54 protein-coding genes are annotated in these 56,243 nt (G+C 63.4%); 13 read left to right on the forward strand and 41 right to left on the reverse strand.

The features are described from left to right. Nucleotides 1-193: 193 nt before the first annotated feature. The 12 genes from NKJ76_RS16330 to NKJ76_RS16385 all read right to left on the reverse strand — a co-directional run bounded on the left by NKJ76_RS16330 (nucleotide 194) and on the right by NKJ76_RS16385 (nucleotide 9,506). On the reverse strand, nucleotides 194-469 hold the full coding sequence (locus NKJ76_RS16330; RefSeq protein WP_023684437.1) for a sarcosine oxidase subunit delta: 276 nt from the start codon (nucleotides 467-469) through the stop codon (nucleotides 194-196). 15 nt (nucleotides 470-484) lie between these two features. Further along, on the reverse strand, nucleotides 485-1,738 hold the full coding sequence (locus NKJ76_RS16335) for a sarcosine oxidase subunit beta family protein (protein ID WP_023740642.1): 1,254 nt from the start codon (nucleotides 1,736-1,738) through the stop codon (nucleotides 485-487). A gap of 36 nt (nucleotides 1,739-1,774) precedes the next feature. Next, on the reverse strand, nucleotides 1,775-3,082 hold the full coding sequence (glnT, locus tag NKJ76_RS16340) for a type III glutamate--ammonia ligase (RefSeq protein ID WP_352537888.1): 1,308 nt from the start codon (nucleotides 3,080-3,082) through the stop codon (nucleotides 1,775-1,777). 32 nt (nucleotides 3,083-3,114) lie between these two features. Beyond that, on the reverse strand, nucleotides 3,115-4,443 hold the full coding sequence (locus tag NKJ76_RS16345) for an FMN-binding glutamate synthase family protein (protein WP_023696630.1): 1,329 nt from the start codon (nucleotides 4,441-4,443) through the stop codon (nucleotides 3,115-3,117). Between the two features lie 6 nt (nucleotides 4,444-4,449). Further along, nucleotides 4,450-5,178, reverse strand: a complete 729-nt coding sequence (locus NKJ76_RS16350; RefSeq protein WP_023668551.1) for a GltB/FmdC/FwdC-like GXGXG domain-containing protein — start codon at nucleotides 5,176-5,178, stop codon at nucleotides 4,450-4,452. Between the two features lie 4 nt (nucleotides 5,179-5,182). Then, nucleotides 5,183-6,079 (reverse strand): class II glutamine amidotransferase, encoded by an 897-nt coding sequence (locus NKJ76_RS16355; protein ID WP_352537889.1) that lies wholly within the window; start codon nucleotides 6,077-6,079, stop codon nucleotides 5,183-5,185. Nucleotides 6,080-6,163: 84 nt separating this feature from the next. Beyond that, nucleotides 6,164-6,487: a hypothetical protein gene (locus tag NKJ76_RS16360; protein ID WP_027050093.1), complete on the reverse strand. Its 324-nt coding sequence runs from the start codon at nucleotides 6,485-6,487 to the stop codon at nucleotides 6,164-6,166. Continuing rightward, nucleotides 6,484-7,173 carry a hypothetical protein gene (locus NKJ76_RS16365; RefSeq protein ID WP_352537890.1) on the reverse strand — a complete coding sequence of 230 codons (690 nt, stop codon included), beginning with the start codon at nucleotides 7,171-7,173 and terminating at the stop codon, nucleotides 6,484-6,486. Before NKJ76_RS16365 ends, NKJ76_RS16360 begins: the two co-directional genes overlap by 4 nt. A gap of 41 nt (nucleotides 7,174-7,214) precedes the next feature. After that, nucleotides 7,215-8,609, reverse strand: coding sequence for an APC family permease (locus NKJ76_RS16370; protein ID WP_023668547.1), 1,395 nt, complete (start codon nucleotides 8,607-8,609; stop codon nucleotides 7,215-7,217). Nucleotides 8,610-8,623: 14 nt separating this feature from the next. Then, nucleotides 8,624-8,785 (reverse strand): hypothetical protein, encoded by a 162-nt coding sequence (locus tag NKJ76_RS16375; protein WP_023668546.1) that lies wholly within the window; start codon nucleotides 8,783-8,785, stop codon nucleotides 8,624-8,626. 27 nt (nucleotides 8,786-8,812) lie between these two features. Continuing rightward, nucleotides 8,813-9,190: a hypothetical protein gene (locus NKJ76_RS16380; protein ID WP_023668545.1), complete on the reverse strand. Its 378-nt coding sequence runs from the start codon at nucleotides 9,188-9,190 to the stop codon at nucleotides 8,813-8,815. 28 nt (nucleotides 9,191-9,218) lie between these two features. Further along, complete coding sequence (locus NKJ76_RS16385) at nucleotides 9,219-9,506, reverse strand: hypothetical protein (protein WP_023668544.1); 288 nt, start codon at nucleotides 9,504-9,506, stop codon at nucleotides 9,219-9,221. A 284-nt stretch (nucleotides 9,507-9,790) separates the two neighbouring features. On the opposite strand from NKJ76_RS16385, the gene NKJ76_RS16390 reads away from it, so the two are divergent. The 4 genes from NKJ76_RS16390 to NKJ76_RS16405 are packed head-to-tail and all read left to right on the forward strand — an operon-like array spanning nucleotide 9,791 to nucleotide 13,574. Then, nucleotides 9,791-10,924: an aminomethyl transferase family protein gene (locus NKJ76_RS16390; protein ID WP_023684428.1), complete on the forward strand. Its 1,134-nt coding sequence runs from the start codon at nucleotides 9,791-9,793 to the stop codon at nucleotides 10,922-10,924. A gap of 41 nt (nucleotides 10,925-10,965) precedes the next feature. Then, the gene (locus tag NKJ76_RS16395; protein WP_352537891.1) at nucleotides 10,966-11,562 is read left to right on the forward strand and encodes a dimethylamine monooxygenase subunit DmmA family protein; all 597 of its coding nucleotides are present in this window, start codon (nucleotides 10,966-10,968) and stop codon (nucleotides 11,560-11,562) included. Continuing rightward, entirely contained in the window at nucleotides 11,559-12,524 is a 966-nt protein-coding gene (locus tag NKJ76_RS16400) for a PDR/VanB family oxidoreductase (protein ID WP_023729277.1), read from the forward strand. The genes NKJ76_RS16395 and NKJ76_RS16400 overlap by 4 nt, the downstream gene beginning before the upstream one ends. A 9-nt stretch (nucleotides 12,525-12,533) precedes the next feature. After that, a complete protein-coding gene (locus NKJ76_RS16405) occupies nucleotides 12,534-13,574 on the forward strand; it encodes a heme-dependent oxidative N-demethylase family protein (RefSeq protein WP_352537892.1) in 1,041 nt (346 codons plus the stop codon). A 164-nt stretch (nucleotides 13,575-13,738) separates the two neighbouring features. On the opposite strand, the gene NKJ76_RS16410 is transcribed toward NKJ76_RS16405, so the two are convergent. Continuing rightward, nucleotides 13,739-14,452: a helix-turn-helix domain-containing protein gene (locus tag NKJ76_RS16410; protein ID WP_352537893.1), complete on the reverse strand. Its 714-nt coding sequence runs from the start codon at nucleotides 14,450-14,452 to the stop codon at nucleotides 13,739-13,741. Between the two features lie 265 nt (nucleotides 14,453-14,717). Here NKJ76_RS16410 and NKJ76_RS16415 point away from each other — a divergent pair, with 265 nt between their 5' ends. Then, nucleotides 14,718-16,076, forward strand: a complete 1,359-nt coding sequence (locus NKJ76_RS16415; RefSeq protein WP_352537894.1) for a trimethylamine monooxygenase — start codon at nucleotides 14,718-14,720, stop codon at nucleotides 16,074-16,076. A 41-nt stretch (nucleotides 16,077-16,117) separates the two neighbouring features. On the opposite strand, the gene NKJ76_RS16420 is transcribed toward NKJ76_RS16415, so the two are convergent. From NKJ76_RS16420 to NKJ76_RS16475, 12 genes are all read right to left on the reverse strand, one after another. Next, nucleotides 16,118-16,702, reverse strand: coding sequence for a hypothetical protein (locus tag NKJ76_RS16420; RefSeq protein WP_352537895.1), 585 nt, complete (start codon nucleotides 16,700-16,702; stop codon nucleotides 16,118-16,120). Next, nucleotides 16,696-16,911, reverse strand: a complete 216-nt coding sequence (locus NKJ76_RS16425; protein WP_352537896.1) for a hypothetical protein — start codon at nucleotides 16,909-16,911, stop codon at nucleotides 16,696-16,698. Before NKJ76_RS16425 ends, NKJ76_RS16420 begins: the two co-directional genes overlap by 7 nt. A 154-nt stretch (nucleotides 16,912-17,065) precedes the next feature. After that, the gene (locus NKJ76_RS16430) at nucleotides 17,066-17,203 is read right to left on the reverse strand and encodes a hypothetical protein (protein ID WP_023696622.1); all 138 of its coding nucleotides are present in this window, start codon (nucleotides 17,201-17,203) and stop codon (nucleotides 17,066-17,068) included. A gap of 4 nt (nucleotides 17,204-17,207) precedes the next feature. Further along, the gene (locus NKJ76_RS16435; RefSeq protein WP_352537897.1) at nucleotides 17,208-18,008 is read right to left on the reverse strand and encodes a hypothetical protein; all 801 of its coding nucleotides are present in this window, start codon (nucleotides 18,006-18,008) and stop codon (nucleotides 17,208-17,210) included. A 7-nt stretch (nucleotides 18,009-18,015) separates the two neighbouring features. Further along, nucleotides 18,016-19,995, reverse strand: a complete 1,980-nt coding sequence (locus NKJ76_RS16440; protein WP_023740652.1) for an ABC transporter permease — start codon at nucleotides 19,993-19,995, stop codon at nucleotides 18,016-18,018. After that, complete coding sequence (locus tag NKJ76_RS16445) at nucleotides 19,992-21,071, reverse strand: quaternary amine ABC transporter ATP-binding protein (RefSeq protein ID WP_352537898.1); 1,080 nt, start codon at nucleotides 21,069-21,071, stop codon at nucleotides 19,992-19,994. Before NKJ76_RS16445 ends, NKJ76_RS16440 begins: the two co-directional genes overlap by 4 nt. A 70-nt stretch (nucleotides 21,072-21,141) precedes the next feature. After that, nucleotides 21,142-22,116, reverse strand: coding sequence for an ABC transporter substrate-binding protein (locus tag NKJ76_RS16450; protein ID WP_352537899.1), 975 nt, complete (start codon nucleotides 22,114-22,116; stop codon nucleotides 21,142-21,144). Nucleotides 22,117-22,503: 387 nt separating this feature from the next. Beyond that, on the reverse strand, nucleotides 22,504-23,289 hold the full coding sequence (locus NKJ76_RS16455) for an SDR family oxidoreductase (RefSeq protein ID WP_352537900.1): 786 nt from the start codon (nucleotides 23,287-23,289) through the stop codon (nucleotides 22,504-22,506). Nucleotides 23,290-23,298: 9 nt separating this feature from the next. Then, entirely contained in the window at nucleotides 23,299-24,063 is a 765-nt protein-coding gene (locus NKJ76_RS16460; protein ID WP_023701501.1) for an SDR family oxidoreductase, read from the reverse strand. Nucleotides 24,064-24,169: 106 nt separating this feature from the next. Continuing rightward, entirely contained in the window at nucleotides 24,170-25,678 is a 1,509-nt protein-coding gene (locus NKJ76_RS16465; RefSeq protein WP_027050086.1) for a sugar ABC transporter ATP-binding protein, read from the reverse strand. 29 nt (nucleotides 25,679-25,707) lie between these two features. Beyond that, complete coding sequence (locus NKJ76_RS16470) at nucleotides 25,708-26,646, reverse strand: sugar ABC transporter substrate-binding protein (RefSeq protein ID WP_023684414.1); 939 nt, start codon at nucleotides 26,644-26,646, stop codon at nucleotides 25,708-25,710. 129 nt (nucleotides 26,647-26,775) lie between these two features. After that, entirely contained in the window at nucleotides 26,776-27,759 is a 984-nt protein-coding gene (locus NKJ76_RS16475; RefSeq protein WP_502895742.1) for an ABC transporter permease, read from the reverse strand. 284 nt (nucleotides 27,760-28,043) lie between these two features. Here NKJ76_RS16475 and NKJ76_RS16480 point away from each other — a divergent pair, with 284 nt between their 5' ends. Then, nucleotides 28,044-29,006 carry a sugar-binding transcriptional regulator gene (locus NKJ76_RS16480; RefSeq protein ID WP_023668527.1) on the forward strand — a complete coding sequence of 321 codons (963 nt, stop codon included), beginning with the start codon at nucleotides 28,044-28,046 and terminating at the stop codon, nucleotides 29,004-29,006. 16 nt (nucleotides 29,007-29,022) lie between these two features. Here NKJ76_RS16480 and NKJ76_RS16485 read toward each other — a convergent pair whose 3' ends face one another. The 8 genes from NKJ76_RS16485 to NKJ76_RS16520 form a co-directional block, all read right to left on the reverse strand. Next, complete coding sequence (locus NKJ76_RS16485; RefSeq protein ID WP_352537901.1) at nucleotides 29,023-29,616, reverse strand: hypothetical protein; 594 nt, start codon at nucleotides 29,614-29,616, stop codon at nucleotides 29,023-29,025. Between the two features lie 97 nt (nucleotides 29,617-29,713). Beyond that, nucleotides 29,714-31,201, reverse strand: coding sequence for a xylulokinase (locus NKJ76_RS16490; RefSeq protein ID WP_023745532.1), 1,488 nt, complete (start codon nucleotides 31,199-31,201; stop codon nucleotides 29,714-29,716). Nucleotides 31,202-31,221: 20 nt separating this feature from the next. Beyond that, entirely contained in the window at nucleotides 31,222-32,544 is a 1,323-nt protein-coding gene (locus NKJ76_RS16495) for an NAD(P)H-dependent oxidoreductase (protein ID WP_352537902.1), read from the reverse strand. A 161-nt stretch (nucleotides 32,545-32,705) separates the two neighbouring features. Beyond that, entirely contained in the window at nucleotides 32,706-33,809 is a 1,104-nt protein-coding gene (locus tag NKJ76_RS16500; RefSeq protein ID WP_352537903.1) for a mandelate racemase/muconate lactonizing enzyme family protein, read from the reverse strand. Nucleotides 33,810-33,826: 17 nt separating this feature from the next. Next, nucleotides 33,827-34,534 (reverse strand): GntR family transcriptional regulator, encoded by a 708-nt coding sequence (locus NKJ76_RS16505; RefSeq protein WP_352537904.1) that lies wholly within the window; start codon nucleotides 34,532-34,534, stop codon nucleotides 33,827-33,829. 179 nt (nucleotides 34,535-34,713) lie between these two features. After that, complete coding sequence (locus tag NKJ76_RS16510) at nucleotides 34,714-35,868, reverse strand: efflux RND transporter periplasmic adaptor subunit (RefSeq protein ID WP_352537905.1); 1,155 nt, start codon at nucleotides 35,866-35,868, stop codon at nucleotides 34,714-34,716. A gap of 14 nt (nucleotides 35,869-35,882) precedes the next feature. After that, a complete protein-coding gene (locus NKJ76_RS16515) occupies nucleotides 35,883-39,071 on the reverse strand; it encodes an efflux RND transporter permease subunit (RefSeq protein ID WP_023687080.1) in 3,189 nt (1,062 codons plus the stop codon). Beyond that, nucleotides 39,065-39,325 carry a hypothetical protein gene (locus NKJ76_RS16520; protein WP_352537906.1) on the reverse strand — a complete coding sequence of 87 codons (261 nt, stop codon included), beginning with the start codon at nucleotides 39,323-39,325 and terminating at the stop codon, nucleotides 39,065-39,067. Before NKJ76_RS16520 ends, NKJ76_RS16515 begins: the two co-directional genes overlap by 7 nt. Before the next feature lie 242 nt (nucleotides 39,326-39,567). Here NKJ76_RS16520 and NKJ76_RS16525 point away from each other — a divergent pair, with 242 nt between their 5' ends. Continuing rightward, nucleotides 39,568-40,149: a TetR/AcrR family transcriptional regulator gene (locus NKJ76_RS16525; RefSeq protein ID WP_352537907.1), complete on the forward strand. Its 582-nt coding sequence runs from the start codon at nucleotides 39,568-39,570 to the stop codon at nucleotides 40,147-40,149. 338 nt (nucleotides 40,150-40,487) lie between these two features. On the opposite strand, the gene NKJ76_RS16530 is transcribed toward NKJ76_RS16525, so the two are convergent. The 7 genes from NKJ76_RS16530 to NKJ76_RS16560 form a co-directional block, all read right to left on the reverse strand. Next, the gene (locus NKJ76_RS16530; protein ID WP_023668516.1) at nucleotides 40,488-41,510 is read right to left on the reverse strand and encodes a LacI family DNA-binding transcriptional regulator; all 1,023 of its coding nucleotides are present in this window, start codon (nucleotides 41,508-41,510) and stop codon (nucleotides 40,488-40,490) included. Between the two features lie 136 nt (nucleotides 41,511-41,646). Further along, nucleotides 41,647-42,441 (reverse strand): ATP-binding cassette domain-containing protein, encoded by a 795-nt coding sequence (locus NKJ76_RS16535; RefSeq protein ID WP_023668515.1) that lies wholly within the window; start codon nucleotides 42,439-42,441, stop codon nucleotides 41,647-41,649. Between the two features lie 4 nt (nucleotides 42,442-42,445). Further along, nucleotides 42,446-43,432, reverse strand: coding sequence for an ABC transporter permease (locus NKJ76_RS16540; RefSeq protein WP_023668514.1), 987 nt, complete (start codon nucleotides 43,430-43,432; stop codon nucleotides 42,446-42,448). Between the two features lie 109 nt (nucleotides 43,433-43,541). Further along, the gene (locus NKJ76_RS16545) at nucleotides 43,542-44,474 is read right to left on the reverse strand and encodes a substrate-binding domain-containing protein (protein WP_023687083.1); all 933 of its coding nucleotides are present in this window, start codon (nucleotides 44,472-44,474) and stop codon (nucleotides 43,542-43,544) included. 296 nt (nucleotides 44,475-44,770) lie between these two features. Continuing rightward, a complete protein-coding gene (locus NKJ76_RS16550) occupies nucleotides 44,771-45,799 on the reverse strand; it encodes an ABC transporter permease (protein ID WP_196813737.1) in 1,029 nt (342 codons plus the stop codon). Continuing rightward, on the reverse strand, nucleotides 45,796-47,340 hold the full coding sequence (locus tag NKJ76_RS16555) for a sugar ABC transporter ATP-binding protein (RefSeq protein ID WP_352537908.1): 1,545 nt from the start codon (nucleotides 47,338-47,340) through the stop codon (nucleotides 45,796-45,798). Before NKJ76_RS16555 ends, NKJ76_RS16550 begins: the two co-directional genes overlap by 4 nt. Before the next feature lie 137 nt (nucleotides 47,341-47,477). Beyond that, entirely contained in the window at nucleotides 47,478-48,635 is a 1,158-nt protein-coding gene (locus NKJ76_RS16560) for a fumarylacetoacetate hydrolase family protein (protein ID WP_023747936.1), read from the reverse strand. A 176-nt stretch (nucleotides 48,636-48,811) separates the two neighbouring features. Here NKJ76_RS16560 and NKJ76_RS16565 point away from each other — a divergent pair, with 176 nt between their 5' ends. The 6 genes from NKJ76_RS16565 to NKJ76_RS16590 all read left to right on the forward strand — a co-directional run bounded on the left by NKJ76_RS16565 (nucleotide 48,812) and on the right by NKJ76_RS16590 (nucleotide 54,980). Further along, complete coding sequence (locus NKJ76_RS16565; protein ID WP_352537909.1) at nucleotides 48,812-50,089, forward strand: NAD(P)/FAD-dependent oxidoreductase; 1,278 nt, start codon at nucleotides 48,812-48,814, stop codon at nucleotides 50,087-50,089. A gap of 96 nt (nucleotides 50,090-50,185) precedes the next feature. Beyond that, nucleotides 50,186-51,067, forward strand: a complete 882-nt coding sequence (locus tag NKJ76_RS16570) for an ABC transporter permease (protein ID WP_023668508.1) — start codon at nucleotides 50,186-50,188, stop codon at nucleotides 51,065-51,067. Beyond that, nucleotides 51,064-51,891 (forward strand): ABC transporter permease, encoded by an 828-nt coding sequence (locus NKJ76_RS16575; RefSeq protein WP_502902311.1) that lies wholly within the window; start codon nucleotides 51,064-51,066, stop codon nucleotides 51,889-51,891. The genes NKJ76_RS16570 and NKJ76_RS16575 overlap by 4 nt, the downstream gene beginning before the upstream one ends. 25 nt (nucleotides 51,892-51,916) lie before the next feature. Next, nucleotides 51,917-53,023 carry an ABC transporter substrate-binding protein gene (locus tag NKJ76_RS16580; protein ID WP_023668506.1) on the forward strand — a complete coding sequence of 369 codons (1,107 nt, stop codon included), beginning with the start codon at nucleotides 51,917-51,919 and terminating at the stop codon, nucleotides 53,021-53,023. 282 nt (nucleotides 53,024-53,305) lie between these two features. Beyond that, a complete protein-coding gene (locus tag NKJ76_RS16585; RefSeq protein WP_023684396.1) occupies nucleotides 53,306-53,905 on the forward strand; it encodes a helix-turn-helix domain-containing protein in 600 nt (199 codons plus the stop codon). After that, nucleotides 53,895-54,980: an ABC transporter ATP-binding protein gene (locus tag NKJ76_RS16590; protein ID WP_352514471.1), complete on the forward strand. Its 1,086-nt coding sequence runs from the start codon at nucleotides 53,895-53,897 to the stop codon at nucleotides 54,978-54,980. Before NKJ76_RS16585 ends, NKJ76_RS16590 begins: the two co-directional genes overlap by 11 nt. Before the next feature lie 439 nt (nucleotides 54,981-55,419). On the opposite strand, the gene NKJ76_RS16595 is transcribed toward NKJ76_RS16590, so the two are convergent. Then, a complete protein-coding gene (locus tag NKJ76_RS16595) occupies nucleotides 55,420-56,124 on the reverse strand; it encodes an SOS response-associated peptidase (RefSeq protein ID WP_023684394.1) in 705 nt (234 codons plus the stop codon). Between the last annotated feature and the right edge of the window lie 119 nt (nucleotides 56,125-56,243).

Genomic DNA, 56,243 nt, shown 5'->3' on the forward strand with positions numbered 1-56,243 from the left:
CCGTTCCCCCTTCGGGGGCCCGGCCGTCGCCGGCCCCCCCCCCCCCCCCCCCCGGTGGGGGGGGGGGGCGCCCCCCCGCGGGGGGGGGGGCCCGCGGCACCGACCCCCACCCGGACCTGCGGTCCGACCTCCCCACAAGGGGGAGGTAGGGGGCTGGCGCTTTTCGCGACGGCTGTGGTCTCGACAGAATAGCTCATGTCTCCACCTGGCTCGCACCAGCCCCCGCCGCCGGTTCCACCGCCGAGATCTCGTGCGTCAGCGTGTTGCGGGTGACCTTCAGCCAGGCCCGGCAGCCACCGCCGTGATACCAGTTCTCTGCCATCACGCCGGCGATGTTGTCGCGCAGATAGACATAGTCGTAGACGGCATCTTCGCCGGCATCCGCCGCCGGCCGTACAGGCTTGGCATCGCCGAGATAGCTGAACTCGCCGAGTTCGCGTTCGCCGCAGAAAGGACAGGTGATACGCATCTTGTTCCGGCCGCCTCAATGCAGGTTCGGTTGGGCGCCTTGGCCCTTTTCGTCGATCATGGCGCCGCGCTGGAAGCGGTCGAGCCGAAACAGCGCCGCCTCCTTGTGCGTTTCGTCACGCGCCAGAAGATGGGCAAAGACCAAGCCGGAACCGGGCGTCGCCTTGAAGCCGCCATAACACCAGCCGGCGTTGAGGTAGAGCCCATCGACCGGCGTCTTGTCGATGATCGGCGAGCCATCCATCGACATGTCCATGATGCCGCCCCATTGGCGCAGAAGCCGTACCCGGCCGATCATCGGGATCAGCGCCATGCCGCCTTCGCAGACATCCTCCATGACAGGCAGATTGCCGCGCTGGGCGTAGGAATTGTAGCCGTCGATGTCGCCGCCGAAGACCAGCCCGCCCTTGTCCGACTGGCTGACATAGAAATGCCCGGCGCCGAAGGTCATGACGCCGGGGATGAGCGGCTTGATCGCCTCCGAGACGAAAGCTTGCAGCACATGGCTTTCGATCGGCAGGCGCATGCCCGCCATCGCTGCGACACGCGACGATGACCCGGCGACTGCCATGCCGACCTTGCCGGCGCCGATCTTGCCGCGCGACGTCTCGACGCCAGTCACCTTGCCGTTGCCGTCCCGGACAAAGCCGGTGACCTCGCAGTTCTGGATGATGTCGACGCCGAGTTCGCTCGCCGCATGGGCATAGCCCCAGACCACCGCGTCATGCCGCGCGGTGCCGCCGCGGCGCTGCAGGAGGCCGCCCTGCACGGGAAAGCGCGCATGGTCGAAATTCAGGAACGGCAGCATCTTCTTCAGCGCCGCCTGGTCGAGCAGTTCGGCATCGATGCCATTGATGCGCATGGTGTTGCCGCGCCGCGCATAAGCGTCGCGCTGCGCATCGGAATGATAGAGGTTGAGGACGCCGCGCTGGCTGACCATCGCGTTATAGTTGAGGTCCTGCTCCATCCGCTCCCAAAGCTTCATCGAAAGCTCGTAGAAGCCGGTATTGCCGGGCAGGCCGTAATTGGAACGGATGATGGTGGTGTTGCGGCCGGCATTGCCGGAGCCGATCCAGCCCTTTTCCAGCACGGCGACGTTTCTGATGCCGAACTCGCTGGCGAGGAACCAGGCGGTGGCGAGCCCATGGCCGCCGCCGCCGATGATCACCACATCGTAGTGGTCCTTGGGCGCCGCATCGCGCCAGGTGCGCTGCCAGTTCTTGTGGCCGGAAAGGGCAGCACGGGCGAGCGAGAAGAGCGAATATTTCATCAGGTCATTCCGAGGTCGCTCGCACCGCTAGGACGATTATATGTCCAGCGTGTGGTCGCGCTCCCATTGCGTGAAGTGCGAAGCATAGGAATTCCATTCCTGGTGCTTCAGCTTTAGATAAGCCGACGAGAATTCCTCACCCAGCGCCGCCTTGAGCGATTTGTCCTTGTCGTATTCGCGAAGCGCGTCGAGCAGATTGAGCGGCAGCTTCGGCGCGCCTTTCACCGTGTGGCCGTTCTGGTACATGTCGATGTCGTAGCGCTTGCCGGGATCGGCCTTGGAGCGGATACCGTCGAGACCGGCGGCAATGATGACGGCCTGCAGCAGATAAGGGTTTGCGGCGCCGTCCGGCAGCCGCAGCTCGAAGCGGCCGGGGCCGGGCACGCGCACCATGTGGGTGCGGTTGTTTCCGGTCCAGGTCACCGTGTTCGGCGCCCAGGTGGCGCCCGAAATGGTGCGCGGCGCGTTGATGCGTTTGTAGGAGTTCACCGTCGGGTTGGTGATCGCGGCCAGCGCCGAGGCATGTTTCATGATGCCGCCGAGGAAATTCTTGCCCTTGGCCGACAGGCCGAGCTCCATCGCATTGTCGGCAAAGACGTTGACCTTGCCGGCCTTGTCCCACACCGAAATATGGGCGTGGCAGCCATTGCCGGTCAGGCCCTGGAAGGGCTTAGGCATGAAGGTCGCGCGCAGGCCGTGCTTTTCCGCCACCGACTTGACCATAAACTTGAAGAACGAGTGCTTGTCGGCGGTGGCGAGCACATCGTCGAAGGCCCAGTTCATCTCGAACTGGCCGTTGGCGTCTTCATGGTCATTCTGGTAGGGGCTCCAGCCCAGCGCCAGCATGTGGTCGCAGATCTCGGCGATGACATCGTAGCGGCGCATCACTGCTTGCTGGTCGTAGCAGGGTTTTGAAGCCGTGTCGTATTTGTCGGAGATGACGCTGCCGTCCGGCGAGATCAGGAAGAACTCAGCCTCGACGCCGGTCTTGACATGCATACCGTCAGTGGCGGCTTCCGCAATCAGCCGGCGCAGCGTGTTGCGTGGCGCCTGCTCGACTTCCTTGTCGTCCATGATGCAGTTGGCGGCGACCCACGCGACATCGCGCTTCCACGGCAGCTGGATCACCGAATCCGGATCCGGCACCGCCAGCATATCAGGATGCGCCGGCGTCAGGTCGAGCCAAGTGGCGAAACCGGCGAAGCCGGCGCCGTCCTTCTGCATGTCGCCGATCGCCTGCGCCGGCACCAGCTTGGCGCGCTGGCCGCCGAACAGGTCGGTGTAGGAAATCATGAAATATTTGACGCCGTTCTCTTTGGCGAATGCGGCGAGATCGTTCCCCATTATAGCTCCTCGCTTATTTTGATGTGATTTTGTTAGAAGCCGTTTTTCCCCGGTATCCAGTTGGTGCCGGCCAGCGGCACGCCTGCCATGGCGGCGGCTTCGATGGTGAGGGCTACGAGATCCTCGGGCTCGAGATTGTGCAGGCTGTTCTTGCCGCAGGCACGCGCAATGGTCTGCGCCTCCAGCGTCATCACCTTGAGGTAGTTCGCCAGCCGCCGTCCCGCGGCGACCGGATCAACCCGCTTCATCAGTTCGGGGTCCTGCGTGGTGATGCCCGCGGGGTCGCGGCCCTCGTGCCAGTCGTCATAGGCGCCGGCGGTGGTGCCGAGTGCATTGTACTCCGCTTCCCAGCGCGGATCATTGTCGCCGAGTGCGACCAGCGCTGCCGTGCCGATCGACACCGCGTCCACGCCGAGCGCCAGCGCCTTGGCGACGTCGGCGCCGTTGCGAATGCCTCCGGAGACGATCAGCTGCACCTTACGGTGCATGCCGAGATCCTGCAGCGCCTGCACCGCCGGCCTGATGCAGGCAAGCGTCGGCTGGCCGACATTTTCGATGAATACTTCCTGGGTGGCCGCCGTGCCGCCCTGCATGCCGTCGACCACGACGACATCGGCGCCGGCCTTCACCGCAAGTGCTGTGTCATAATAGGGGCGGGCGCCGCCGACCTTGACGTAGATCGGCTTTTCCCAGTCGGTGATCTCGCGCAGTTCGAGGATCTTGATCTCGAGATCGTCCGGCCCGGTCCAGTCGGGATGGCGCGAGGCCGAGCGCTGGTCGATGCCCTTCGGCAGCGTACGCATCTCAGCGACGCGGTCGGAAATCTTTTGTCCCAGCAGCATGCCGCCACCGCCGGGCTTGGCGCCTTGGCCGACGACCACTTCGATGGCGTCGGCGCGGCGCAAATCCCTGGGGTTCATGCCGTAGCGCGACGGCAGATATTGATAGACCAGTTGCTTGGAATGGCCGCGCTCTTCCTCGGTCATGCCGCCGTCGCCCGTGGTGGTCGACGTCCCGGACAGGGTCGCGCCACGGCCGAGCGCTTCCTTGGCCGGGCCGGACAGCGAACCGAAGCTCATGCCTGCAATGGTGATCGGGATCTTCAGCTCGATCGGCTTCCTGGCGTAACGCGAGCCGAGCACGACGCTGGTGTCGCAACGTTCGCGATAGCCTTCCAGCGGGTAGCGCGAAATCGACGCGCCGAGGAACAGCAGGTCATCGAAATGCGGCAGCTTGCGCTTGGCCCCGGCGCCCCTGATGTCATAGATGCCGGTCGCCGCGGCGCGGCGGATTTCGGAAAGCGTGTAGTCGTCGAAGGTCGCGGATTTGCGCGGCGTCGTCGGCGGGTTCTTGTAGGTCATGCTGCCTCAATACGCGTCGGCGTTGTCGATATTGAAATTGTAGAGCGTGCGCGCCGAGCCGTAGCGCTTGAATTCCGACGGCTTGACGCCGGTGACGCCGGCGCGGTCGAGCAGTCCCTGCAGCAGTTCGATATGCTCGGGCCGCATCTCCTTGGCGATGCAGTCGGCGCCCAGGCTTTCGACCTTGCCGCGCACGAACAGCCGCGCTTCGTAGATGGAATCGCCAAGTGCGTCGCCGGCATCGCCCAGCACCACCAGATTGCCGGACTGCGCCATGAAGGCCGACATGTGGCCGATATTGCCGTGCACGACGATGTCGATGCCCTTCATCGAGATGCCGCAGCGCGACGAGGCGTTGCCCTCGATGACGAGCAGCCCGCCCTTGCCGGTGGCGCCGGCATACTGGCTGGCGTCGCCCTTGATGACGATCGAGCCCGACATCATGTTTTCGCCGACGCCAGGCCCGGCCGAGCCGTGCACGGTGATGGCAGCGCCGTCATTCATCCCGGCGCAGTAGTAGCCGACGCTGCCGCGCACATCGATGCTGACAGGCTGGTCGACGCCGACGGCAACCGAATGGCTGCCCTTCGGGTGCAGCACTTCCCACGCCGTTTCGTTGGAGCCGGGCGTCAGATTGTGCAGCGCCTGGTTCAGTTCACGCAGCGACGACACGTCGAGATCGAAGACCCGGGACGCCTGGTCTTGCGCCGCCTTCGAAAGTTTGGTTGCCGGCATGGGCTCAATGCTCCCAGAAATAGACGGTTGCGGGTTCCGGTTCCCAGACCCTCGCATTGTCTATGCCGGGCAGTTTGGTCAGCGCCCGATATTCCGAGCCGAAGGCGCCATACTGATCGGTCTCGGCCATGACGGCGGGCTTGCAGGCGATCGGATCGCGCACCACGCCGAAACCGTTCTTGGTGCCGACGACGAAGGTGAAGAAGCCGTCGAGGTCGGACAGCGTGCCTTCCAGCGCCTCGCCGAGGTTCTTGCCATGCGCCATCTGCGACGAGAGATAGGCGGCGGCGACCTCGGTGTCGTTCTCGGTCTCGAATTTCATGCCCTCCCGCACCAGCTCACGCCGCATATTATTGTGGTTGGACAGTGAGCCATTGTGCACCAGGCACTGGTCGGCGCCGGTCGAGAACGGATGCGCGCCCATCGTTGTGACGGCCGATTCCGTCGCCATGCGGGTATGGCCGATGCCATGCGTGCCGGTCATCGAGCGGACGTCGAAGCGGTGGACGACCGCTTCCGGCAGACCGACTTCCTTGTAGATTTCCACCGCTTCGCCGGCGCCCATGATGCGCACGTCGGGGCAGATTGACTGCAGCGCTTCGCGCGCGGCATCGACCTTGTCGGGCGCGGTCCTGAGCACCGCATGCGTCGACTTCACCGCTATGCTCACCGGCGCGCCAATGGCCTTGGCGAGTTCGGCGTCGAGGCCGCGGAAATCGCGCTCGGGCTTCGCCGACTGGATGGTGATCTTGGCTTCATTCCTGGAAGGCGCGCCATAGATGGCGATGCCGGCGCTGTCGGGGCCGCGATCGCTGAGCGATATCAGCATCTGCGACAGCATCGAGCCGAGCTGCGGCTCAAGCGACTTGTCTTTCAGAAAAAGTCCGACGATTCCACACATGTCAGCCTCCCGGCGTTACCACTAGACGATGATGTATCGAATGCGTCGTGCGAATTCAATCATATGAAAAAAATATTCCTGTAGTTACGTATGCGGCTCAATGCGGCCTTGTGCACTATCGCCGCCGTCGCGGGTGCTGTGAATCCATGTGGCGGTGCGGATGCGGGCTATTCTGTAGGCATCGAGGATCGACAGCGCATAGATCAGGAAGCCGCCGGCATGGCGGCCGATGAAGCTGGCGTCGGCGGGCGCGATCTTGGCCGTCACCCAGGCGAGGATCACTATGAAGAACAGGAATTGCAGGCCACGCACAGGCACGCCCAGAATGACGTGGCCGCTGGCCGGCAAGACGATTGCGGCGCCGAGCACGAGATAGGGGTTTGCCGGTGGGGGTAGGGGGGCGTTCATGCCACCTGCCTTTCCTGTCGGTTGATGGCATCGCGCAGCGCCGATGCTGAGGTCAGCAGTCTCTCGACCAGCGTTGGATCCAGCCTGGCGCCGCCGAATGCGGCCTGCCGGAACACGCCGTAGCGCGCCCGCTCGGCCTCGGCCAGCAGCCAGACGATGCGCACGCCATTCGGTGTGATCAGAAGTTCCTTGGCGCGGCCTTCGGCAAAGATGTCGAGATGACTGGCGATCAGGTTCTGTGGAAAGCGCGCCGCCCTGAGGTCGGTTCGCAGCACGGCTTCAGCCGGAAATCCCGGCGCCTTCGGCAGCGTGTGCTGGAGGTGATCGAAATTGGAGAAGGTCGTCGGCGAGCCCGGCCGCATCATCATGTCGAAGGTCGCCGGCACCGCAACCGGCTCTGTGATGGTGACACTCAACCATCGCGCCGGCAGCTTTCGCGTCGCCAGCGTGTCGACGATGGTGCGCAGCTGCACGCGCTGTCCGTTCCACGAACCCGCCCAGGTGACAACGCCGGCTGTGCCATCGGAGACATCAACGGCATCTGTGATGACGGTCCGGATGCTGGCTGCCTCGGCTGCAAGATCAGCCTTGGCCTTTTTGCGGCTGGCGCGCGCATACCAGGCGAGGTGCAGGACGAGAGCCACGGCGACCGCCCCGGCCAGCAATGCTGTCGTCACGTCAGACACCTCGTCACGCCATGCCGCCCAGACCGGCAGGCCCTCTCCTGTCAATAGCCCTGCGGCTTCGGCCACGGCATGGTGAACTGGTCGCCGCGACGCACATAGCGGTACCGGTAGAAGTGGAACCACAGCGAGATCAGGAAGTAGAAGGCGACCATGGCGATCAGCTGCGTGCCGTAGCCGAGGAAGATCGCAAAGAAGGTCACCACGCAGAGGCAAAACAACACGATGGCCGGGATCGGGTGGAACGGGTGCGTATAGCCGCGGCGGATCGTGCCCAGCGGCCACTTTTTGCGGAACATCATGATGTTGATGCTCATGAAGGTGTATTGCAGCACGCCCGACAGGATCGAGAAGGTGATCGCCTGGTTGAGGTCGGCAATGAAGGCGAAGGCGAGCGCGATCGGCAGCAGGAACAGGATCGAGCGATAGGGCGTGCGGTATTTCGGGTGCACGGCCGAGAACCATGTCGGCAGATAGCGGTCGCGTCCAAGCGAGAACCACGCGCGGGCCGCATCGTTGATACAGCCATTGGCCGACGCCAGTGCCGCGAGCAGCGTGGCGACGAACAACAGGTTTTCCAGCAGCGGGCTGCCGGTCAGCTTGCCGGCGTCCCACAAGGGATAATAGGTGATACCGAGGTACTCCCAGGGCATCAGCGAGGCGCAGACATACCAGGTCATGGCGGCGGCGATCAAAAGCGTGATCATGCCGGCCATGGTGCCGTAAGGCAGCGAACGCGCCGGCGAGCGCACTTCCTCGGCGGCCTGCGTGGTGCCTTCGATGCCGAGATAGTACCAGATGCCGAACTGGAAGGCAGCGATGACGCCGATCCAGCCATAGGGCAGCGCATTGCCGGGGGTGACCAGCTCGTTGAGCTTCAGCACAGCACCCTGCGTCCACGGGCTGACCGAGAAGAACAGGATAACGATCGAGACATAGGCTATCGCCGTGATGACGAAGTTGACGTTGAGCGTCATCAGCACGCCGCGATAGTTCAGCCATGCCAGCACGACGATGGTGGCGGCAATGAAGGAGTTGTGGGTGAGCCCTTCGACGCCGGCCTTGGCGACGATGGTGTCGCCGAGCAGGATGGCGTCCGAAACCTCCAGCATGGTGTAGGCAAAGACCAGGAACAGCGCGACGTTGAAGGCCATCAGGGGCCCGACAATGTGCTTAGCCTGCGCGTATTGGCCGCCGGCGGCGGCAACCGTCGATGTCACCTCGGAGTCGATCATGGCGACCGAAGTGTACAAGAGCCCGACCACCCAGCAGACGATCAGCGCCGCCAGTGCGCCGCCCTTGTCGGCCGAGAAATTCCAGCCGGTGAATTCGCCGACCAGCACGATGCCGACGCCAAGCGCCCAGACATGGGCCGGGCCGAGCACGCGTAGCAGTGAAACCCTGTCGCCGTGTATTGCCGGTTCAAGCGTGATCGTCATTGTTCAATCCCCACTCAGATCCGGTGTTTTTCGGAAGCGGCTTCAAGCTCGCCTTCGCGCGAGGAAGTCAGCACCTCCTCGGAATAGGTCGTGTCGATCTTGAACCAGTCGTAGAGCATCCACAGCGCAAGCACGACCGAGATGCCCCACGATGCGTAAGAGAGTGCGACCCACATGAGCGTGCTTCCCCAAAATCTCTGGCGTTACTTGTCGTCGAACTTTTCGTTGATGACGTCGCGATATTCGCGGTCGGAGGCGCGGAACAGGAAGACGAAATAGCCGATCAGCACCGCCGCCATGATGATCAGCGTCGGCCAGTCGATGATGTAGTGGAAGCGGTTCTGGATGATGTCGTGCGCGGTCTCCGGCGTATAGCCGAGCTTTTCCCAGATCGAGGCCATGGTCGGGTTCTGTCCCAACGCTTCCCACGTTTTGGCATCGAGCGCGTCGATGGATTTCGCCGCACCCGCCAGGCCGAGTTTCAATGGCAGCCACAGCGCCACGAAAATGGCGACCACGACGACCACGATATCGAAAATCTGCCCGGCCTTGCCTTGTTCCGGCGGCGTGTAGCGCGACATGACTTCTACCCCTCAGGACGTTCTGTTTTCAGGACTTGCGGTTGCGGGCCGCGTCGGCGTTCTTGATGTCGAGACCGTAGATGAAGTCCTTGTCTTCCTTGTAGTGATTGACCATCGCCAGGATGGCGGCCGTATTGAAGATCAGCACGGCGGCGGCAGCGATGGCGACGACGATCTTGATCCCGGTGTCCGGGATGTAGGGCCATGTCATGACGAGCACGAAGAGGATCGTCGCCCAAAGGCAGATGATCAGGAGCGCGGACCCGCGCAGGTCGGAACGGTACAGCGCTTCGATGCGCTGCTGCAGGTCTGACATCGGTTTCCCCTTTTCCAGCGCCCGACCCCGAATTGGCCGCCCGCTGCCCTCTTTCAACAGAGTGAAATTTTTTTCATAAATTCGGGCCGAATCCAGCAATTGTCAAGCCGATTTTACGTTGGGTTAACCGTTTGTCCCCAGCCGCGAATTTTGCCTGACAATGAAATTATTTGCTTCCGGGTATTGCGGCATCAGGACGTTTGCGATCAATATTCGACCAAATGCTCCCGCCTCCGCGCAGGGAGCCGGGAACACAATAGAATTTTCGAACGGAGGATTTGCGGATGACGGCATCCTGGAGATTTTCGACCCTGGCGGATCGCCATCGCGCGTTAGGCTCGAAGCTCGAAGACTGGAGCGGCATGGGCACCGCCTGGACCTACGACAAGGACGCCGACGAGGAATACACCGCCATCCGCACCAGGGCCGGGCTGATGGATGTGTCGGGCCTGAAGAAGGTTCACATCACCGGGCCGCACGCCTCACACCTCATCGACCTGGCAACGACGCGCGACGTGGAGAAGATCTATCCCGGCAAGTCGGCCTATGCCTGCATGCTGAACGAGGCCGGCAAATTCACCGACGACTGCATCCTCTACCGCACCGGGCCGAACGCCTGGATGGTGGTGCACGGCTCCGGCACCGGCCATGAGGAATTGCAGCGCGCTTCCGTCGGCCGCGACGTATCGCTGCGCTTCGACGACAATCTGCACGATCTGTCGCTGCAGGGGCCGACCGCGGTCGACTATCTCTCAAAGCATGTGCCGGGCATTCGCGACCTCAACTATTTCCATCATATGCAGACGCAGCTGTTCGGCTTTCCCGTCATGATCTCGCGCACCGGCTATACCGGCGAGCGCGGCTACGAGATATTCTGCCGCGGCCAGGACGCCGGCACGATCTGGGACAGGATCCTCGACGAGGGCAAGAGCGCCGGCATCATTCCGTGCCGCTTCACCACGCTCGATATGCTGCGCGTCGAAAGTTATTTGCTGTTTTATCCCTATGACAACTCGCAGAAATATCCGTTCGAGAACGAAGGCCCCGGCGACACGCTGTGGGAGCTCGGCCTCGACTTCACCGTCAGCCCCGGCAAGACCGGCTTTCGTGGCGCCGAAGAGCATTACCGCCTCAAGGGCAAGGAGCGCTTCAAGATCTACGGCGTGCTGCTCGACGGCAAGCAACCCGCGGATGAGGGCGCGCCGGTCTATCGCGACGGCAAAAAGGTCGGCGTGGTCACCTGCGCCATGTATTCGCCGCTGGTCGAGAAATCGATGGGAATCGCCCGCCTCGACGTCGACTGCGCGGTCAAGGACACCAGGCTCGAGATCCGCAACAAGAGCGGTTCGATCAGGGCGACGGCGCAGCCTCTGCCCTTCGACGATCCCAAAAAAACCAAGCGCACGGCGAAAGGCTGAGGCACAATCGACAGCGAGGGTTTCGAGGTACGAAGTAGAGAATGGCAGCCAAAACGATCATCAGCCGGCCCATTTACGGAACCCTGTCCCCGCAGCCCGGCAAGCATCATCTTTTCGTGGCGGATGCGGAAGGCGCGCTGGCGATCGTCGATATGGCAAGGACGTCGCCCCCCGGCTTCTTCGACGGCGCCGAAATCGACTTCATTCCCGGGGCCGACGGCAAGCACGTTGCCGCTCTTGAGGCACTGAAGTCCGCGCAGTTTCATGTCGCGCCAACCTTCGCCAGCCTGCTGCCCCGGCTGAAGCAGACGCTTGCCAACGCGCATATGGGCCTGCGCCTCTATCTCGCCGGCACCGAAGGGCTGATCGGCCAGGCAATGCAGGTGGCGCTCGAAGCCGGCATCGATCATACCTCCATGCAGACCGAGCATCGCGGCTCATTGGCGCGGCGCATGCAGTGCGTGCATTGCAAAGGCATCACCGAAAATGTGACGACGCAGCCGGCCACCTGCGCGCATTGCGGCCTGCTGCTTCTGGTGCGCGATCATTATTCGCGACGGCTGGCAGCATTCCAGGGCGTCTGCATAAATGCCGAGGATCGCTCGGAGATTCCTCCCATCGAGGAGGTCTTCCCATGAGCACCGGCACCACCAAGCTCGATGTCGTCGTCAGCGACGTCGTCCCGGTCAACGAACTGGTGACGCGCTTCCATTTCCGCCGCCGTGACGGTGAGCTTTTGCCGACCTTTTCCGGCGGCGCCCATGTCGTGGTCGAGATGCGCGATGGCGACCGCACAAGGCTCAATCCCTATTCGCTGATGGGATCGCCGCTCGACACCCGCGAATACACCATCTCGGTGCGCCGCGACGATGTCGGCCGCGGCGGCTCGTTGTTCATGCACCGGAGCGTCAACCCCGGCCTGGAGATGGTGGTCAGCTACCCCGTCAATCTGTTCTCGCTCGACCTCAGGGCCAAGAAGCATCTGATGCTTGCCGGCGGCATCGGTATCACGCCGTTCATGGCGCAGACCGCGCAGCTCGCCGGGTCCGGCGGCAATTTCGAGCTGCACTACACCTGCCGCACCGCCTCGCTCGGCACCTATGCCGATGTGCTGCAGGAGCGCTATGGCCGTCGCGTCCGGCTCTATCAGGACGACCGCGACGAGCGCATCGAACTCGACCGTCTCTTGTCCTCGCAGCCGCTCGGCACCCATCTCTATGTCTGCGGCCCGACCGGCATGATCAACTGGGTGCGCGAGCGCGCTGCGGCTCTCGGCTGGCCGGCGGAGACCGTGCACTACGAGCATTTCGCGGCACCCCAGCCCGGCCTGCCGTTCGACGTCACACTTGCCGTCAGCGGCAAGACCATCCGCGTCGGCGAGCAGCAGAGCCTGCTCGAAGCGATCGAGGCCGCCGGCGTCGATCCGCCCTATCTCTGCCGCGGCGGTGTCTGCGGCCAGTGCGAGACCAACGTCATCTCGCATGACGGCAAGTTCATCCACAACGACCACTGGCTGAGTGAGGAAGACCACCGTTCCGGCTGCAAGATCATGCCGTGCGTGTCGCGCTTCGAAGGCAAGTCGCTGGTCCTGGAAAGATAGGAGGCGAGCTTGGGCATCACCTTTCGCAAGGAAACGTTTCGCGACGATTTCACCTTCAACAACAGCCCGGAGCACATCAGGCGGTTTCCGTTTCCGTTCCACGAAGACAGCTACATGTACGCGGTCAACATCGAGCCGCATGTCGTCGGTCCCAAGGGCAGCGTGCTGGAAAACCTGATAGACGTCGACGAGCACTATGTCGCCGAGATGCAGGACCGCGCTTTGGTGCTGGCCGAGGATCCGCTGCGCTGCCAGTCGCTGCCGCATATGACGCTGGCCGGCTGGGACCTGCTCGAACTTTTGATGGAGCAACAGGCACTTGGCTATCCCGAGCATTTCACCCTGACCCGCGACGGCGACCGCTGGCGCTGGATCAACCGACCGCTCGGCATCGACGACACCTTCACCTTCGGCGACACCTCGACACTGCCTTACGGGCCGATGGAGTACATCACCCGCCAGAGCCAAGGCGATTTCTGCATCCTCGATCAGCGCGACGGCAATCTGTGGATGGACGCCGGCATGGTCACCACCCAGGCCGACTGGTCGCTCGATTTCGACATCGGCATGAATTTCTTCGAATGGCACGCGCCGGTGCCGCTGGCGCATGAGAAGGGGATTTTCGTCAGGGCGCTGAAGTTCCTCACCAACATCCAGCAGGGCAAGCCGGCGCGGCGTCTCAACTGGACGATGACCATCAACCCGCGCCTCGACACCAGCCCGGAGAATTACCACAAATGGGGCCCGGACCGCGCGACGGTGACGCCCGAAAATGTCGGCGACAAGGTGCATCTGCGCGTCGAACTGCAAAGCTTCTGGCGCCTGCCGCGCTCGAACGGCATCGTCTTCCCGATCCGCTGCTATCTCATCAAGATGGACGAACTGGTGACACAGCCGAAATGGGCAAGGCGACTGCATCGTGTGATCCGTGATTTGCCCGAAGAGTTGGCCACCTACAAGGGCCTGACGCGGTATCGGCCGACGCTGCTCGAATGGCTGTCGAAGCTGGATGATGGCAGTGCTACGTCACCGGGGTTCGGGCCGGACTAAAGGCCCCTCATCCGGCCGCTGCGCGGCCACCTTCTCCCCGAGCGGAGAAGAGATCGCCAGCGCTGACGCCAGACTCCTCTCCCCTCGGGGAGAGGTCGGATTGCCCCGAATTGCTCTTGCAATTCGGCCTTGGCAATCCGGGTGAGGGGGCTGCGGCGGTCCGATTACCCAGCGCTATTCTGCGGATAGCAAATGATCGACAAATACCGCATCGGCAGTTTTGTCAGTTTTTCCGGCCCATGCGGCGCATCGGCGTCGAAGAACAGGCTGTCGCCCGGCTTCATCGGATAGAGGTTGCTGCCGTGCCGGTACACCACCTCGCCCTCCAGCATGTAGAGGAATTCCATGCCCTCATGCTGGAAGGTCGGGAACACATCCGAATCCTCGGTCAGTGTGATCAGATAGGGTTCGACGACGACGCCGCTGGTGTTGGAGCCGATATGGCCGAGCAGATTGTATTGATGGCCGGCGCGGGTGCCGCGGCGTTCGACATCTAGCCCTTCGCCGGCCTTGACGAAGACGGCGCTGCGCTCTTCCTCGAATCGGCGGAAGAAGGCGGTGACGGGAACGCCGAGCGCCCTCGACAGCGCCTGCAGTGTGGTCAGCGACGGCGAGGTGATGCCGTTCTCGATCTTCGACAGCATGCCCAGCGAAATATCGGTGGCGACGGCGAGATCGGCGACGGTGATGCCGAGCTTCTTGCGGAAGGCGCGCACCTCGCGCCCGATCGCCACCTCCAGCACTTTTTCGCGGGTGTCGCGAATGGCATGCGGGTTCTGCGTCAGCGGCGCGCGGATGGTCTTCCCGTCCACGGATGCCTTCGCCGGTGGCTTTGCCCTTGTCGAAGCAGTCTTGGAGTCGGAACTTGTCTTCGCCATCTCGCCCCCGAATCCCCATGATTATTTCACTCCAGGTGAACATATTCGGTGCCGATACAGAAACGCAACCGCGCAGCAAGCCCGTTAAGTCGAATGGTGTCCGCACCGGATTTGCGCCGTCATCCGTTTCCGGAAATCCTCTGGGGCGAAACGCGGTTTCTCCACAAGGCCTGTTGACAGCATCCAAGAGGCAATTACTGTCCTGTGAGTGAAATTAGTTTCGTAAGAGCAATTCCAAAAATCGAATGACACCGGGAGGCCTGCCATGAAAACGCGCGTTGCCGTCATTGGAGCGGGGCCATCCGGTCTGGCCCAGCTCAGGGCCTTCAAGTCGGCTGCCGACAAGGGCGCCGAGATACCCGAAATCGTCTGCTTCGAAAAGCAGTCCGACTGGGGCGGCCTGTGGAACTACACCTGGCGCACCGGCCTCGACGAGCACGGCGATCCCGTCCACGGCTCGATGTACCGCTACCTCTGGTCGAACGGACCGAAGGAGTGCCTGGAATTCGCCGACTACACGTTCGAGGAGCATTTCGGCCGCCCGATCGGATCCTACCCGCCGCGCGCGGTGCTGTGGGATTACATCAAGGGTCGCGTCGAGAAATCAGGCCTGCGCGAATGGGTACGCTTCAACAGCCCGGTGCGCATGGTGACTTTCTCCGACGAGACGAGGAAATTCACCGTCACCGCGCATGACCGCACCAACGACGTCACCTACTCCGAGGAGTTCGACAATGTCGTCGTCGCCTCAGGGCATTTTTCCGTTCCCAACGTTCCCTATTTCGAAGGCTTTTCGACATTCAACGGCCGCATCCTGCACAGCCATGATTTTCGCGACGCCATGGAGTTCAAGGGCAAGGACATACTGATCATCGGCCGCTCCTATTCTGCCGAGGACATCGGCTCGCAATGCTACAAATACGGCGCCAGATCTATCACCTCCAGCTACCGCTCCAAGCCGATGGGGTTCAAATGGCCGGAGAACTGGAAGGAAGTGCCGCTGCTGCAGAAGGTCGTCGGCAAGACGGCGCACTTCAAGGATGGCACCACCAAGGACGTCGACGCCATCATCCTGTGCACCGGCTATCTGCATTCCTTCCCGTTCCTCACGGAAGAGCTGAAGCTGAAGACCGCCAACCGCATGTGGCCGGACGGGCTCTATGAGGGCGTCGTGTGGGAGAAGAACCCGAAACTGTCCTATATCGGCATGCAGGACCAGTTCTACACTTTCAACATGTTCGACGCCCAGGCCTGGTTCGCCCGTGACGTCATCATGGGCCGCATCAAGCTGCCGTCGGTACAGGCGATGGCCGAGCACGGCGCCAAGTGGCGGGCACGCGAAGAGACGCTGGAAGACGCCGAGCAGATGATCTGGTTCCAGGGCGACTACACCAAGGAATTGATGGACCAGACCAACTATCCCGGCTTCGACGTCGAGGCGGTCAACCAGACCTTCATGGAGTGGGAGCACCACAAGGCGGAAGACATTATGAGCTTCCGCGACCACGCCTACCGCTCGCTGATGACCGGCACCATGGCGCCATCGCACCATACGCCCTGGCTGCAGGCGCTGGACGACTCGATGGAAAGCTATCTCCAGGTGAAGGGCGTGGCGGCGGAATAGGTCGGCGTGATGCAAAACAATGCGCCGGCACCGGCCCAGTTTCAATTCAGAGGGTAGTCGGGAGCCGCATCGGTCTCCGTCACCTTGACCCACACCAATTCGCTATAATAGGCGCCCTCCGGGCCGGTGCCGTACATGGACAGTCTGTCAGCCATCAGCAGATGTGTCATGTCTTTGAGTGCCCGGCCGGTCGGCTCCTCGGGCCAGGCGAAGACGCCGTCGGTTTTGGCGCCGAACCTCACATCGGTGCATCCGAAATCGATCTCGACCTTCCACGACAGCAACGGCCTGATATCGCTGAGCGGCGGGCGCGGCGGATCGGGCTGCTCGAAGTGATGGTCGACCGAGACTCTCGTCGGCACTGCCGGCGTGATGCCTTTGGCTTTGAAGGAGGCGATGGCGTCGTCGCCAAATCGTGCGAGCAGGCCAGCGTGCCATAACCGGTAGGTCGCGCGGAAAAAGCCGCTGACCCGGATAGATTTGCCATCGTTGTTGAAGACGTTCACAGCGGCGTAGAAACGGCGCAGTCGTGGCGCCAGCGCCCGCCAGTCGCATTCGGCCGGTGTCCCCGGCGTCGCGATGAAATCGTCAAGCAGATCGCTGCCGCGCACATTGGCGTTCAGCACCGTGCAATCTCACCATGGATATGCCAGTGCCGCCGGAGCTCGGCTGCTGCGATGCCAGGCTTGCGCAGCTCTTCCACCGAGGCGCGAACCCGAGCAATCGCGTAGGACGTAGCCGCATCCAACGTCTCAAACCCCGAAACCACATGCTCGCCGGTCTTGGCCATGTCGAAGACGACGACAGTAAAAGGCGGTTCGCGCTGATCGGGCATTCGGCAGCAAGCTCAGGCTGGTCGAGGATGAAGCAGCTTTCCGCGCGAAAATGCGTCAAAGTCAAGAGCTGGAGCGCGGCCTGCCATTTCCAGAAGAGGCGAACTCCAGAAGAGGCGAAACCGTCTATCCGAGCCGTGCTTGAGCTTTCGCGGCTCAGGGGTCGAAGACCGACCGCGATGATGTCGATGGCAGGTTGTTGCCAGCCCGCGACAATGCCGCGACTTTGGACAGTGCGATGAACACTTTCTGGCCGAGATCGCGTGTGCCGGCCACGGGGCAGGTGATGATCATCACTTCAATCCAGCGGATAGTCGGGAGGCGCCTCCGTCTCGGTCACCTTGGCGGCTAGTATCTCGCAGTCGTTGGCCCAGTCGGGGCCATCGCCGCGCATGGCCATCATGTCGGCCATCAGCAGGAACTGCATGGTTCTGAGCGCCCAGTCGGTGGGCTCTTGCGGCCAGGCGAAGATTCCGGCGGCGTCGCCACCGAACTTCACGTCGTGGCAGACGAAACCGACCTCGACCTTCCAGGATCGGAGTGCCGCGCCCGGCGGCGGATAGGGCGGGTCGGGCAGCTCGAAGTAATTGGCGACCATGAGCTTCGTCGGCTCCGCCGGCTCGATCTCCTTGGCTTTGAAGGCGGCAATGGCGTCGTCGCCAAAGCGCTCGAGCAGGCCGTCACGCGACAGCCTGTACGTCGAGCGAAAGAAGCCGCCGGCCCAGACGGATTCGTTGTTGCCGTTGGAGATCAGTAGCGAGGCGCGGAAGCGGCGCAGCCTGGGCGCCAGCGCCTGCCAGTTGCACTCGGCTGGCGTCGCCGGCGTCGCAATGAAATCATCGAGAAGATCGCTGCCGCGCACATCGACGTTCATCACCGAACAGTCTTCGCCATAGAGGTGCCAGAGCTGGCGAAGCTCAGCAGTGGCGATGCCGGGCTTGCGCAACTCCTCCACCGAGGCGCGAACCCGCGCAATGGCGTAGGACGTCGCCGCCTCCAGCGTCTCAAACCCCGAAACTACGTGCTCCCCGTCCGGCTCGCCGGTCTTGGCCATGTCGAAGACGAGTACGGCAAAAGGCGGTTCGCCGGGATTGGACATTCAACAATTACCCTAGTCTTGCCCGCGCCTTCGCCGTCCAGGCATTGAACAGCCGGTCTGCGACGATGCCGATGAAAGCGATGGCGAGACCCGCGACAATGCCGCGTCCGGAATCGGCCTTGGACAGCGCGATGAAGACTTCCTGGCCGAGGTCGCGTGTGCCGACCATGGCGCAGATGATGATCATCGCCAGCGCCATCAGGATCGTCTGGTTGACTCCCAGCATGATTTCGGGAAGCGCCAGTGGCAATTGTACCCGAAAGAAGGTCTGGCGCGGCGTGCAGCCGGAAACCTTCGCCGCCTCGATCAGCGCCGGCGGCACTTGCCGGATGCCGTGATTGGTGTAGCGGATCGCCGGCACCACGGCGAAGGCGACCGTGGCGATCATGGCGGTGACGTCGCCGACCCGGAACAGCATCACCACAGGAATGATGAAGCAGAAGGACGGCAGCACCTGCAGCGTGTCGATGATGGGCGTGACGATCTTTTCGAAGCGGTCGCTGCGCGCGGCCATCAGGCCAATCGGGATGCCGATCAGGCAAGCGATGAAGGCCGAGATGCCGCAGAGATAAACCGTCGCCATGGTCTTTTCCCACAGGCCGGTGACGGCGCAGAAGGCGGTCAGCGCGGCGACGAGGGCGGCGAGACGCAGGCCACCGAGCTGGTAGCCGGCGAGGCCGAGCAGGGCCACCGCGCCGAGCCACGGAAAGCCTTCGCAGAAGGCGCGCAGCGGGTTCAGTACATTGAGGATGAGCGCCACGCGAAACGCTTCGATCACGTCGAAGAAGTTGATCGTCACCCAGCTCACCGCCGCCTTCCACAGTGGCGCAGTGGTGAAGGTGATCGCCTTCGGCACCGCCGCGAAGGCCGGTACGAACAGGCCGAGCAGCGTCGTCACGACCAGGATGGCGATGGCCAGCGACAGATTGGGATAGCGCCGCCAAACGCTCTGGTTCGCCTGCCGTTGAACGTGGCCTTTTGCCTGCTTATGCGCGATCGCCTGGCTCAGCCGGTCGAGCGCGATTGCGAGCGCCACAATGGCGAGCCCGGCTTCCATCGCTTCGCCGACCTTCAGCGCACGCAGCGCCAGCAGCACATCATAGCCGAGGCCGCCGGCGCCGATCATCGAGGCGATGATCACCATGTTCAGCGCCAGCATGATCACCTGGTTGACGCCGATCATCAGTGTCGGCCGCGCCGACGGCAGCAGCACGCGCCACAATTTCTGCCGCGCCGTGCAGCCGGCCATCTCTGAGAAATCGTCGATCTCGGAGGGCACCCGCGACAGACCCAGCATCGTTGCCCGCACCATCGGCGGCGTGGCGAAGATGGCGGTGGCGATCATCGCCGAGACCGGGCTGTTGCCGAACAGAAGCAGCATCGGGATGAGATAGGCGAAGGTCGGGATGGTCTGCATCAGATCAAGCGCTGGGGAGATGATCAGCCGCTCGGCCCATGGCTTGCGCCACGCCCAGATGCCGGCGAACAGGCCGGTGACGATGCAGAAGGGCACGGCGATGGAAATCAGTGCCAGTGTCAGCATGGCGCTGGTCCATTGGCCGAACAGCGCGGTGTAGAGGAAGCAGCCGCCGACCAGTAGGCCGAGTTTTCTACCGCCCACGGCGTGCCCGGCGATGAAGGCGGCTACGCAGACGCCGATCCAGGACAGGCGCGGCAGGAAATAGGCATCGGCGCCGTGACCAATCTTGAAATTCTTGGCCAGCAGGTCGAGCGCGAAATCGAGGGGAACGCCGAGCACCGCGGTGATCGAGCGGGTCAGCCAGGACAAGTTCGACTTGATCCAGCGCATCAGCGCACTGACCCAGTCGGCGACCGGGATAACCGCCTCGGCCGGATAGTTGACGGCCCAGGGCAGTCTGTCCTGCAGCAGAAACACCACCAGCACGGCGGCCAGCGCCAGCGCCCAGACCAGCAGCCAGCGCTGAACCGGTGGCCTCGTTTGGCTGGCGCTTGCCGTCACCGTCATGCGCCGGCTCTCGTATGCTCGATACCGGCCAGCAACTCGATCACCGATTGCGGCGTCACCTCGCCGATCGGCCTGCCGCTGCCGTTGACCACGGCGAAGGGCTTACCCGACGCGACAATGCTGGCCGAGAAGCTGGCGATCTTGGCGTCGGGCAAAACCGTGCCGCCGTGCTCGGCGCCATCGCAGGCACGCATCAGGCTGCGCGCCGAAATCACCTTGGCGCGGTCGACATCGCGGGTGAATTCGGCGACATAGTCGGTCGCCGGGTTGACAACCAGCTGTTCCGGCGTGCCGGTCTGGATGACCTCTCCATCCTTCATGATGGCGATGCGGTCGGCAAGCCTTATCGCCTCGTCGAAATCATGGGTGATGAAGACGATGGTCTTGTGCAGCATGGTCTGCAGCCGCATCAGTTCGTCCTGCATCTCGCGGCGGATCAGCGGGTCGAGCGCCGAGAACGGCTCGTCGAGGAACCAGATCTCCGGCTTGGTCGCGAGGCTGCGGGCAATGCCGACGCGCTGCTGCTGGCCGCCGGAGAGTTCGCGCGGATAGAAATGCTCGCGGCCGCGTAAGCCCACGAGATCGATCACCTCCCGCGCTCTCGTTTCGCGCGTCGGTCGGTCCTGGCCCTGGATGCTCAGGGGAAAGGCAATGTTGTCGAGCACGTTAAGATGCGGCAGCAGCGCAAAATTCTGGAACACCATACCCATGCGATGACGCCGCAGTTCGATCAGCGCCGCATCGGAAATCTTGAGCAGGTCGTTGCCTTCGAATTCGACCTTGCCGTGGGTCGGCTCGACCAGCCGCGACATGCAGCGCACCAGCGTCGACTTGCCGGAGCCGGATAGCCCCATGATGATGAAGATCTCGCCCTGGCGTATTTCGAGATCGACGGCGCGCACCGCACCCACCAGTCCTGCGGCAGCGACATCGGCCATGCTGGCCTTGCCGTCACGCTCGCGGATGAAGCTGGCCGCGTTCGATCCGAACAGTTTCCAGACGTTGCGGCAGGCAAGCTTTATCGGCCGCACATCCTTGGGCGTGCCAGCCGCCTGCGGTTCAGTCGCTTCCGTCATCCAATGGCCCTTCTGGAAGATGAATATGGACCCGGCCGTTACGGCCGGGTCCGGCCTTCAGTCGGAGCCATCACTGCGCCCAGGCTTTCCAGTCGGCTTCGTGGGCGGCGATCCAGGCGGCCGCGACGTCTTCCGGCGTCTTGCCGCCGAGGTCGATCTCGCCGCTCATCTTGTTGAGCTCATCGGTGTCGATCGTGTAGGCCTTGGCCACCTTGTAGGCGATCGGCCATTTGTCCTTCATGCCGGACCATGAGTATTTCCAGATTTCGCCATGCGGCTTGCCGCAATCATATTTGGCGTCCGGGTTGGTGCCCCATTTCGGGTCGGTGTAGCACTCGGGCGTATACTCGGGGAATTCGACCCACTCGCCCTTGTACTTGGCCGGCGCCCAATGCGGAGAATAGATCCACAGCATGATCGGCGCCTTGCGCTGATAGGCCGAGTCCAGCTCGGCGAACATCGCCGCGTCGGTGCCGGCATGGATGACGGTGAAGGGCAGTTTCAGCGCCTCGACGCGCTCGTCGTCAAAGCCTTCCCAGGTCACCGGGCCGCCGAGATAGCGGCCCTTCGGCGCCGTCTCCGCCGTCGAGAAAGCCTCGGCGCATTTCGGGTCCTTCAGCGCCTCCCAATTGGGCAGGCCGGGGCATTTCTCCTTCATGTATTCGGGAAACCACCACTCCTCCTTGGCCTTCGGCCCGAGCTTGCCCAGCCGCTCGGTCTGGCCGGTGGCGTCTGAAGCCTTCATCGCCTCGCCGGCCGTCGTGTCCCAGAACTCCAGGCCGACATCGAGGTCGCCATTGGTGAGACCGGTGGTCAGGCTGGAGAGGTAGTCGGCGGTCGGATATTCGACGGTGTAGCCGAGCTTTTCGAGGATGCCGCCAAGGATCTTGGCGTTGAGATTGACGCTGGTCCAGTCGAACAGCGCGATCTTGATCGGGTCGTTGGATTCGGGTGCTGCTGCGTGGACCGGTGATGTAAGCGCACTTGCGGTGGCAAGCGCCAAGGCTCCCATTGATAGGTTCGAAATCACACTGCGAAATGACATGCTTGTTCTCCTGTCAAACCATGTGGAAATTTCTTGATCGTTCCCTTCTTGCGTCTTTTCTTGATTGTGTTGGAAAGGCGGGTCGTTACGCAAGCTCGTTCGCACCAAGCCAGTGCCGCGGCCGCAACTTGCGCAGTGATGCCGGGCGGGCCCGCGTCATGGCATCGGATGGATTGCTGCGCGAGCAATCGTCAACGGATCGATCGCCGCTCCAGCGGCGCTCTCAGACGTGCGAGCCATCAAGGTCCCATGGTCTCGGCCGGCGAGCTCGCCAAGGCCGTTTCATGAGATGAAATTATATATACCAACCTTCATGCGGCGCAACGGCTGATGCCCTGTGCTGCGCCGAATTTCAGACTGGTCGATTGCCAACCGCCGGAGCGGACTTCACGACATGATCAGGCCGCCATCGACATTGATGGTTTGGCCGGTGATGTAGGTGGCGTCGTCGCTGGCGAGAAAGCTGACCAGGCCGGACACGTCCTCGCCGCTGCCGGCGCGGCCCATCGGGATGTTCTTCACCCATTCGGCCATCAGCTCGCCGGGCTTGTAGTCGCCCATCAGCTTGCCCCAGGCGGCGTCGTTGTAAGCCCACATGTCGGTGTCGATAATGCCGGGGCAGATCGCGTTGACGGTGATCTTTTCCTTGGCCACTTCCTTGGCCAGGCTCTGGGTGATGCCGACGACGCCGAACTTCGACGCCGCATAATGTGGCGTGTAGATGAAACCCTGCCGCGCCTGGCCCGATGCCGTGTTGATCAGCCGGCCGCCGTCGCCATGCTTGCGGATGCGCGCGATCGCTTCCTGGCAGCACAGGAACACGCCCTTGGTGTTCACTGCCAACACCTTGTCCCACTCGGCTTCGGTCATTGCCTCGATCCGGGCGATGGTGATGACGCCGGCATTCTGCACCGAAATGTCGACGCGGCCGAATTCCTTCTCGGCGAGGTCGTAAAGCGCGGTGACCTCATCCTTCTTGGTCACGTCCATGCGCATCGACGCGACCTTGGCGCCCGCTGCTTTCAGGCCGGCGGCGACGTCCTCGACGCGGGCATCGATGGCGCTGACCACGACCGCGGCACCTTCCTCGGCGAAGCGCTTCGCCATCGCCGCGCCGATGCCACCGCTCGCGCCGGTGATGACCGCAGTCTTGCCTTCAAAACGCTTCTGCATCTTTTCTCCTTACCAGCAGACAAAACCGCCATCGACGATCAGGTCGATGCCGGTGACGTAACTCGCGGCGCGGCTGGCCAGGAACACGGTCGGGCCGACCATTTCTTCCGGCGTCGCCATGCGCCCCATGGGCGTGTCGCGTTCGAAGATCTTGATCTGTTCGGCGACCTCAGGCCGCTTGTTCATCGGCGTCAGCGTGTAGCCTGGGCTCACCACATTGACGCGCAGGCCGCGATCGGCCCATTCCATGGCGAGGCTTTTCGACATGTGGATGACGGCCGCCTTCGACGAATTGTAATGCGCCTGGGTCAGGCCGCGATTGACGATCGAACCCGACATGGAGGCTATGTTGATGATCGAGCCCTTGCGCCGCGTCAGCATGGCGCGCGCTTCGGCCTGGCAGGACAGGAACACGCCGCTGACATTCACGTCGTAGATTTTCTGCCACTTCTCCAGCGACAGCGTCTCGGCGGCCTCGGCTCCTGCAATGCCGGCATTGTTGACGGCGATGGTCAGCGCGCCGAGCTCCTTTTCCGTGCGCTCGACTGCGGTCGCCAGGTCGGCCTCCGACGTCACCGTCCCGGTCAGCACCACCGCCTTGCGGCCAAGCACGGCGATCCTGTGCGCGGTCTCATCCAGCCCGCCTTTCGAGGCATGGCCGAAACAGGCTATGTCGGCGCCGGCTTCGGCGAGCCCGATGGCAATGGCCTGGCCAATGCCGCTGCCGGCGCCTGTTACCAGCGCTACGTCGCCGCTAAGATCGAATAGTTTCATGTTGTTCCCCCTCCTGAAATGAAGGGGCGCCAGTCTTTGCTGGCGCCCCGCGCGGTCCGGTCCTTGGGAGGATACCACCTGCTGCGCTTTGTTCCGACTCCTGTCCTCAGCTCGTGGCGAGTTCCATCACCGCGACATTGCTGGCCTCGCTGCGGCCGAGAATGCCGCGCTGGCGGCCGCGGCTCAGCACCAGCACGCGGTGCGACAGCCCCAGCACCTCCTCGAGGTCGGAGCTGACCACCACCACCGCCATGCCGGAGCGGGCGAGGTCGGCGATCACGTCGTAAATAGCCGCACGCGCGCCGACATCGATGCCGCGCGTCGGTTCATCGAGGATGAACACCTTCGGCGGCCGCGACACCCATTTGGCAATGATCACCTTCTGCTGGTTGCCGCCGGAAAGCTTGCTGACCGCCTGGCCAGGTTTGCCCTTGACCCCGAGCCTTGCGATGCAGGCTTCGGCGAATTTCTGCACCGCCTTCGGAAACACCCAGCCCTTCGGCGCGACATGGTCGAAATTGCCGAACGCCAAATTCTCGCCGATGGTCTGGTCGAGCACGACGCCTTGCGCCTTGCGGTCTTCCGGCACCAGCACGACGCCGGCCTTGATGGCTGCCGCCGGCCCGCTGAGATGCACCGGTTTGCCGGCAACGCGCACCGAGCCCGACGAGATCGGATCGGCGCCGGCGATCGCCCGCACCAGTTCGGTGCGGCCGGCGCCGATCAACCCGGCAATGCCTAGGATCTCGCCTGCTTTGACCGAGAAGGAAACGTTGTTGAAACTTTTCTCCGGCGAAGACAGGTTGTCGACCTCGAGCAGCGTCTCCTCGCGCGGCGGCGACAGATGCGGGAACATCCGCTCGACCGAGCGGCCGACCATCTGCTCCACCACTGTGCGCACGGGAATATCGGCGCGCTCGTGGCGGGCGACGATGCGTCCGTCGCGCATCACCACCACGCGGTCGGCAATCTGCGCGATCTCGTCGAGACGATGGCTGATATAGATGAAGGACATGCCTTCCGCCTTGAGCTTGCGGATCTGCTGGAACAAAAGCTCCGTTTCCTCGCCGCCAAGCGCTGCGGTCGGTTCGTCGAAGATCAGCAATTCGGCATTCAGCGTCAGCGCCTTGGCGATCTCGACCTGCTGCTGGGCGGCGATGCGCAGCGTGCCCACCTTGCGCTCGGGCGAGACGTCGAGGCCAAGCCGCTTCAACTGCGCCGAGGCCTTGGCGTTCATCGCTGCGCGGTCGATGCGGCCGCCGCGCATCGGCAGGCGCCCGACATAGACATTCTCTGCCACCGACAGGTCCGGCAGCAACTTCAGTTCCTGGTGGATCATGCCGACGCCGGCATCGATGGCGGCGGCGGGCGAGGCGGGGGAATAGGGCTTCCCCCGCCAGGTGATGGTGCCCGCGTCGGGCCGGGTCGAGCCGGCGATGATGTTGGACACCGTCGACTTGCCGGCGCCGTTTTCGCCGAGCAGCGCCACGACCTCGCCCGGCCGCACCTCAAAGCTTGCATCGGCCAGGACCTGGACCGGTCCGTAGCTCTTGCAAAGGCCGTTGACGAAGAGCCCGTTGTGCGGGCTTTCGCTGTGGCGAGGATCAGGAGACATCGTGGTGCTCTCTTAAGCGGTGCCGTTCGTTACGGATGCTTGGCGATGAACTGCTCGACATTGTCCTTGGTGGTCAGCGTCGCATCCTGCAGCTGCTCGGCCGGAACGCTTTCGCCGGCCACCAGCTTGATCGCCGCATCGACGGCGAGACGGCCCATGCCTTGCGTCTGCTGCGTCGCGGTGACGTCGAACACACCGTCCTTCAGCGCCTTGAGCGCGGCCACGTCGCCATCGAAGCCGGCGACCCAGACCTTGTGGCCGGGATTGGCGACCTTGACTGCCTGCGCCGCACCCAGCGCCAGCGCATCGGCCTGGCCGATGACAATGGAGACGTCGGGATGCGACTGCAGCAGGTCCTGCGTCAGCTTGAAGCCTTCGTCCTGGTGCCAGCCTTCGCTCCACAATTCGCCGACCACCTTGATATCGGGATAGGCCTTGAGCGCTTCGCCGCAGCCCTTCGAGCGATCCACTTCCGGCGTGGTGCCCTTCTGGCCGTGGATGATGATCAGTTCGCCTTTGCCGCCGGCCTGCTTGGCGATGTAGTCGCACACCGCCTGCGCCGAGGCGACGCTGTTGGTGGCGATGAAGGTGTCGCCGGGCGCGCCGTCGGCGTTGCGGTCGACATTGACGACCGGGATGCCGGCAGCCTTGGCGGTCTTGGTCGGCACGGTGGCGGCTGTGGCGCCGGCCGGAATGTAGATCAGCGCGTCGATGTTCTGCGTGATCAAATCCTGTACCTGGCTGACCTGCGTTGCCGAATCGCCCTTGGCGTCGACGGTGACGATCTCGATGCCCTTTTCCTTGCCGTAGGCTTCGACCGACTGCTTGATCTGGTTGAAGAAGTCGGCCTGCAAATTGGCCACGGCGAGGCCAAGCTTCTTGGCCTCCTTGGCCGAGGCCATGTCGGTCAGCCCGAGCAGCGGAATGATGGCGGCCGCGGCAAGCAGCAATGAACGTTTGGTCAGCATGTGTTTCCTCCGTTGATAGTCAAACTGTCCCGCCAGCGCATCGCGCCCCTTGGAACATCCCAGTTTCGGATCGACCGATCCGTCTATCGCCCGGACGTTCCGGGCGAATTCTCAATTGTGCCCCGCTCTCTATCGCGCCCTGCGCCGCCAGGTGTCGCTGGCGACGGCCAGCGCGATCACCACGCCGATCACCACCTGCTGGATGAAGGGCGAGACGCCGAGCAGATTGAGGCCGTTGCGCAGCACGCCGATGATGAGCACGCCGACCGCTGTGCCGCCGATCGAACCGACGCCGCCCGAGAGGCTGGCGCCGCCGATCACCACCGCCGCGATGGTGTCGAGTTCATAGCCCAGGCCGGAACTCGGCTGCACCGAATCCAGCCGCGCGGCGAGCACAATGCCTGCAAGACCCGCAAGCACGCCGCAGATGGCATAGACCCAGTTGGTCAGCGACTTCACCGGAATGCCGGAGAGCCGCGCCACCTCGGCGCTGCCGCCGATGGCGTAAAGGCTGCGGCCGGTGGCGCGGTAGTTGAGGAAGATGGCGAAGACGATCGCCAGCACCATCATCACCCCGACTGTGACCGACAGGAAGCCGAAATGGCGGATGATTGACAGGCTGGTGAACCAGTCGGGAAAGCCGACGATCTGCGAGCCGTCGGTGATCATGTTGGCAAGGCCGCGCGCCACCGACATCATCGCCAGCGTCGCGATGAACGGCGGCAGCCGGGTAACGGTCACCAGCAGGCCGGACACCAGTCCGCAAAGGCCGGCGACGACCAGTGCTGCAACGACGCCGGCCGCAAGGCCGAGATTGAGATAGTCGGGATGGGAGACAAAGCCCATCACCATGGCGGCCAGCGCCAGCACCGAGCCGACCGAGAGATCGATGCCGCCGATCAGGATCACCAGCGTCATGCCGATTGCCATGATGCCGAGCACGGTGATCTGGTCGAGCACGTTGAGGATGTTGCGCACGGTGAGGAACGTGTCGGTGGTCAGCGTCAGCGCCAGGCAGAGCAGCAGCAGTCCGATCAGCGGTCCCATGGTTCCGGCAAACAGTGCCGAAAGCTTCGCGGCCGTCACACCTTGAGCGCCGGGCGCGGCTTTCAACTCGCCAGCCTTCGACTCGCTTGCATCATTACTCACGGCCACTTCGTCTCCTCCGTCAGCGAAACGGCGATGGCCTGCCGTCCACTCTTGTTCACCAGGCACCTCCCTGTGAACAATTTATCTTTGATATACAATTTTGTTCAGCTAAACTGTTCATTAGAAAATTGTCAAGAGCCGTTGCGCCATTCGGCGAAGGTTTGCGCCACCGGGCGGTTTGTCCTAGGGAAGCCAGGGGCGGCGCTTTGCGGAAAAGATTTCCGAAATCTGGCCGCGGGAGGCAAAAGATGGCGACCGTCGAAAATGAGAAGGCCTCGCGCTTCCCCGATGCCGAGCTGAAGGCCCGCGCTGCCTGGCATTACTATGTCGAAGGTCTGACGCAAGAGCGCATTTCCGAGATCCTCGGCGTCGGCCGCATCAAGGTGCACCGCATTCTCTCCGCTGCGCGAGAGGAGGGCATCGTGCAGTTCCGCATTCGCGACAGTGTCGTCGAATGCGTGCAGCTCGAGGAGAGCCTGAAGCAGCGTTTCGGGCTCAGCCAGGCGGTCGTGGTGCCGTCGGCCGCTGATCGCAGCAACGCGCCGCTGATGATCGGCCACGCGGCTGCCGCCTATCTCGCCGACAATGTGAATGCCGGCGACGTCATTGCGCTGGGCTGGGGTCGCACCCTGAAATTCGCCATCAACGAACTGCCGAGGCGGCCGATCGCCAGGACGACGGTTGTCTCGATGCTCGGCGGCCTTACCCACGCGCAGCCGCTCAACCCGACCGAAAGCGCCTGGGAGTTCGCCGAAAAGATCGGCGCTGAATGTTTCTTGCTGCCGGTGCCGGTCTATGCCGACAAGCCGGAACAGCGCGATGCCTTCATGAGCCAGCGCAGCGTTCAGGATGTCGTCTTCCGCGCGCGCCGCGCCAACATCGCCGTGCTCAGCGTCGGCTCGTTTTCCAAGGACAGCCCGATCGCCAATTACGGCTTCATCAAACCGAGCGAACTCGAGGAATTGCAGGCGGCCGGCGCGGTCGGCGACCTCTTGTGCCATTTCATCGACGCCGAGGGCCACCCTGTCGACCATGAGGTCAACCGTCGCGTCTGCGCCTATCCGCTGCAGGATCTGTCCGATATTCCGAGCATCATCCTGGTGTCAGGCGGTCAGGAGAAGGTCGCCGTCATGCGCGCCGCGCTCGCCAATACTAGGATTTCGGTGCTGATCACCGATGAGGACGCGGCCAAGGGATTGCTCAACCGCTGAAGCACGCGGGGGCTTGTCAGAATTCGCAGGGCTCCGGACGACTGTCGTCCGACCAGTCGGCCAGCGCGACCGGCACGAATTTTCCCGCGACCGGTTTGCCGTCGTCCAGGTCCTTTGAGGCAATGCCTCTGCCGGTGAGAAAATTGATGTCGCAGCCGCCCAGCGTCGTCTCGACCGAGCCGTCGGCTTTCTGCACATTCCAGTCCCAGTCGCGACTGTAGCCGGCGACAAGGAATTTACCGCCGCGCCAGACGATGGTCAGCGTCGCATCCCATGATTTGTTGGCGCCGCAGCCGAAGCACGAGGTGACGGCAAGCGATCCCTTGCCCTTGCTTTCGAGCCCGAGAATACGGTCCTGCGTCAGCGCCTTTTTGACAAAGTCAGGCTTGCGCGAAGGATCGAGCTTTCCTTCGCCGGCAGCCAGATAGATCGAGAGATCCGCCAGCCCGCTGTCGGGATCCGCCGCGATCGCGGCCCGATCCATCCTGCCGTCATTGTCCATGTCGAGCGTGACCTCGAAGGTCGGCTCGTCCTGCGCACGCGCCGTCATTGGAGCTGCCGCAAGCGCGACAATCCAGGGCAGGGCGGCAAGGTGAAATACTGCTTTCATGAGCCCGATGAGTCTAGCATTGGCCGGGCAGGACGCAAAATCGGCAAGCTGGGCAGGTTGGGCATGGGAGCCTCACGCAGGCAAACTGCGCTTGAACTCAGATCGCACCGAGCCGCGCGTGGATGTCGCGTGTCGCGTGATAGAGGTCGCGGTAGATCGCCTTGCGCGCCCGGTAAGCCGGCACCAGCGTCATATCCGGATCGACACGCCTGGCCGGCGCCGCCGCCATTGCCTTGGCGGCGTCTTCCGCCGAGGCGAACCAGCCGATCGCCGAAGCCGCCAGCATGGCCGCGCCAAGGGCCGCCGCCTCGTTGACCGGCGACACGAACAGCGGCCGCTCCAGCACGCTGGCCATGATCTTCATCAGCAGCGCCGAATTGGTGCCGCCGCCGGCGGCAATCATCTCTCCCGGCTTGCCGCCGCTTTCGGCCTCCATCGCCTCGCTGGCGATGGCCTGCTCCAAAGCGATGCCTTCCAGCGTGGCGCGGAAGAGATGCCTGGGCTCATGGTCGAGCGACAGGCCAACAACGGCGCCGCGCGCCGCGCCATCCCAATAGGGGCTCATGACGCCGGCCCAATAGGGCATGACCAAAAGACCGTCGCCGCCGGCCGCAACATCGACCGCACCCTTCTCCAGTTCTGCCGCGGAAGACGCGCCGGTGGTGCGCACGATCCAGTCGACCAGTTGCATGCCCGAGCGCAGCACGGTTTCCAGCATGAAGCCGGAGCCGGTCGGCGAGACCAGCGTGCGAAACGCGTCCGATGTGGTGACCGTGCCGGAATAGCAGCCGCTGACGACGCCGGAGCCGAGCGAGAGATAGCTCCTGCCGGCACCATAGACGCCCATGCCGAGACCCATGGCCTGGCCATCGCCGGCGCCGGCGACAATTGGCGTGCCCGCTTTGAGGCCAGTCAGCTGGGCAATGCTTTCGGCAAGGCCGCCGCAGATTTCGCCTGGGCCGATCAGCGCCGGCAACTGCCGTGGCTGCAGCCCTGCAGCCGCGACAAGCTCAGGGTGCCATTCGCCTGTCGCGACATCGAGCAAGCCGAGCGGGTCGGCACTTGCCGTGCTGGTAACCAGCCGTGCGGTCAGCCGGTGAACGAAGAAGCCATGAACATCGACCAGGGCGGCGGCGTTGGCCAGCACCTGCGGCTGATGTTCGGCCAGCCAGGCGATGGCATAGAGCGCCGGCGTCGGATCCGGCGGCTTGCCGCTCCAGTCGCGGATCGTCTCGCGGCCAAGCTCGGCCGACAGCCTGGCGACTTGAGGCCGGGCGCGCTCGTCAAGCCACAGGATCGCCGGGATGAGCGGCGTGCCGGCCTGATCGATCAGGGTGAAGGTCTCGCGCTGATGGGCTATGGCAATTGCCGCCACGCGCGCGGCGCCGACCTTGTCGGCAACCTGCTTCAGCGCACTGATAAGGGCTGCCCACCAATGTTCGGCATCCTGCTCGAAATGGCCGGGCTTAGGATTGGCCAGCGGATAGGCCTCGCGCGCCTGGAACAGCTCCGCGCCGTCGCCGGTGAAGGCGATCGCCTTCACCGCCGTCGTCGAGGCATCGATCCCGATAACGACATCGTCCATCACAGGGAGATCCCGAAGGTTCAGGCGGCGTTGGTCACAAACTGTCCATCCGACTGGTCTAGACGGCGGCGGATCTGCGTTATCACCATCGAATCGTCGGGTACACAATTTTCATAGGTAAGGAAGTCGCCGGTCTTGACCGGCTTGACCACCTTGGCGCGTTCGGCAATCCCGAGCGGCAGCGCGCCCTTGGCGCGGGCGTCCTCCCAGGTCATGGCGAAGCCGCGATAGTCGTTCTCGCCGATCATGCCGAGCGATTGGCCCGCGCCGAGATCGCTCTTGGCCACCGCCACCGCTTCGGCGACCGGATGGTCGAGGGGCTCCATATCGGCGCGTTTGTAGACAACGGCGCGCGCCGCCGACAGTGGCACTTCAAGGCTTGTCAGGTGATAGGGACGGTAGATCGTGAAATAGGGGCCCTTGCCGACCTTGAGGTCGACCATGCGCTCCAGCACGCGCGGATGCCTCGTTTCGATGATGCAGAACACGCCGGGCGCCACGCCCTTGCCGATGGAATAGTCCACCACGCCCTTGCGGTGCAGCACGCCGCCATCCTCGCGCGGGCAAAGCACGCTGGCCAGTTCCTCCAGCGTCGCCGTCGGGCCGTGCATGCCCGGCACGTCGGGCACCAGCCCCGTGGCGTTGGCGATAGCCACCATCTCGATCGCCGTCTTGGAACCGTCGACGAACTCGACCAGCATGCGCGCATTCATGTTGCGCTCGGCCGCTTCCTTCTCGTAGTCGGCGGGCATGGCGTCGATCTTGAGCGGGTTGTTTTTGCCCTTGCCGGCGGCGATGATGTTGAAGCCGAGGCTCTTGGCGAAGCCGATGATCTCCAGCGTGCAGGCGGGTTCGTCGCCGGCCGCACCGGTGTAGACCACGCCGGCCTTGCGCGCTTCCTCCTTGAGGAAGCGGCCGATCGTAATGTCCGCCTCGACATTGAGCATGACGATGTGCTTGCCGTTCTTCATCACTTCGAGCGCAAACAGCGTGCCGATGTTGGGATTGCCTGTCGCGTCGATGATGACATCAACGCGGCCGGCCGCGGCCAGCGCATGCAGATCTTCGGTGACAGCGATCTTGCCGGCCTCGATGGCGCGGTCGATGGCAGAGGCGTTCGCAGCCTGGACGATGTCGGAGCGGTCATGGCCGGCGAGCAGTGCGGCACCGATCGCCGCTTGCGGCCGCACCTCGGAAATGGCACCGATCCGCATGCCCGGCATCAGCGCCACCTGGACGACGATGTCGGTGCCCATCTGCCCGGCGCCGGCGAGTCCGATGGTGATGGGCCCTTGGGCTTCAGCGCGCTGCAGAAGTTCCGCTGCAAATTGCGGATGGGCCATATCGCTTCCTCCAGTCATGACGCGCCGCAGCGTCAAATCATCATTTTGAACATTCCTATTTCCATTTGAAAAATATTTCAACCCGCAAATCGGAGAATGGCTGCAGGACCAAATCTCCCACGGAGGATTCGTGGGGTGACAGCTTCATGCTGCGCTTGATCTCAGCCGATCTCTAGGAAAGGCTTGCCGAGCAGGTCGGGCACGACATCGATGCCGAGGCCGGGCCCGTCGGGAATGCCCATGTGGCTGCCGGTGACCGGTGGGGCGTTGGAGGCCGTGCGCACCGTCACCCACTCATGGAAGGCGATGGCGTGCAGCCGGCGTTCTTCCGGCGTCGACAGCGACAGATGCGCCATCGCCGCCGTGTCGATCTCGGCGCCGCCCGTATCCTCGACGGTGATCATGAAACCGAGATCGACGGCGACGTCGCGGATTTGCCTTGTCCTGGTTACGCCGCCAAGCCGCGAGATCTTCAGCGTCAGCCCGTCGGCGGCGCCCAGGCGATGGATTTCCAGCATCGCCTCGAGCGAGATGACGCTCTCGTCCAGCACCATCGGCTTGTCGAGCATGCGGCGCACCGACATGTTCTCCTCGATCGTCGTGCAGGGCTGCTCGAACGTGTAGTCGATGCCGCGTGTGGCATCGGCGAACTGCCGCGCCTGGTAGGGTGTCCAGCCGGCATTGGCGTCGCAGAAAATCACCGTGCCTTTCGGCACGGCCGAAGCGACTGCGCTCACCCGCTCGATGTCTTCATGCACATTGCCGCCGACCTTGACCTGCAGCCGGCGGCAGCCTTCCGCGATGATCCTTTTGGCCAGTGCCGCCATCTGGTCGAGCGTGCCGTGGGTGACGACGCGGTAGGTCTCCGCCATTTCGCTCTCGCGGCCGCCAAGCATGGTCACCAGCGGCACGTCGGCGGCGCGGGCGGCCAGATCCCAGCAGGCCATGTCGAGCGCCGACTTGATGTAGGGATGGCCCTTGAACACCGTATCCATCAGCCGGCCGATGCCGGCGAGGCCACGCGGGTCCTGGCCGATCAGGTGCGGCGCGATCTCGACCACGCCCGCGCGCGTTCCCGCCGGAAACGCGGCCGAATAGAAATTGCCGAGCGGCGCCATCTCGCCCCAGCCGGTTACGCCGCTGTCGGAAGTGATTGCGACGATCACCGCATCGAAGCAGTCTGCAACCCGCCCCTTGGACATGCGGTAGGGCCCGTCCACGAAGGGCTGCACGACGCGATAGGCCTTGATGGTTTTGATCTGCACTTGTCTGTCCGTTGTCTCTAGGCGTTGAGGAGGGTCAGCCCTTCGATGTTCCGCTGCTCGAGGCCACGCGCATAGGCAAGCAGCTCTTCGAAATCGAGGTCGATATGCTCGCGCGCATGGCGCTGGGCAGCGCGCATGTCGGCGCCCTTCAAGAGCCGCACATAGGTCTCGTGGAGATATTCGGCCGGCACCGGCTCGTTGCGGGCCCGCTGGTGCAGGGCAAAGTACATTTGCAGCCGGCTGGTCAGCCGCTGCCATGTCTCCAGCAGCACCGAATTGTCGGCCCATTCATAGATCAGCCCGTGCAATTGCAGTGCGGTCTCGATCTGGCGGGTGGTGTCGCGCGCGCGCGTTGCCTGTTTCACCGCTTCGTGCCGGCGGTCGAGTTCATCGAAGAAGCGCTGGTCGCGCAGCTTCCATGTCCGCTCGATGGCGAATTCATCGAGCACCTTGTTCAGCGAGTAGGCGTCGTCAATGTCCTTGGCGGTGACATCGATGACGAAGGTGCCGGCATAGGGAATGCTGGTCAGGATGCCTTCCTGCACCAGCTCGCGCATCGCTTCGCGCAAAGGCGCGCGGCTGACCCGCATCTGCTCAGCGATCCTCAGCTCGTTCAGCTTTTGGCCGGGTTCCAGCTGGCCGGTCAGGATCGCCCGCCGCAACAGCGCAACGATCTCGGCTCGGCGTGTCGTATCCGCGATCGGATTGAAGTCCAGCTTGGCCATTCCGTCACTCCAGTGAGAGCCGGAAACAGACAAGCAGATTGTCGACAATCCTACAATATGTCTATTCCGGATTCTTGTGCCTTGCGGTTACCCAAAAACGGCGTGCGGCGCTCCATAAAAAAACGGCGCCCTCGGCGTGGAAGCCGAAGGCGCCGCACGACCGGGGCTGATGGGGGTTATCAGCTGGCCGGTTTCTCCTGGGGCAACGGCGAGATCGGCATTCCTGGTCCGATCTTCTGCAGATTGCCCGTTATCACCTGGTCGCCTTCGGCAACGCCGCTGAGGACCGCCACAAGGTCGCCGCTGGTCGCGCCAAGCGAGACGATGCGCTGGTCGACCGTGTTGCCCTTGCCGACGACATAGACATATTTGCCGAGCTGGCTCGAACCCAGCGCCACCTGCGGCACCATCAGCGCGTCGGGCAGCTGCTTGATGTGCAGCCGCACCCGGACATACTGGCCCGGCAGCAGCGAGAACTTCGCATTGCCGATGGTGGCGCGCGCCGTAATCGTGCCGGTCGAGTGGTCGACCGTGTTGTCGATGAAGGTGAGTTCGCCCTTCTGGCTGGCTTCGGTCTCGCCGGGCAGCAGCACCTCGACCTCGATCGGGCCGGCGGCCCGGGCCTGTTCGATTTCGGCCAGGTCCGTCTCGCTCGGATTGAAGGTGACGTAGATCGGGTCGAGCTGCACCAGCGTGTTCAGCACCGTGCCGGCGACGCTGACCAGCGTGCCGACCGAAGCCTGGTTGCGGCCGACGCGGCCGGCAAACGGAGCGTGGATTTCGGCGTAGCTCAAATTGAGCTCGGCCGTGCGCACCGCCGCCTGGTTGACGGCAAGCGACGCTTCGGCCTGGCGCAAGGTGCTCGTACGCTGGTCGAACCCATCCTTGGCCAGATAGCCGCTCTTGGCCAGTTCGGAGCCGCGGCCGAGATTGGAGCGCGCATAGTCGAGGCTCGCCTGGTCGCGCTGCACTTCGGCCTTGGCCTGGTCGAGAGCCGCCTTGAAGTCGTCAGGCGAGATCTTGTAGAGCAGATCACCCTGGCGCACATCCGCGCCGTCCTTAGCCGTCTGCTCCTGCAGATAGCCGGGCACGCGGGCCTGCAAGGTGACGCTGCGGATCGCCTCGATGCGGGCGGCGTAGTCAAGGTAGATCGGGATCGTCTTCTTGACCACGCTCGTCACCGGCACCGGCATGACGAATGCCGCAGGTGCTGCCGTCGCTACCGCCGTGCCGGCATTGAGGCTGAGATTGCCCATGTCGAGGAAGTGGACGCTTGCCACCGAGATCGCTCCCAGGGCGACGGCCGTTCCCAAAGCTATTTTCCATTTACGCATTTTGGTCTCCAATTCTATTCGGCTGCTTCGGCCAGGCGCATCGGCGCTGGTTCGGCAGTCGGTTCATTATTGTCCTGGTCATGAGCGGCGTTCGGTTCGCTGCGCACGCGGCCTTCGCGCAGCTGCTCGATGACCGCGTAGAAGACCGGCACGAACACCAGCGACAGGATGGTCGCCGCGACCATGCCGCCAAACACGGTGGTGCCGATCGACTGCCGGCTTGCCGCACCCGCACCCGTCGCAAACATCAGCGGCAGCACGCCGAGGATGAAGGCGAAGGCCGTCATCAGGATCGGCCGCAGCCTCAGCCGCGCGGCTTCCATCGCCGCGTCGACAATGCTCAAGCCTTCCTCGCGCCGCCGCCTTGCAAACTCGACGATCAGGATCGCGTTCTTGGCGGCGAGGCCGATCAGCATGACGAAGCCGATCTGCGAGTAGACGTCGATCTGCATGCCGCGCAGGAACAGGGCTGCGAAGGCGCCGAACAGGGCCAGTGGCACCGCCAGCAGCACCATGAACGGCATCGCCCAGCTCTCATACTGCATCGCCAGGATCAGGAAGACGAAGACGATGGCGAGGCCGAAGACGACCGACGCGATCGATCCTGCCTTGAGCTCTTGGAAGGTGATGCCTGTCCATTCGAAACCGAAATCCCTGGGCAAAGCGGTGGCGGCGGCCCGTTCCATCGCGGCAACCGCCTGGCCCGACGAGAAGCCGGGGGCTGCGCCGCCATTGATCGTGGCCGAGGCGTTGTTGTTGTAGTGCGGCACGGTTTCCGGGCCGACGAACGGTACCAGTTTGCCCAGTGTGCTCAGCGGCACCATGCCGCCGGAGGCGTTGCGCACATAGAGCCGCGAAAGGTCGCCTGCGTCGGCACGTGCATCCTTGTCGGCCTGGATGGTCACCCGGAAGGTGCGGCCGAACAGGTTGAAGTCGTTGACGTAGAGCGAGCCGAGATAGATCTGCAGCGTGTTGAAGACGTCGGGCAGGTTGAGGCCGAGCAGTTTGGCCTTGCTGCGGTCGAGGTCGTAGTTGAACTGCGGCGTCGAGGTCGAGAACGGCGAGAACAGCTGCTGCGGGTTGATTTCCGGCTGCTTGCGCGCCTCGGCGATCACGGCTTGCGTCGCGTCGTTGAGGGCTGAACTGCCGCGGCCGGTGAGATCCTCGACGACGAATTCGAAGCCGCCCGTGGTGCCGATACCCGGGATCGAAGGCGGATCGAAGGACAGCGCGAAGGCTTCCGGAATCTGCATCAGCTTGCCGCGCACGTCGGCGACGAGCTTCGACGCGCTCTGGTCGGGGCCGCGCTCTTCCCACGGCTTCAGGATGGCGAACTCGACAGCCGAGTTCGACTGCGCGGCACTGGTCAGGAAGTTCAGGCCGCTGATCGAGCCGACAATCTCGACGCCGGGCGTAGCTTGGAGGATGTCGCGCGCCTTCTGGGCCACCGCGTCAGTGCGTTCCAGCGAGGCGCCGTCAGGCAGCTGGATGACGACGAAGAAGTAACCCTGGTCCTCGACCGGAAGGAAGGTCGAGGGCAGCTTCTGCCAGACGAAGTAGGTGGCGACCAGGCCGGCCGCGAACAGACCGAGCATGATCCAGCGCAGCCGGATGAGGATGCGTACGCCATGGGCATAGGCATGCGACAGCCTATCGAAACCCGTGTTGAACCAGCGGAACGGGGCGAACTGCGTCTCCCCGCGATGGCGCAGGAAGGCGGCACTCAGCGCCGGGCTGAGCGTCAGCGAGTTGAAGGCGGATATGCCGACCGAAATCGCCACCGTCAGCGCGAACTGATTGTAGAGCTTGCCGGAGACGCCAGGAATGAAGGCGACGGGCACGAAGACGGCCATCAGCACCGCGGTGGTGGCGATGATCGGTCCGGTGACCTCGGCCATCGCGGCCTTGGTCGCCGCCAGCGGTTTGAGGCCCGCCTCCAATTGTCGCTCGACATTCTCGACCACCACGATGGCGTCGTCGACGACGAGGCCGATGGCCAGCACCATGCCGAGTAGGGAGAGCATGTTGAGCGAGAAGCCCATCATTTCCATGACCACCATCGTCGCCACCAGCGACACCGGAATGGCGATGGTCGGGATGATCGTCGTGCGCCAGCTCTGCAGGAAGATGAACACCACGGCCACGACCAGCACCAGCGCTTCGCCAAGCGTGATCAGCACGTCATGCATCGATGCCGACACGAAGCGCGTGGTGTCGTAGTGCATGGCGTAGCTGACGCCCTTGGGAAAACGGGCCGACAGTTCCTGCATCTTGTCCTTGACGTGCTGCTGCAGATCGAGCGCGTTGGAACCCGGCATCTGGTAGACGGCGAGCACCACCGTCGGGTCCTTGCCGAAGAAGGCCGACGACGAATATTGCAGCGCGCCGAGTTCGATGCGGGCGACGTCGCGGAGCCGCACCAGCGAGCCGGTGCCGGTGTTGGCGCGCACGACGATGTCGCCGAACTCCTTGGGGTCGCTCAGGCGGCCGACGGCGTTGACCTGCATCTCGAAGGCGGTGCCGGCGGGCGCCGGCGACTGGCCGATCTTGCCGGCGGCCACCTGGACGTTCTGTTCCGAGATGGCATTCTGGACGTCGACGGCGGTGATGCCAAGATTGGCGAGCTTGTCCGGGTCGAGCCAGACGCGCATCGAGTAGCGGCGCTCGCCGAATATCTGGACGTCGCCGACGCCAGGCAGCCGCTTCAGCGGATCGACGACCTGCAGATAGGCGAGGTTACTCAGCGCCACCGGATCGACCGAACTGTCGGGCGAGGTCAGGTTGACGATGAGGACGAAATTTGGGTTCTGCTTCTTGATCGTCACGCCGCCCTGGTTGACGATCGCCGGCAGCGAGGAGGCCGCTTGCGAGACGCGGTTCTGGACGTCGACGGCCGCGGTGCTCAAGGAATAGCCGACATCGAAGGTGATGGTGATGGTCGAGGAGCCGTCATTGGAGCTCGACGACGACATGTAGGTCATGCCTTCGACGCCGTTGATCTGCTGCTCCAGCGGCGTCGTCACCGTATCGGCGACCACTTGCGCGCTGGCGCCCGGATAATGCGCGCTGACCACGACCTGCGGCGGCGTTATGTCGGGAAACTGCGAAACCGGCAAAAGGAAATAACAAATCGTCCCGGCGAGCACCATGATGATGGCGATCGCCGAGGCGAAGATCGGACGATGAATGAAAAAATTTACCACGACACGCAAACCTCTTTAGAAGAACCGGCCTCTTTAAAAGAACGGACAGACCGGGACAGCCGCCTGCCGCGCACTGAGCCCGGGTCCTGCAAAAAATACGAAGACGGCGCCGCGCCGCTGAGGCCCTGCTCATCGGCCACGGTCCTCAGCATCGCTTCGAAGGCGCGCGGGTTGACGCGGTCCGCTTTCATCACCAGCCGGATCATCGGATCCAGGATGGCTTCATCGATGGTCAAATCTTTGCGCTGCGACATTGGAGCGTCTCCATTCCAGCGATTCGCATCGGACGATCGCGAACCGGTTTTCATCTCTTCACCGGCCGGAGCCGCATGACCTGCAATTTTCACCCCGTGTGATCTGGCAGGACCAGTTCACGGCCTTGTTATTGACGGAAGGCCACATAGGTGTTACCAGTAAGTAACATTCGGATAGTTACAGACCGGTAACACCCTAGTCAAGAGGTGAACCGAATTTTTAGGGAGACAAGGAGACTGCGATGGCAGACGGCATTACCGATCGCGTGCGCCCCCGGGACCGAATCCTGGAGACGGCGCAGGACATGTTTCACAAGCATGGCATCAAGGGCGTCGGTGTCGACGCCATCACGGAAGCCGCCGGCACCAACAAGATGACGCTCTACCGTCATTTTGAGTCCAAGGACGAACTGATCGTCCAGTGCCTGCGCGCGTCGGCGGCTAAAGGCGCCGCGATGTGGGACCAATTTGAGGCTGAGCATCCCGGCGACAAGCTCGCCCAGTTGCATGCCTGGATTCGCATGGCCGCTGCTTGCCTGGCGGCTGACGGTCGCGGCTGCGACATGGCCAATGCCGCCGCCGAATTGACCGAGCCGGACCATCCCGCCAGGAGCGTGATCAAGGAGCTCAAGAGCGCGCAGCGCGATCGCCTCGTTGCGCTGTGCCGGGATGCGGGCATCGGTCAGTCCGAGCTTCTGGCCGATACGCTGTCGCTGCTGTTCGAAGGGGCGCGCGTCAGCGTGCAGACCATGGGCTGCCAGGGCCCCAGCACGCAGTTCGTGCGCATGGCTGAAGGCCTGATCAGCTCTTTCAGGGCGCGCTGAATTCCAGCTTTCGGAGTTGAGGAGTCCCCATCATCCGGCGGGGTGGCTTTTGGCTATTCTCCGAACTTGCCAGTCAACTCTAATTTAGATTCATTTGAGAATGAAAAAAGCCCGCTGCCGGGAGGAGGTGGCAGCGGGCTCGATTTCGAGCGAGATGCGGGAGGAGGTGCACCGCGCTCAGCGTCGGCATCGCATCTGGGAGGAGTAGATGGCCGACACCCAGATGAGTACGGGTTGCCCAATGATTCGGCAACAATGAAAGTTGCATGGCTGCTGTGCAGATTTGCGGCATCTGCCCGACTTGTCATACAAATCGGAAAAACCGCCACGGCGCGAAATCACTGCACCGGTACGTTTTCCTTGAAGATCAGCCGTGGCTCGATGAACTTCTTCGTCAGGTAGGGCGCGGCGGACGCGATCGAGCCGAGCAGGCGGATCACAGATTGCTCCGCGATCAGCCGCGCATTCTGGTCGATGACGACATCGGCGAGGTCGTCAACGAGATAGCCGCGCGTTTCCTTGGTCAGGTCGTGGCAGATGAAGACCGGCTTCTTCTTTGGCTTGGCCTCGAGCAGCGCTCTCGCCACACCTGAGCGCCCGGCGCCGACGCAGTAGATGCCGAGCAGTTCCGGCTCGTTGTGCAGCGCCTGCATCGTTGCGGTGTAGCTGCCCTCCGGTTCGTCATTGATCTCGACCGCACTCGAGACCGTGAGATTGGGGAATTCCTCTGTCAGCACCGACCGAAAGCCCATCTCGCGCTCCTCGTGCCCGCGATAGGAACGCGAGCCGACGACCATCGCCAGATGACCCTGGCGGCCATTGAGGAAGCGCCCCATCAACAGCGCCGCCGTGCGTCCGGCAACCCGGTTGTCGATGCCGACATAGGCCGAACGCGGGGCGGCTGGAACGTCGGAGACCAGCGTGACAAGGCGGATGCCTGCCTCGACCACATCGCGCAATATGTTGCGCGTTCGCGGATGATCGACGGCAATGACGCCGACGCCATTGGCCTTCAGCGACAGATTTTCAACCGCCGCCTGCAGCGCTGCCGGCGAGATGCCGCCGAGATTGTGGATCCGGCACGAGGCGACCAGCGGCAGGCGCCCCGCATAGTCCTCGATGTGCCCGGCGAGGTCGATCATGAAACCGTTGGCGCCGATCGGCAGGAAGAATTCAAGATGCGCCGGCCGCGACGGCAGCGTCACCTGATCGACCACCGGCAAATAGCCGAGCTGCTTGGCCGCCTCCATCACCCGTTGGCGGTTGGCGGCGCTCGCGCCGGCCCGGTTGTTCAGAACCCGGTCGACGGTCGCGGTCGACAGGCCGCAGCTCCTGGCTATGTCGGCAACGGTGGCTTTCATGGCTGTAGTCATAGAGCATGATCCCGAAAAGTGGGAACCGGTTTTCTAGGACAAACGGGAACCGTTTTGTCAAAAGGTCATGCTCTACAACGAGTTAGAGCGGATGCGTTTCCGTGCCAGACGGCGCGAAGACGGTTCAGCCGTGCGATGGCCCGCCTTCGATGATGGCGTCGCGGATCTCCTTGTCGGACATCCCGGTGATGATGCGTTCGACCTCGGCCACGCTGGTCTTCTTCGGGTCGATGTCGTCGGCCACCACCTTGCCCCGGCGCATGACGACGATGCGGTCAACCACCTGGAAGACATGGTGGATGTTGTGGGCGATGAAGATGCAGGAATGCCCGGAATCGCGCGCGTTGCGCACGAAGCTCAGCACGCCTTGCGTCTCGGCGACGCCGAGATTGTTGGTCGGCTCGTCGAGGATGATCAGGTCGCTGTCGAAGTGCATGGCGCGCGCGATGGCGACGGCCTGCCGCTCGCCGCCGGACAGGGAGCCGATCGGCGTCGTCGGCGGGATGTTCTTGGAGATGCCGACCTGTTTCAACAGGTCGCGGGCGACATTGTTCATCGCCTCCTGGTCCATGCGGTTCAAAAAGCGCGGCGGTTTGATCGGCTCGCGGCCAAGGAACAGGTTGCGCGCGATCGACAGCTGCGTCACCAGTGCCGAATCCTGGTAGATCGTCTCGATGCCGTGCGCGATGGCGTCGCTGGTGCTGCGCAGATTGACCTTCTTGCCGCGGATGAAAATGTCGCCGCTGGTCAGCGGCACCGCCCCCGACAACACCTTGATCAGCGTCGATTTGCCGGCGCCATTGTCGCCGAGCAGGCCGACGATCTCCCTTTCGTTGACATGAAAATTGGCGTCTTCGAGCGCCTGCACGCGCCCGTAGGACTTTTTGATGTTGGACATGCGGATGAGCGGTTCAGCCATGGTTCTAGGTCCCTGCCTGATGCCGGCGTTCCAGCCATGAGTGCAGCGCCATCATGCCGAGGATGATGGCGCCGATGAAGATGTTGTAGGCCAGCCCGGGCACGCCGATCAGCACGATGCCGTTGCGCATGACGCGCAGGATGAGGATGCCGAGCACCGTGCCGATGATGGTGCCGCGCCCACCGGTCAGCGCCGTGCCGCCGATCACCACCATGGCGATGACTTCGAGCTCGTAGCCGGTGCCGCTGTTGGGGTTGGCGGCCGACGTGCGCAGCGACGAGATGACGCCGGCAAGCGAAGCCATCACCGACGACAGCACGAACAGGCCGATCTTGACGCCGCTGACGTTGACGCCGCGCGCCCTTGCGGCGCCTGGATTGCCGCCGGCTGCCTGGATCCAGTTGCCGGTCCGGCTTTGCGTCAGCACGTAGCCCAGCGCGATGGCCGCCGCGATGAACCAGAAGAGCGACATGTAGATGCGGAACGGGCCGATGAAGAAATCACCGACCAGCGCTTCGGCCAGCCAGCTGCCCTCGGCGCTCCACGTCCGCTGCGGAAAGCCGTCGGTGACGAACAGCGCGGTGCCGCGCACCACCAGCAGCATGCCGAGCGTCACCAGGAAGGATGGGATTTTCAGCTGCGTGACGAACCAGCCATTGACCAGGCCGATGAAGGCCGCGATCAGCAGCGCGGCGAGGAAGCCGACCTCCAGCGAGGTCAGGCCGCTGTTGAACAGCGTCCACATCAGCACCGGCGAAAAGCCGAACAGCGAGCCGACCGACAGATCGAATTCACCCGACGTCATCAACAGCGTCATCGCCAGCGCGATCAGCCCGAGCTCGACGGTGAAGGCCAGCGTGTTGGAGATGTTCTGCGGCGACAGGAAATCGTGGTTGATGCTCCAGAACACCGCGATTTCGACGATGAGCAGAACGAAGGGCCCGAATTCCGGCCTCGCGATCAGGCGTTGGATGAGCGAACGGTTTTCCACTGATAACCTGCGACAGGAAGGGGAAGGCTGAGCCCAGCGCGCAACGCGAAGGGCTCGGCGAAAAGACAGTCGCGACCGCGGCTGCGGCCGCGACTGTTGAAGGTCTGGGTTATTTGCCCGACAGGATGTCGTCGTAGACCTGCGCGGTGTCCTTTTCATAGAGCGCGCCGGTGATGACGTTGAAGCCCGGAGGAATGCCTGACGCCGCCATGTTGGCCAGCGACAGCGCGACGTAGCTGGTCGCCTGCGGGTCCTGCCACTGGCCGGCATTGACGTAGCCGGTCAGCACTTCCTGGGTGGTGTCGAGCGAGTTGCCCCAGCCGACGACCGGGATTTCGCCCGGCTTGATGCCGGCCTGGTCGAACACCCGCTTGATCGAGCCGGTGACCAGATCGCCGAGGCCGATGATTGCCTTGACCTTGGCCTTGTTGGCGGTGAGATAGTCGACCATGCGGTTGATGGCTTCGGCCTGGTCGAGGGTCGCTTCGGTGATCTCATAGGTGATCCCCAGCGGTTCGAAGACGCTCTTGATGCCTTCCTCTTCCTGGACGCCGTAGGTGGCGCCGGGGATTTCGACCGGCATCCAGACGAAGTCGCCCTTCTTCACCAGGCCCTTGTCGACCAGATATTGCGCCCAGTGCTTGCCGAAGGTGACGTTGTCGCCGCCGACATAGGCGTCGAAGCTTGCCTTGGGATCGGGCGTGTTGAAGTTGATGATCGGGATCTTGGCCGTGTTGGCTTCCTTGGCGATTTCGATCAGGCTGCCCGGATCGGGGCTGGTGGTGACGATGCCGTCGGCCTTTGCCGAGATCGCGGCGCGCACGGCCTCCTGCTGCGAGGCAACGTCGCCATTGTGGAACGAGGTGTTGACGGTGTTGCCGGTGTCCTTCGCCCATTGCTTGGCGCCGGCCAGGAAGTAGGTCCAGACCGGGTCGGCCGGGCCGCCATGCGAAATCCAGTAGAACGTCTTGGCCTGTGCCGCCGCCGGAACGGCCAGCGCCACAATCAAGCCAAGCACGAGTAATCGTAGCCTCGTCAGCATTTGCTTTCCTCCCATGTTGAAAAACGACCTCCACGTCCGGCGATGATCCGGGCCATGCCCTTGATCCTCTCCTCCTGCCAGCGCCGACCCGGATGCGCAGAGCATCTTCTTTTGCGGCCGATGGCAAGCCTCCATCCGCCCAATGGATGGTGGCGCGATGCAACGCGCCATCATCGATCCCATCAGATCGCATCAGTTAGAGGGCGATTCCAGGAAAAGTGTGAAACGGTTTTCCGTCCGGAATTGCGTCAACCAAGAGATAGAGATATTTCCCGGCAAGCAGGCGGGGCTTAAACTCAGGCGCGCGGATTTTCCTGAAAGCGCTCGGCCTGGCGGTTGCGCAGCACCTTGGCCAGCCGGTCGAGCGCGAGCGCCAGCACCATCACCGCGCCGATCACGAAGGGGCTCCATGCGGCGTCGATGCCGAACAGGGTCACGCCGCTCAAGATGACCTGGACGATCAGCATGCCGATCACCGCACCGAAGACGGTGCCGCGCCCGCCGGAAAGCGAGGTGCCGCCGATGATCGCCGCGGCAATCGCCATCAGCACGAAACCGCCGCCTTGGTCGACGTCGGTAACGGGAGAGCCAAGCCACAGCGCGCCCGCCAGCCCCGAGACGATGCCCATCAGCACCAGCGTCTGCAGCCGCACAGCACCTGTCGGGATGCCGGCATAGAGCGCCGCCTGCGGATTGCTGCCGACGGCCTGGATCCGGTAGCCGAAGCGGCTGCGGTGAAGCACGAGGTGCATCACCACCGCCATTGTGACGAAGACAAAGACAGCCGTCGGCACAAGGCCGAACAGCTTGCCGTGAACGATCTCAAAGAAGTCGCCGCCTGGGCTGGCCGGAGCTGTCGCTTGCATCTTGACGGCCACCGCCGCCAGGCCCCGGAACATTGCAAAGGTGCCCAGCGTAACGACGATGGCCGGCAGTCGCAGCGCCACCACCAGCAGGCCGTTGACGAGGCCGAGCCCGGCGCCGAGCAGCACGCCGGAAAGGGCGGCAAGCCACGGGTCGATGCCGGCGGCCAGAAGGAATGCGGTGAGAAGGGCCGCGAGATGGAATATCCAGCCGACGGAAAGGTCGATCTCGCGGAGTGCGAGCACGAACACCATGCCGATCGCCAGCATGCCGGGATACGCAGCGGTTTCCAGCAACGACAGCACATTGGCCTCGTCGAGGAAATCCGGCCGGGCAAAGCCTGTAATCGCCACAAGGACAACGAGCCCGATGAGCGGCCTGAGTTCGACGGGCAGGTGAAGGCTGCGCTTCGGGTGGGCAGCCGAACCGGCAAGCTGTAGCATGGGATCCAATCGTGTCATGCCATGGCTCCCACGAGTTTCTTTTTCGGCCGCTCCGCCTCCGGCATCTCGCCGGTGGTGGTCAGTTGCAGCACTGTCCTTCGCTTCATCTCGGCGCCGGACAGCTCGCCGGCGACCCGGCCGCGGTGGAAGACAAGGACGCGGTTGCTGAGGTTGGTCAGTTCGGACGGCTCGACCGAACGCAGCAAAACGATACAGCCATTGGCCGCCATCTGCCGGATCAGCGCATAGATCTTGCGCTTGGCAGCCGCCTCGATACCGCCAGCCGGATTGTCTAGGAGCAGCACTTGCGGCGCCGTCTCCAGCCATTTGGCGATTACGATCTTCTGCTGATCGCCGGCCAGCAGCGAATTCACCGGCGCGTCCGGCAGGCCCTTGATGCGCAGCGCATCGATCTGCCTTGCGGCGGCGGCGATCGCGGCCTTGGGCGAGTAGCGGCGCGACCCCCAGTTGCGGGCGCCGGTAGCGATGTTGCCTATGTTGAAGGCCAGCGACCGGTCGGGCATCAGGCCGTTGCACAGGCGGTTGGCCGGCACCAGGCCGATGCCGCGCCGCGCCGCTTCGGTCGGATTTCCAGGCAAGCCGTAGCCGTCGGGGAGCCGCACCCTGCCGCTTTGCGCCTTGCGCAGGCCAAACAGCATCTCGAACAGGTCTTCAACGCCCGACCCCTCAAGCCCGGCCAAGCCGAGGATCTCGCCGGAGCGGGCGGTGAAGCTGACGCCGGAAATCCGGCCGCCGCTCAGACCCTCCACCGTGATCCGCGGCCTTATCGTGCTGGCATTGGCCGGCAGTGCAGGCGGGAACAGGCTGCCGCGCTGCTGGCCGATCATGGCGTCGATCACATCGGCTTCGCTCAACGCCGAGCGCTCACTTGTCAGCACGTCACGGCCGTTGCGCATCACGGTGACCTGGTCTGCGATCGCAAACACGTCCTCCAGCCGGTGCGAGACATAGAGCACGCTCGTGCCCTTGGCCTTGAGGTCACTTAGTACGGTGAACAGGTGCTCGGTCTGGCGCCGGTCGAGCGCAGAATTCGGTTCATCGAGGATCAGCAGCCTCGGGCCTTCCAGAATTGCGCGGCCGAGTTCGACATAATGCCGTTCGCCCATGCCGAGTTGTCCCACAGGAGCGTGGACATCGACGTCGAGCTTGAGTTGCCGAAGCAAGGTGCGGCTGCGTGCCTCCATTTCGCGCCTGGAGACGAAGCCATTGCGCAACGGCTCGCGATTGACGAACAGATTGGCCAGCACCGAGCGGTCGGCAAACAGGCCGAGCCCCTGGTGGACGACGCCGAAGCTGTGCTTGCGTGCAGCGATCGGGCTGTCGACGGTGACGATCTGGTCGCCGACGCGGATGGTGCCGCTGTTGGGCCGGAGCACGCCGGCAAGCACCTTCACCAGCGTCGACTTTCCGGCGCCGCTTTCACCGACGACAGCATGGATGGTCCCCTGTCCGACAGACAGGTTCATATCCCTGAGCGCGACAACGCCGCCATAACGCATGGCGAGATTGCGCACCGATATCATCGGCAAACCGAGCATGCGATTCGGCCCCCACAGACCGCGCCCCGATCCTGGAGCGAATTTCCGATACAGTCACCCGGATTCCGCTAACAAACGGCTTACAGGGACCGGATGCGAACGTTTATCGGCTATCCGTTCGTCCCGCTGCTCCGAAATCAGATCAGGTCGGCCTTGGCGAGGTCCCGCATGAGATGGCTGGCGCCGTAGGTCCAGTGCGGGCAATCGGGCGACAGAAGCACGCGGTTCACCAGCGCGCCGAATTTCTCCGACGAGATGGTGACGATGTCGCCGATCTTGTGGGTGAATCCCTTGCCCTTCTCGCCGCGATCCTTCGACGGCACGAACATGGTGCCGAGATAAAGCGCCAAGCCGTCGGGATACTGGTGGTGCGGCCCCATGGCGGCCGCGACCAGCTCTTCGGGCGAACGGCTGATCTCGGCCATCGAGCTCGCGCCCTCCAGCGAAAACCCGTCCTCGCCCTCGACCTTCAGCCCCACCGTGGCGCGCTTGACATCGTCGATGGAAAAGCTTGCGTCGAACAACCGGATGAAGGGCCCAAGCGAGGCCGAGGCATTGTTGTCCTTGGCCTTGCCGAGCAGCAGCGCCGAGCGTCCCTCGACGTCGCGCAGATTGACGTCGTTGCCGATGGTCGCGCCGACGATCTTGCCGGTGCTGGCGGCGATCATGGCGATCTCCGGCTCGGGGTTGTTCCAGGTGGAGACAGGATGCAGCCCGACATCGGCGCCGAAGCCGACGGACGCCATCGGCTGGCATTTGGTAAAGATCTCGGCGTCGGGGCCGATGCCGACTTCCAGATATTGCGACCAGGCGCCGCGCTGGATGAGCTTGGCCTTGATCTCCATCGCTTCGGGTGAGCCGGGCTTCAGCTTCGACAGATCGTGGCCGATCAGCCCGGCAATGTCGGCGCGGATGGCGTCGGCCTTTTCCGCCGAACCGCGCGCCTGCTCCTCGATGACGCGTTCGAGCAGGCTGACCACGAAGGTCACGCCCGACGCCTTCACCGCCTGCAGGTCGACAGGCGAGAGCAGATAGGGTTTTGCCGGATCGCGGGTGGCCTGAAAACTGTTGGCGGCGATCGCGTCGAGCGAGCCGATCGGTTCGCCCTTGGCAGAGCGCACGTGTCCGGCCGGATCGGCCATCTCGCAGATGTCGCGCACTGTGGGTGCGGTGGTCGAGGTGACGTCGAAAACGATCCCGTCGCGCACGGTGACCACCAGAGGATGCGAGGCATCGCTTGCCCTGGCTCGGCCGATGAAGAGCCCGTCGGCGGGAAGCTGCGTTGGGTTCGTCATGGCTTACGGTCCTTTGATGATCGAGATGGCAGCTGGGCCGCGGCACTTTCACCGGATTCACGCCAAAGGTCTATCCCGTGGCGCAGGCAATTGTCGGTTCTGACATGAGGCCCGCTCTTTCAAAAAAATGAAACTAGCACTAGAATTTTCACTTTCCGCATACTCCAGGTGAAGCCTTGCCCACACCGTTTTCCGTTCCGATCTGGCAGAAGCCGCAGACCGCATCCGCCTTCCAGTTGCTCGTCACTGCGCCGGTCGACGTTGCCATCGTCGGCGGCGGCTTCATGGGCCTGTCGACCGCCTTGCACGCAGCCCGGCTCGGTCTCGGTGTACAGGTGCTGGAGGCCGGCGAGATCGGCCAGGGCGCCTCGGGCCTCAATGGCGGCCAGGTCATTCCCGGCCTGAAATATGATCCCGAATGGCTGCTCGAGCATTTCGGCCCCGAGCGTGGCCGGGCGCTGGTCGATTTCGCCGCCTCGGCGGCGGATACGGTGTTCGATCTCATCCGCGACGAAAAGCTGGCGGTGCCGTTCACGCGCAAGGGCTGGATCCAGGCCGCGCATACCGAAACCGCATTGAAAGCGGCGGCGAACAGGGATCTTCAATGGCGGGCGCGTGGCGCCGATGTCCGGCTTCTGAATGAAAGCGAGATCGCCGATAAGACCGGCGCGCAAGGCTATCTCGGCGGCTGGCTCGACCGCCGCGCCGGCATCATCGATCCGCTCGCCTATACAGTGGAACTGGCGCGCATCGCTGCCGCCGCCGGCGCCAGCATTGCCGAGCGGCAGAAGGTGGTGAAACTCCGCAAGGAGGCCGGCCTTTGGCATGTTTCAAGCGAAAACGGCGCCGAGGTGCGGGCGAAAGTGGTTGTCCTGGCGACGAACGCCTATACCGATGGACTGCTTCCGGGCCTCGCCGAAACGATCGTGCCGCTGCATTCCTTCCAGGTCGCCACCGCGCCGCTGTCATCCAACCTTGCGGCGACGATCCTGCCGGAAGGGCAGGCGGTGTCCGACTCCAGGCGCATTCTCGTCTACTACCGCAAAACAACCGACGGCCATCTGGTGCTTGGCGGCCGCGGCCGCATGGCGCGGCCGAGGAGCGAGGCCGACTGGGCGCATCTGCAGCGCGCGCTGGTGCGGCTCTATCCGGCGCTCTCCGATGTCGTCATCGAGAAGCGCTGGTTCGGCCGCGTGGCGATGACACCGGATCACCTGCCGCACATCCATGAGCCGGAAAAGGGCCTGCTCGCCGTGGTTGGTTGCCAGGGCAGGGGCGTCGGCCTGATGACCGCGCTGGGAAAACGCATGGCGGGCTACCTCGCGGGCGGCGATGTCAAACAATTGCCGTTCCCGCTGTCGCCGGTCCGGCCGATCCCGTTCCACGCCTTCCGCCAGGTCGGCGTCGCCGCGACCATCGCCTGGTACCGGATGCTCGACGCCTTCGAGCGCTGATTGGGCGCCGGTCGCCTAGGCCTCGTGGATTCAGCTTGACAGTTTCACAAATATGAAAAAAGCTAAGCCTATTTCATATTTCCGTTGAGCAGTCCGATGTCGAGCATCGTTGCAACAGAAGCGCCGGCAGGGTCGTCCCGAGGCTTCCGCTTCGCCATGTTGCTGCCGGGCGGGCTGGTCACCTTGTTCCTGATCCTGTTTGCCCTTGGCCTTGTGCTCTTCCTCTCACTTCGCGGCAATGACGGTTCGCTGCTCGGCGCCGGCTTCACGGCAGGCAACTTCATCACCGTGGTCTCCGATCCGCTCTACTGGACGGTGACGCTGCGCTCGCTGGTGATCGCCGGCCTGGTGACGCTGGCGACCGTCGTCACCGCCTATCCCGTCGCCTACTATCTCGCCTTCCATGCCGGCCGCCGCCGCAGCCTGCTTTTGTTTCTGGTGACCCTGCCGTTCTGGACCAGCTATCTCCTGCGCGTCTTCGCCTGGAAGATCGTGCTCGCCTACAACGGCGTCTTGAACTCGGCGCTGATCGAAAGCGGCATCTGGTCGGAGCCGACGCTGGCCTTCCTCAACACGCCGGCGGCGGTGGTCGTCACGCTGGCGCATGCCTATGCGCCCTTCGCCATCCTGCCGATCTATGTGGCGCTGGACACCATCCCGAAATCACTGCTCGAAGCCGCCTCCGATCTCGGCGCCAGACCGTTCACGGCGTTTCGCCGCGTCGTCTTGCCCAATTCGATGCCGGGCGTTCTGGCGGCCGCCCTCGTCGTCTTTGTGCCGACGGTCGGCGACTATGTCACCCCGGCCATGGTCGGCGGTCCCGCCAGCACCATGATCGGCACATTGATCCAGTCGCAGTTCGGCAAGGCCAATGACTGGCCGTTCGGGGCGGCACTTTCAGTCTGCGTGATGCTGGTCATCCTCTGCGTGGTGCTGGTCGCACGCGGCGCCGACCGCAGATTCGGCAGCCGCACATGAGCGCGGCGCGGAGAGATGATGGCCGCGGCTGGCTCGGCGTCTATGTGCTTGCCTATCTCGTCTTCCTCTATCTGCCGGTGCTGTTGATCCCGCTGTTTTCCTTCAACAACTCCATCCAGGCCGCGTTTCCGCTGCAGGGCTTCACGCTCGAATGGTATGCCACGCTCTATGGCAATCCGGCGCTGTCCGGCGCGCTTTTGAACAGTCTCGTCATTGGCGTCGTGGCCGCCGCCGGCGCCACGCTCTGCGGCATCACCGTCTCCTATATGGACCTCTACGGTCGTTCGCCGCTCGCCGCCACCATCAGCGCCATCTCCAGGCTGCCGATCCTGATCCCCGGCGTCATCGTCGGCATATCGTTGCTGATCCTCGTCAATCTCATCGGCCTCGGCCCGTCGCGCATCGCCATCGTTCTCGGCCACATACTGGTGGCGCTGCCGACCACCGTGGTGGTCATGCGCAGCCGGTTTGCCGCAATTCCGAAAACCATTCGCGAGGCCGCACTCGATCTCGGCGCTTCCGACTGGACGACCTTCCGGCGGGTGATGTTGCCGCTCTCGCTGCCGGCCATCGTCTCGGCCTTCATGCTGGCCTTTCTGATTTCCTTCGACGAGTTCATCGTCGTCTTCTTCCTCGCCGGCACCGAGCCGACGCTGCCGCTCTACATCTGGAGCCAACTGCGTTTTCCTCGCTCGCTGCCGACCGTGATGGCGCTGGGGACAGCTATCCTTGCTGTGTCCATCATCATCGCCGGCATCGCCGAAATCCTGCGCCATCGCGGGCTGAGCACAGCCCGTCGGACGGCGCCCACCAGTCCAGCCTGAACCATAACAAAAGAGGAGAACCGAAATGGCATTCGACCCGAAATCAATTACTGGGCTGAAATCTATCACTGGCCCGAAATCGATCACTGCAAAGACAGCCCGCACCGGGCTTGCCGCGCTTGCAATCGTCCTGTCGTCGACTGTCGCCTTCGCCGCCGACAAGCTGCAATATTTCACTTGGTCCGGCTATGAACTGCCAGACTTCAACAAGAGCTTCCTGACGGCCCATCCCGATGGCGTCGAGGCCTCGATCTTCGGCGACGACGACGATGCCTTCACCAAGGTCAAGGCCGGCTTCCGCCCCGATATCGCCCATCCCTGCTACGACAAGGTGGCGCGCTGGAACAAGGAAGGCCTGCTGCAGCCGATCGATACCAAGCGCATCAAGAACTGGGATTCGATCTTCCCGGTGTTCAAGAACCTGCCCGACATCCAGGCCGGCGACGGCAAGGTCTGGATGGTGCCGTGGGATTGGGGCAACACCTCGATCCTCTACCGCACCGATCTGGTGAAGAACCCGGAAGCGAGCTGGAACCTTCTGTGGGACAAGCAATATGCCGGCCGCATGGCGACCATCGATGCCGTGCATGACACGCCGATCGTTGCAGCACTTCTGGCCGGCGTAAACCCCTTCGATATGACGCCGGAGCAGATGGACAAGGTGGCGGAAAAATTGCGCGAGCAGCGTCCGCTGCTCTCCAACTACACCACCGACATGACCTCGGTCGAACAGGCGCTGGCCAGCGGCCAGCTGGTCGCCGCCATGACCTGGAACGCGTCGGCAACCTCGCTGAAGAAGCAGGGCGTGCCGGTCGAGTTCATGAAGCCGAAGGAGGGCATGCTGACCTGGGCCTGCGGCTTCGTCATGCTCAAGGACGCCAAAAACGTCGACCTCGCCTATGACTTCATCAACAGCCGGCTCGACGCCGACTCGGGTAAGTACCTGATCCAGGCCTACGGCTATGGCAGCTCGCTGAGCACCGCCTTCGCCGGCGTGGCGAAGGACGAACTGGACAAGCTGCAATTGCCGGCGGACCCGGAGGTGATGCTGAAGACCACCATCTTCACCGGCCCGATGAAGCAGAACGACGATGTGGCGAAGATGTTCGAGAAAGTGAAGGCGGGCGGCTGAGGGATCCATCGCCGACGGTTGCGCTGCCCCTCACCTGCCTGCCGGCATCCTCTCCCCGTATAGTGACGGGGAGAGGGGCGCTGTCACCAGCGATTTCGCAAATCGCAAACGTTGCAGAAATGGCGCCGAGTTTGCGACCAGCCGCTTTCTCCCCGTCACTATACGGGGAGAAATGTCCGGCAGGACAATGAGGGGGCAGCGCCGACGGCAGGTAATTGTGACTAATCTCCTGAAGCCCGCGGGTCTTGCCGCCGCGCCAAAGACTGCAACAAGGACCAACTGATGGACATGCTTGAAGCGAAACCAAAGGCCGACGCCGACATTCGCGTCGGCCGGCGCGTGCGGGCGCTGCGGCTGGAGCGCAATTTGTCGCTGGCCGAGCTTGCGGCAAAAGCCGGCGTGTCGATTGGGGCGCTGAGCCAGATCGAGCGCGGCCTGTCTTCGCTGCGCGTCAAGGTGATCTGGCCGCTGGCCGCCGCTCTCGACATCGAGCCTTCGGCGCTGATCACCGACGGCAACGAAGCCGCCAACGATCTCTATTGCGTGCGCGCCGACAAAAGGCGGCAGCTCCCGGTCAAGTCGGAAGGCATCGCCAAGGCGCTGCTGTCACCGCCGGGCGCGGCGCTGACCGGCCTCTTGGTGACGGTGGAAGCCGATGGCGGCACGGCGGAAGCCTATGCGCATATCGGCCACGAATTCGGCTATGTCCTCTCGGGCGAGGTCGAACTGGTGGTGGACTCGACAAAATACGTGCTGAAGAGCGGCGACTCCTTTGCCTTCAAGAGCACGCTCCTTCATGCCTTCCGCAATCCCGGCACCGAACCTTGCCAGATCCTCTGGGTCAACACCACCAAACCCTCGGAGGTGCGCGATGGCGCCTGACGCACTGGTGCGGCTGGACAAGGTCTCGAAGGTTTTCCCCGGCGGCATTGTTGGGCTCGACGCCGTCGATCTCGATATTATCAGCGGTGAGTTCATCACCCTGCTCGGGCCCTCGGGCTGCGGCAAGACCACCAGCCTGCGCGTCATTGCCGGTTTCGAAAGCCCGTCGAGCGGCAAGGTGCTGCTCGATGGTCGCGACATCACCGCGCTCAGGCCGTTCGACCGTCCCGTCAACACCGTGTTCCAGGATTATGCGCTGTTCCCGCATATGAACGTCGCCGAGAATGTCGGCTTCGGCCTGTCGCTGCGCAAACTGTCCGGCGCCGAGCAGGCAAAGCGCGTCCGCGAAGCCCTCGACATGGTCGGCCTCGCCGACAAGCTCGGCGCCCGCGTTTCCGAACTGTCGGGTGGCCAGCGCCAGCGCGTCGCGCTCGCCCGAGCCATAGTCTGCGAGCCGCGCGTTCTGTTGCTCGATGAACCGCTGTCGGCGCTCGATGCGCATCTGCGCGAACAGATGCAGGTCGAACTGAAGCGGCTGCAGTCGCGGCTCGGCACCACCTTCGTCATGGTCACCCACGACCAGACCGAAGCGCTGTCGATCTCCGACCGCATCGTCGTCATGAACAAGGGCCGCATCGAGCAGATCGCGCCGCCGGCTACGCTTTACGACCGGCCGGCGACGAAATTCGTCGCAAGCTTCATCGGCACCATGAACCTCTTGCAATCGCGCTTCATCGGCCGCGACGGCGACCGCCTGCGCTTCGCCGCTGGCGGGCTTTCGCTGGAAGCAACATCTGAAACCGGCGACACACCCGGCGAAGGCACTGAGCGCACCATCGGCGTTCGCCCCGAGGACTTGCTGGCCACCACCGATGCCGCCGCCGGCACCGCGCCGGCGCGCGTCAACTCCATCGTCTTCCACGGCCGCACGCTGCGGCTGCATGCTGAGCTGGGGCAGGGATTGCCGGTGGTGATCGATGCGCCGCGCCAGGCCGAGGGCTTTCAATTCAGCGTCGGCGACGTGGCGCATATCAGCCTGCGCCGTGGTGCCAACTGCCCTATGCTGCCAAGCTGATCCAACCCAATCCCTTCATCGACGGTTGATTTAACCTGCTGTGAAGATCGCCAAGGTGGAATTAAGTGTGAATTGACTCGCAAAGGAACATATTCCTACTTTGCGGGATGCCCGAACTAAGCACCCGACCGCGCCGAAATGTGCAAACCCTCTGCTTGGCGCATGAAGTCGGGCAGCTAATTCGTGTTCGATGTCCGAACTGCAACATCACTCGACACTATCTGCCTGGCGATCTCGCAAAGCTGGTTGGTGATATCCCCTTTTGGGATGTGGAGCGGCACATGCGGTGCGAGCGCTGCAAAGGTCGTGAGCTCGATGCAGGCATCATTCTGCCAAGCGCTGCTGAACGCCTTAAAATTCGCGTCAGACGTCTTGTCGAAATCCGCATGGTTCGCCGGGTAATCTGGCGAGACGACGATTGAGGAGAGCCGATTTCGGGCTAAAACAGAGACCCTTGGGCCGGGGCCTGTGGTGGGAACTTAATCTGTGTGGCTGGCTTCTCAACGATCACCAACGCGTCGTTGGGCGCCGTCCGCTGCAAACGCCGTGCTTCCGACCATGGCGCCGTCAGCCAAGCCTCGGTTTCCTCCGGCGTGGTGAGGATCACGGGCATAGCCTTCTCATGTATCGGCGCAATGAGAGCATTAGGCTTGGTGGTCATGAAGGCGTATAGCTCGAAGTCGCCGGGACCGTCCTTGACCTTTCGCACGCCCTGCCAAGACGTCCAGAAACCAGCGAAGAAGAACAGCGGCCGGCTCTCGCCACGGGCAAACCAGTAATTTCGCTGGATTCCTGTTTCCGGGTCTTTATCGTTCGCCGCAGGGCTGGGCTCGGCAAAGCTGGTCACCGGCACGACACATCTGTGCTCGACGCCCACATATTGCTGCCAGTGCGAATATTGCGGATTGCGAACGTTGGTGGTGCCGTAGTCGGCCTTACCTTTCATGCGCTCGGGCGGCGTTGGCAAACCCCAAAGCAGTTTCGCCAGTTCACGCTCCCCATCCGTCCTGTTGCGAACGACAAGCCCAGGTTGATTGGGATAGACATCAAGCGAAGGTTCGAGGTTGCCGCTGATATCGCGCAATGTGCGGGTCCATTGGCGGACCGCCTCTTGCGTCGTCGTGATGTTGTAGAGGTTGCACATGCACCCAGCATTGCGGAATTGGCTTTTGTCTGCAACCGAAGTCGCTGTCCGACGCCGCCGCAATCGTCGTCACACAGCCGCGCTATATCATCGTCCTGACACACCTTGTCAGCTGTCGT

The sequence above is a fragment of the Mesorhizobium sp. M0029 genome, assembly GCF_040323735.1.
GTDB lineage: Bacteria > Pseudomonadota > Alphaproteobacteria > Rhizobiales > Rhizobiaceae > Mesorhizobium.

Bases quoted from the DNA above. Each gene is read 5' to 3' on its own strand.
- NKJ76_RS16330 (WP_023684437.1), bottom strand. From the start codon at position 469: ATGCGTATCACCTGTCCTTTCTGCGGCGAACGCGAACTCGGCGAGTTC.
- NKJ76_RS16335 (WP_023740642.1), bottom strand. From the start codon at position 1,738: ATGAAATATTCGCTCTTCTCGCTCGCCCGTGCTGCCCTTTCCGGCCAC.
- glnT (WP_352537888.1), bottom strand. From the start codon at position 3,082: ATGGGGAACGATCTCGCCGCATTCGCCAAAGAGAACGGCGTCAAATAT.
- NKJ76_RS16345 (WP_023696630.1), bottom strand. From the start codon at position 4,443: ATGACCTACAAGAACCCGCCGACGACGCCGCGCAAATCCGCGACCTTC.
- NKJ76_RS16350 (WP_023668551.1), bottom strand. From the start codon at position 5,178: ATGCCGGCAACCAAACTTTCGAAGGCGGCGCAAGACCAGGCGTCCCGG.
- NKJ76_RS16355 (WP_352537889.1), bottom strand. From the start codon at position 6,079: ATGTGTGGAATCGTCGGACTTTTTCTGAAAGACAAGTCGCTTGAGCCG.
- NKJ76_RS16360 (WP_027050093.1), bottom strand. From the start codon at position 6,487: ATGAACGCCCCCCTACCCCCACCGGCAAACCCCTATCTCGTGCTCGGC.
- NKJ76_RS16370 (WP_023668547.1), bottom strand. From the start codon at position 8,609: ATGACGATCACGCTTGAACCGGCAATACACGGCGACAGGGTTTCACTG.
- NKJ76_RS16375 (WP_023668546.1), bottom strand. From the start codon at position 8,785: ATGTGGGTCGCACTCTCTTACGCATCGTGGGGCATCTCGGTCGTGCTT.
- NKJ76_RS16380 (WP_023668545.1), bottom strand. From the start codon at position 9,190: ATGTCGCGCTACACGCCGCCGGAACAAGGCAAGGCCGGGCAGATTTTC.
- NKJ76_RS16385 (WP_023668544.1), bottom strand. From the start codon at position 9,506: ATGTCAGACCTGCAGCAGCGCATCGAAGCGCTGTACCGTTCCGACCTG.
- NKJ76_RS16390 (WP_023684428.1), top strand. From the start codon at position 9,791: ATGACGGCATCCTGGAGATTTTCGACCCTGGCGGATCGCCATCGCGCG.
- NKJ76_RS16395 (WP_352537891.1), top strand. From the start codon at position 10,966: ATGGCAGCCAAAACGATCATCAGCCGGCCCATTTACGGAACCCTGTCC.
- NKJ76_RS16400 (WP_023729277.1), top strand. From the start codon at position 11,559: ATGAGCACCGGCACCACCAAGCTCGATGTCGTCGTCAGCGACGTCGTC.
- NKJ76_RS16410 (WP_352537893.1), bottom strand. From the start codon at position 14,452: ATGGCGAAGACAAGTTCCGACTCCAAGACTGCTTCGACAAGGGCAAAG.
- NKJ76_RS16415 (WP_352537894.1), top strand. From the start codon at position 14,718: ATGAAAACGCGCGTTGCCGTCATTGGAGCGGGGCCATCCGGTCTGGCC.
- NKJ76_RS16425 (WP_352537896.1), bottom strand. From the start codon at position 16,911: ATGCCCGATCAGCGCGAACCGCCTTTTACTGTCGTCGTCTTCGACATG.
- NKJ76_RS16430 (WP_023696622.1), bottom strand. From the start codon at position 17,203: ATGATCATCACCTGCCCCGTGGCCGGCACACGCGATCTCGGCCAGAAA.
- NKJ76_RS16435 (WP_352537897.1), bottom strand. From the start codon at position 18,008: ATGTCCAATCCCGGCGAACCGCCTTTTGCCGTACTCGTCTTCGACATG.
- NKJ76_RS16440 (WP_023740652.1), bottom strand. From the start codon at position 19,995: ATGACGGTGACGGCAAGCGCCAGCCAAACGAGGCCACCGGTTCAGCGC.
- NKJ76_RS16445 (WP_352537898.1), bottom strand. From the start codon at position 21,071: ATGACGGAAGCGACTGAACCGCAGGCGGCTGGCACGCCCAAGGATGTG.
- NKJ76_RS16450 (WP_352537899.1), bottom strand. From the start codon at position 22,116: ATGTCATTTCGCAGTGTGATTTCGAACCTATCAATGGGAGCCTTGGCG.
- NKJ76_RS16455 (WP_352537900.1), bottom strand. From the start codon at position 23,289: ATGCAGAAGCGTTTTGAAGGCAAGACTGCGGTCATCACCGGCGCGAGC.
- NKJ76_RS16460 (WP_023701501.1), bottom strand. From the start codon at position 24,063: ATGAAACTATTCGATCTTAGCGGCGACGTAGCGCTGGTAACAGGCGCC.
- NKJ76_RS16465 (WP_027050086.1), bottom strand. From the start codon at position 25,678: ATGTCTCCTGATCCTCGCCACAGCGAAAGCCCGCACAACGGGCTCTTC.
- NKJ76_RS16470 (WP_023684414.1), bottom strand. From the start codon at position 26,646: ATGCTGACCAAACGTTCATTGCTGCTTGCCGCGGCCGCCATCATTCCG.
- NKJ76_RS16480 (WP_023668527.1), top strand. From the start codon at position 28,044: ATGGCGACCGTCGAAAATGAGAAGGCCTCGCGCTTCCCCGATGCCGAG.
- NKJ76_RS16485 (WP_352537901.1), bottom strand. From the start codon at position 29,616: ATGAAAGCAGTATTTCACCTTGCCGCCCTGCCCTGGATTGTCGCGCTT.
- NKJ76_RS16490 (WP_023745532.1), bottom strand. From the start codon at position 31,201: ATGGACGATGTCGTTATCGGGATCGATGCCTCGACGACGGCGGTGAAG.
- NKJ76_RS16495 (WP_352537902.1), bottom strand. From the start codon at position 32,544: ATGGCCCATCCGCAATTTGCAGCGGAACTTCTGCAGCGCGCTGAAGCC.
- NKJ76_RS16505 (WP_352537904.1), bottom strand. From the start codon at position 34,534: ATGGCCAAGCTGGACTTCAATCCGATCGCGGATACGACACGCCGAGCC.
- NKJ76_RS16510 (WP_352537905.1), bottom strand. From the start codon at position 35,868: ATGCGTAAATGGAAAATAGCTTTGGGAACGGCCGTCGCCCTGGGAGCG.
- NKJ76_RS16520 (WP_352537906.1), bottom strand. From the start codon at position 39,325: ATGTCGCAGCGCAAAGATTTGACCATCGATGAAGCCATCCTGGATCCG.
- NKJ76_RS16525 (WP_352537907.1), top strand. From the start codon at position 39,568: ATGGCAGACGGCATTACCGATCGCGTGCGCCCCCGGGACCGAATCCTG.
- NKJ76_RS16530 (WP_023668516.1), bottom strand. From the start codon at position 41,510: ATGAAAGCCACCGTTGCCGACATAGCCAGGAGCTGCGGCCTGTCGACC.
- NKJ76_RS16535 (WP_023668515.1), bottom strand. From the start codon at position 42,441: ATGGCTGAACCGCTCATCCGCATGTCCAACATCAAAAAGTCCTACGGG.
- NKJ76_RS16545 (WP_023687083.1), bottom strand. From the start codon at position 44,474: ATGCTGACGAGGCTACGATTACTCGTGCTTGGCTTGATTGTGGCGCTG.
- NKJ76_RS16550 (WP_196813737.1), bottom strand. From the start codon at position 45,799: ATGACACGATTGGATCCCATGCTACAGCTTGCCGGTTCGGCTGCCCAC.
- NKJ76_RS16555 (WP_352537908.1), bottom strand. From the start codon at position 47,340: ATGCTCGGTTTGCCGATGATATCGGTGCGCAATCTCGCCATGCGTTAT.
- NKJ76_RS16560 (WP_023747936.1), bottom strand. From the start codon at position 48,635: ATGACGAACCCAACGCAGCTTCCCGCCGACGGGCTCTTCATCGGCCGA.
- NKJ76_RS16570 (WP_023668508.1), top strand. From the start codon at position 50,186: ATGTCGAGCATCGTTGCAACAGAAGCGCCGGCAGGGTCGTCCCGAGGC.
- NKJ76_RS16575 (WP_502902311.1), top strand. From the start codon at position 51,064: ATGAGCGCGGCGCGGAGAGATGATGGCCGCGGCTGGCTCGGCGTCTAT.
- NKJ76_RS16580 (WP_023668506.1), top strand. From the start codon at position 51,917: ATGGCATTCGACCCGAAATCAATTACTGGGCTGAAATCTATCACTGGC.
- NKJ76_RS16585 (WP_023684396.1), top strand. From the start codon at position 53,306: ATGGACATGCTTGAAGCGAAACCAAAGGCCGACGCCGACATTCGCGTC.
- NKJ76_RS16590 (WP_352514471.1), top strand. From the start codon at position 53,895: ATGGCGCCTGACGCACTGGTGCGGCTGGACAAGGTCTCGAAGGTTTTC.
- NKJ76_RS16595 (WP_023684394.1), bottom strand. From the start codon at position 56,124: ATGTGCAACCTCTACAACATCACGACGACGCAAGAGGCGGTCCGCCAA.